The sequence below is a fragment of the Pseudomonas rhizozeae genome, from assembly GCF_031583775.1.
In the GTDB taxonomy this organism is placed as follows: Bacteria; Pseudomonadota; Gammaproteobacteria; order Pseudomonadales; family Pseudomonadaceae; genus Aquipseudomonas.
In genome coordinates, this window is record NZ_JAVLSB010000049.1 from 57672 (window position 1) to 114294 (window position 56623).

At 58.2% G+C, this 56623-nt stretch carries 54 protein-coding genes, 2 tRNA genes and 3 pseudogenes (2 of these 59 only partly in view); 31 read left to right on the forward strand and 28 right to left on the reverse strand.

Annotation, left to right across the window (positions count from 1 at the left end):
- The 3 genes from hisH to RG836_RS17390 form a co-directional block, all read right to left on the reverse strand.
- On the reverse strand, positions 1-402 hold the 5' portion of the coding sequence (gene hisH, locus RG836_RS17380; protein ID WP_310847848.1) for an imidazole glycerol phosphate synthase subunit HisH. It extends 237 nt beyond the left edge of the window; the window shows 402 of its 639 coding nt (coding positions 1-402); it begins with the start codon at positions 400-402; its stop codon lies off the left edge, out of view.
- The gene (hisB, locus tag RG836_RS17385; protein ID WP_310847850.1) at positions 402-995 is read right to left on the reverse strand and encodes an imidazoleglycerol-phosphate dehydratase HisB; all 594 of its coding nucleotides are present in this window, start codon (positions 993-995) and stop codon (positions 402-404) included. The genes hisH and hisB overlap by 1 nt, the downstream gene beginning before the upstream one ends.
- A gap of 260 nt (positions 996-1255) precedes the next feature.
- A complete protein-coding gene (locus RG836_RS17390; protein WP_310847852.1) occupies positions 1256-2917 on the reverse strand; it encodes an OFA family MFS transporter in 1662 nt (553 codons plus the stop codon).
- A 607-nt stretch (positions 2918-3524) separates the two neighbouring features.
- Here RG836_RS17390 and RG836_RS17395 point away from each other — a divergent pair.
- The 8 genes and pseudogenes from RG836_RS17395 (at position 3525) to RG836_RS17430 (ending at position 9814) form a co-directional block, all read left to right on the forward strand.
- Positions 3525-5747, forward strand: a complete 2223-nt coding sequence (locus tag RG836_RS17395; protein ID WP_310847853.1) for an AsmA family protein — start codon at positions 3525-3527, stop codon at positions 5745-5747.
- The gene (gene mutY, locus RG836_RS17400) at positions 5744-6811 is read left to right on the forward strand and encodes an A/G-specific adenine glycosylase (RefSeq protein WP_310847854.1); all 1068 of its coding nucleotides are present in this window, start codon (positions 5744-5746) and stop codon (positions 6809-6811) included. The genes RG836_RS17395 and mutY overlap by 4 nt, the downstream gene beginning before the upstream one ends.
- Positions 6808-7080 carry an oxidative damage protection protein gene (locus RG836_RS17405; protein WP_175376539.1) on the forward strand — a complete coding sequence of 91 codons (273 nt, stop codon included), beginning with the start codon at positions 6808-6810 and terminating at the stop codon, positions 7078-7080. Before mutY ends, RG836_RS17405 begins: the two co-directional genes overlap by 4 nt.
- Before the next feature lie 103 nt (positions 7081-7183).
- Positions 7184-7259, forward strand: a tRNA-Phe gene (locus RG836_RS17410).
- A gap of 231 nt (positions 7260-7490) precedes the next feature.
- A pseudogene (locus RG836_RS17415) lies at positions 7491-7835 on the forward strand (DUF1016 N-terminal domain-containing protein); the annotation flags it as partial.
- Between the two features lie 102 nt (positions 7836-7937).
- Positions 7938-8900, forward strand: a complete 963-nt coding sequence (locus tag RG836_RS17420) for an alpha/beta hydrolase family protein (protein ID WP_310847856.1) — start codon at positions 7938-7940, stop codon at positions 8898-8900.
- 38 nt (positions 8901-8938) lie between these two features.
- A complete protein-coding gene (locus RG836_RS17425; RefSeq protein ID WP_310847857.1) occupies positions 8939-9355 on the forward strand; it encodes a hypothetical protein in 417 nt (138 codons plus the stop codon).
- A 6-nt stretch (positions 9356-9361) separates the two neighbouring features.
- The gene (locus RG836_RS17430) at positions 9362-9814 is read left to right on the forward strand and encodes a hypothetical protein (protein ID WP_310847859.1); all 453 of its coding nucleotides are present in this window, start codon (positions 9362-9364) and stop codon (positions 9812-9814) included.
- 74 nt (positions 9815-9888) lie between these two features.
- On the opposite strand, the gene gabP is transcribed toward RG836_RS17430, so the two are convergent.
- On the reverse strand, positions 9889-11280 hold the full coding sequence (gene gabP / locus RG836_RS17435; protein WP_310847861.1) for a GABA permease: 1392 nt from the start codon (positions 11278-11280) through the stop codon (positions 9889-9891).
- Positions 11281-11840: 560 nt separating this feature from the next.
- Between gabP and RG836_RS17440 the strand changes: the two genes are divergently transcribed.
- The 9 genes from RG836_RS17440 (at position 11841) to RG836_RS17480 (ending at position 19414) form a co-directional block, all read left to right on the forward strand.
- Positions 11841-12614 carry an ABC transporter ATP-binding protein gene (locus tag RG836_RS17440; protein ID WP_310847863.1) on the forward strand — a complete coding sequence of 258 codons (774 nt, stop codon included), beginning with the start codon at positions 11841-11843 and terminating at the stop codon, positions 12612-12614.
- A 13-nt stretch (positions 12615-12627) separates the two neighbouring features.
- The gene (locus RG836_RS17445; RefSeq protein WP_310847864.1) at positions 12628-13374 is read left to right on the forward strand and encodes an ABC transporter substrate-binding protein; all 747 of its coding nucleotides are present in this window, start codon (positions 12628-12630) and stop codon (positions 13372-13374) included.
- 77 nt (positions 13375-13451) lie between these two features.
- Positions 13452-14147 carry an ABC transporter permease gene (locus tag RG836_RS17450; RefSeq protein ID WP_310847866.1) on the forward strand — a complete coding sequence of 232 codons (696 nt, stop codon included), beginning with the start codon at positions 13452-13454 and terminating at the stop codon, positions 14145-14147.
- A complete protein-coding gene (locus tag RG836_RS17455) occupies positions 14144-14833 on the forward strand; it encodes an ABC transporter permease (RefSeq protein WP_310847868.1) in 690 nt (229 codons plus the stop codon). The genes RG836_RS17450 and RG836_RS17455 overlap by 4 nt, the downstream gene beginning before the upstream one ends.
- Positions 14814-16040, forward strand: a complete 1227-nt coding sequence (locus RG836_RS17460) for a methyltransferase (RefSeq protein WP_310847870.1) — start codon at positions 14814-14816, stop codon at positions 16038-16040. Before RG836_RS17455 ends, RG836_RS17460 begins: the two co-directional genes overlap by 20 nt.
- A 347-nt stretch (positions 16041-16387) precedes the next feature.
- Positions 16388-17212 (forward strand): FkbM family methyltransferase, encoded by an 825-nt coding sequence (locus RG836_RS17465; RefSeq protein ID WP_310847872.1) that lies wholly within the window; start codon positions 16388-16390, stop codon positions 17210-17212.
- Between the two features lie 78 nt (positions 17213-17290).
- Positions 17291-17366: transfer RNA gene (locus tag RG836_RS17470), tRNA-Thr, on the forward strand.
- A gap of 795 nt (positions 17367-18161) precedes the next feature.
- The gene (locus RG836_RS17475) at positions 18162-19142 is read left to right on the forward strand and encodes an integrase domain-containing protein (RefSeq protein WP_310847874.1); all 981 of its coding nucleotides are present in this window, start codon (positions 18162-18164) and stop codon (positions 19140-19142) included.
- Entirely contained in the window at positions 19139-19414 is a 276-nt protein-coding gene (locus tag RG836_RS17480) for a hypothetical protein (RefSeq protein ID WP_198832184.1), read from the forward strand. The genes RG836_RS17475 and RG836_RS17480 overlap by 4 nt, the downstream gene beginning before the upstream one ends.
- A gap of 166 nt (positions 19415-19580) precedes the next feature.
- Here the strand turns inward: RG836_RS17480 and RG836_RS17485 are convergent, their stop codons facing one another.
- The 6 genes from RG836_RS17485 to RG836_RS17510 form a co-directional block, all read right to left on the reverse strand.
- Positions 19581-20543, reverse strand: a complete 963-nt coding sequence (locus tag RG836_RS17485) for a hypothetical protein (RefSeq protein WP_310847878.1) — start codon at positions 20541-20543, stop codon at positions 19581-19583.
- A gap of 213 nt (positions 20544-20756) precedes the next feature.
- Positions 20757-21467 (reverse strand): retron Ec48 family effector membrane protein, encoded by a 711-nt coding sequence (locus tag RG836_RS17490; RefSeq protein ID WP_310847880.1) that lies wholly within the window; start codon positions 21465-21467, stop codon positions 20757-20759.
- Complete coding sequence (locus RG836_RS17495; RefSeq protein ID WP_115948302.1) at positions 21457-22635, reverse strand: reverse transcriptase family protein; 1179 nt, start codon at positions 22633-22635, stop codon at positions 21457-21459. Before RG836_RS17495 ends, RG836_RS17490 begins: the two co-directional genes overlap by 11 nt.
- Before the next feature lie 828 nt (positions 22636-23463).
- Positions 23464-23757 (reverse strand): nucleotidyltransferase domain-containing protein, encoded by a 294-nt coding sequence (locus RG836_RS17500; protein ID WP_115948301.1) that lies wholly within the window; start codon positions 23755-23757, stop codon positions 23464-23466.
- The gene (locus RG836_RS17505) at positions 23757-24398 is read right to left on the reverse strand and encodes a hypothetical protein (protein ID WP_115948300.1); all 642 of its coding nucleotides are present in this window, start codon (positions 24396-24398) and stop codon (positions 23757-23759) included. The genes RG836_RS17500 and RG836_RS17505 overlap by 1 nt, the downstream gene beginning before the upstream one ends.
- Positions 24395-25087, reverse strand: coding sequence for an HNH endonuclease (locus tag RG836_RS17510; protein WP_115948299.1), 693 nt, complete (start codon positions 25085-25087; stop codon positions 24395-24397). The genes RG836_RS17505 and RG836_RS17510 overlap by 4 nt, the downstream gene beginning before the upstream one ends.
- Positions 25088-26350: 1263 nt before the next feature.
- Here RG836_RS17510 and RG836_RS17515 point away from each other — a divergent pair.
- Together RG836_RS17515 and RG836_RS17520 are read left to right on the forward strand one after the other, a co-directional pair.
- A complete protein-coding gene (locus RG836_RS17515) occupies positions 26351-26965 on the forward strand; it encodes a hypothetical protein (protein ID WP_310847883.1) in 615 nt (204 codons plus the stop codon).
- Between the two features lie 709 nt (positions 26966-27674).
- Positions 27675-27953 carry a DUF3077 domain-containing protein gene (locus RG836_RS17520; protein ID WP_310847885.1) on the forward strand — a complete coding sequence of 93 codons (279 nt, stop codon included), beginning with the start codon at positions 27675-27677 and terminating at the stop codon, positions 27951-27953.
- A 55-nt stretch (positions 27954-28008) separates the two neighbouring features.
- On the opposite strand, the gene RG836_RS17525 is transcribed toward RG836_RS17520, so the two are convergent.
- Genes RG836_RS17525 through RG836_RS17535 form a run of 3 tightly spaced genes read right to left on the reverse strand, consistent with a single transcriptional unit; the run spans position 28009 to position 29635 of the window.
- Positions 28009-28719 carry an SDR family NAD(P)-dependent oxidoreductase gene (locus tag RG836_RS17525; protein ID WP_310847887.1) on the reverse strand — a complete coding sequence of 237 codons (711 nt, stop codon included), beginning with the start codon at positions 28717-28719 and terminating at the stop codon, positions 28009-28011.
- A gap of 44 nt (positions 28720-28763) precedes the next feature.
- Positions 28764-29420, reverse strand: coding sequence for a DsbA family oxidoreductase (locus tag RG836_RS17530; protein WP_310847888.1), 657 nt, complete (start codon positions 29418-29420; stop codon positions 28764-28766).
- Positions 29417-29635, reverse strand: coding sequence for a tautomerase family protein (locus tag RG836_RS17535; protein ID WP_310847890.1), 219 nt, complete (start codon positions 29633-29635; stop codon positions 29417-29419). Before RG836_RS17535 ends, RG836_RS17530 begins: the two co-directional genes overlap by 4 nt.
- Positions 29636-29775: 140 nt before the next feature.
- Here RG836_RS17535 and RG836_RS17540 point away from each other — a divergent pair.
- Together RG836_RS17540 and RG836_RS17545 are read left to right on the forward strand one after the other, a co-directional pair.
- Positions 29776-30555, forward strand: a pseudogene (locus RG836_RS17540) (ATP-binding protein); the annotation flags it as partial.
- 231 nt (positions 30556-30786) lie between these two features.
- Complete coding sequence (locus RG836_RS17545) at positions 30787-31713, forward strand: LysR family transcriptional regulator (RefSeq protein ID WP_310847891.1); 927 nt, start codon at positions 30787-30789, stop codon at positions 31711-31713.
- Here RG836_RS17545 and RG836_RS17550 read toward each other — a convergent pair.
- The 9 genes and pseudogenes from RG836_RS17550 to RG836_RS17590 all read right to left on the reverse strand — a co-directional run bounded on the left by RG836_RS17550 (position 31630) and on the right by RG836_RS17590 (position 40356).
- The gene (locus RG836_RS17550; RefSeq protein ID WP_310847892.1) at positions 31630-31947 is read right to left on the reverse strand and encodes an AzlD domain-containing protein; all 318 of its coding nucleotides are present in this window, start codon (positions 31945-31947) and stop codon (positions 31630-31632) included. The two genes, RG836_RS17545 and RG836_RS17550, sit on opposite strands and share 84 nt — an antisense overlap.
- Complete coding sequence (locus RG836_RS17555) at positions 31926-32639, reverse strand: AzlC family ABC transporter permease (RefSeq protein WP_310847895.1); 714 nt, start codon at positions 32637-32639, stop codon at positions 31926-31928. Before RG836_RS17555 ends, RG836_RS17550 begins: the two co-directional genes overlap by 22 nt.
- Positions 32636-33049, reverse strand: a complete 414-nt coding sequence (locus RG836_RS17560) for a GNAT family N-acetyltransferase (protein WP_310847896.1) — start codon at positions 33047-33049, stop codon at positions 32636-32638. The genes RG836_RS17555 and RG836_RS17560 overlap by 4 nt, the downstream gene beginning before the upstream one ends.
- Before the next feature lie 34 nt (positions 33050-33083).
- A complete protein-coding gene (locus tag RG836_RS17565) occupies positions 33084-33833 on the reverse strand; it encodes a 2OG-Fe dioxygenase family protein (protein WP_310847897.1) in 750 nt (249 codons plus the stop codon).
- 225 nt (positions 33834-34058) lie between these two features.
- The gene (locus RG836_RS17570) at positions 34059-35345 is read right to left on the reverse strand and encodes an OprD family porin (RefSeq protein ID WP_310847899.1); all 1287 of its coding nucleotides are present in this window, start codon (positions 35343-35345) and stop codon (positions 34059-34061) included.
- Between the two features lie 322 nt (positions 35346-35667).
- Positions 35668-35868, reverse strand: a complete 201-nt coding sequence (locus RG836_RS17575) for a hypothetical protein (protein WP_310847901.1) — start codon at positions 35866-35868, stop codon at positions 35668-35670.
- A 244-nt stretch (positions 35869-36112) separates the two neighbouring features.
- The gene (gene aguA, locus RG836_RS17580) at positions 36113-37219 is read right to left on the reverse strand and encodes an agmatine deiminase (RefSeq protein ID WP_310847903.1); all 1107 of its coding nucleotides are present in this window, start codon (positions 37217-37219) and stop codon (positions 36113-36115) included.
- A 5-nt stretch (positions 37220-37224) separates the two neighbouring features.
- A pseudogene (locus tag RG836_RS17585) lies at positions 37225-37311 on the reverse strand (hypothetical protein); the annotation flags it as partial.
- A 132-nt stretch (positions 37312-37443) separates the two neighbouring features.
- Positions 37444-40356 (reverse strand): aminotransferase, encoded by a 2913-nt coding sequence (locus tag RG836_RS17590; RefSeq protein WP_310847905.1) that lies wholly within the window; start codon positions 40354-40356, stop codon positions 37444-37446.
- A 239-nt stretch (positions 40357-40595) separates the two neighbouring features.
- On the opposite strand from RG836_RS17590, the gene rfbC reads away from it, so the two are divergent.
- From rfbC to RG836_RS17610, 4 genes are all read left to right on the forward strand, one after another.
- A complete protein-coding gene (gene rfbC / locus RG836_RS17595; RefSeq protein WP_310847906.1) occupies positions 40596-41141 on the forward strand; it encodes a dTDP-4-dehydrorhamnose 3,5-epimerase in 546 nt (181 codons plus the stop codon).
- A gap of 105 nt (positions 41142-41246) precedes the next feature.
- Entirely contained in the window at positions 41247-43055 is a 1809-nt protein-coding gene (locus tag RG836_RS17600) for a sensor histidine kinase (protein WP_310847907.1), read from the forward strand.
- Complete coding sequence (locus tag RG836_RS17605) at positions 43052-44437, forward strand: sigma-54-dependent transcriptional regulator (protein WP_310847908.1); 1386 nt, start codon at positions 43052-43054, stop codon at positions 44435-44437. Before RG836_RS17600 ends, RG836_RS17605 begins: the two co-directional genes overlap by 4 nt.
- A 37-nt stretch (positions 44438-44474) precedes the next feature.
- Entirely contained in the window at positions 44475-44930 is a 456-nt protein-coding gene (locus RG836_RS17610; protein ID WP_310847909.1) for a YiiD C-terminal domain-containing protein, read from the forward strand.
- Between the two features lie 73 nt (positions 44931-45003).
- Here RG836_RS17610 and cysQ read toward each other — a convergent pair whose 3' ends face one another.
- The gene (cysQ, locus tag RG836_RS17615; RefSeq protein ID WP_310847910.1) at positions 45004-45831 is read right to left on the reverse strand and encodes a 3'(2'),5'-bisphosphate nucleotidase CysQ; all 828 of its coding nucleotides are present in this window, start codon (positions 45829-45831) and stop codon (positions 45004-45006) included.
- A gap of 8 nt (positions 45832-45839) precedes the next feature.
- Positions 45840-46406 (reverse strand): ADP compounds hydrolase NudE, encoded by a 567-nt coding sequence (nudE, locus tag RG836_RS17620; RefSeq protein WP_310847912.1) that lies wholly within the window; start codon positions 46404-46406, stop codon positions 45840-45842.
- Positions 46407-46493: 87 nt separating this feature from the next.
- On the opposite strand from nudE, the gene yrfG reads away from it, so the two are divergent.
- A complete protein-coding gene (gene yrfG / locus RG836_RS17625; protein ID WP_310847914.1) occupies positions 46494-47156 on the forward strand; it encodes a GMP/IMP nucleotidase in 663 nt (220 codons plus the stop codon).
- Between the two features lie 84 nt (positions 47157-47240).
- Here the strand turns inward: yrfG and lysM are convergent, their stop codons facing one another.
- On the reverse strand, positions 47241-47690 hold the full coding sequence (gene lysM, locus RG836_RS17630) for a peptidoglycan-binding protein LysM (RefSeq protein WP_310847916.1): 450 nt from the start codon (positions 47688-47690) through the stop codon (positions 47241-47243).
- Positions 47691-47829: 139 nt separating this feature from the next.
- Here lysM and RG836_RS17635 point away from each other — a divergent pair, with 139 nt between their 5' ends.
- From RG836_RS17635 to RG836_RS17650, 4 genes are all read left to right on the forward strand, one after another.
- A complete protein-coding gene (locus RG836_RS17635; protein WP_310847918.1) occupies positions 47830-48717 on the forward strand; it encodes a LysR family transcriptional regulator in 888 nt (295 codons plus the stop codon).
- Between the two features lie 92 nt (positions 48718-48809).
- A complete protein-coding gene (gene fdhD, locus RG836_RS17640; RefSeq protein WP_310847919.1) occupies positions 48810-49649 on the forward strand; it encodes a formate dehydrogenase accessory sulfurtransferase FdhD in 840 nt (279 codons plus the stop codon).
- Positions 49646-51994 carry an FdhF/YdeP family oxidoreductase gene (locus tag RG836_RS17645; protein WP_310847921.1) on the forward strand — a complete coding sequence of 783 codons (2349 nt, stop codon included), beginning with the start codon at positions 49646-49648 and terminating at the stop codon, positions 51992-51994. Before fdhD ends, RG836_RS17645 begins: the two co-directional genes overlap by 4 nt.
- A gap of 338 nt (positions 51995-52332) precedes the next feature.
- Positions 52333-52809: a glycine zipper domain-containing protein gene (locus tag RG836_RS17650; RefSeq protein WP_310847922.1), complete on the forward strand. Its 477-nt coding sequence runs from the start codon at positions 52333-52335 to the stop codon at positions 52807-52809.
- Between the two features lie 69 nt (positions 52810-52878).
- Here RG836_RS17650 and RG836_RS17655 read toward each other — a convergent pair whose 3' ends face one another.
- Together RG836_RS17655 and RG836_RS17660 are read right to left on the reverse strand one after the other, a co-directional pair.
- Entirely contained in the window at positions 52879-53301 is a 423-nt protein-coding gene (locus RG836_RS17655; protein ID WP_310847924.1) for an acyl-CoA thioesterase, read from the reverse strand.
- A complete protein-coding gene (locus tag RG836_RS17660; RefSeq protein WP_310847926.1) occupies positions 53298-54521 on the reverse strand; it encodes a 3-hydroxyacyl-CoA dehydrogenase in 1224 nt (407 codons plus the stop codon). Before RG836_RS17660 ends, RG836_RS17655 begins: the two co-directional genes overlap by 4 nt.
- 202 nt (positions 54522-54723) lie before the next feature.
- Here RG836_RS17660 and RG836_RS17665 point away from each other — a divergent pair, with 202 nt between their 5' ends.
- A complete protein-coding gene (locus RG836_RS17665) occupies positions 54724-56214 on the forward strand; it encodes a Fic family protein (protein ID WP_310847928.1) in 1491 nt (496 codons plus the stop codon).
- Positions 56215-56282: 68 nt separating this feature from the next.
- Here RG836_RS17665 and RG836_RS17670 read toward each other — a convergent pair whose 3' ends face one another.
- Positions 56283-56623 carry the 3' end of a RecQ family ATP-dependent DNA helicase gene (locus RG836_RS17670; protein ID WP_310847930.1) on the reverse strand. Its footprint extends 1594 nt past the window's final position, so 341 of the gene's 1935 nt are visible here — the last part of the coding sequence; its start codon lies off the right edge, out of view; its stop codon occupies positions 56283-56285.

Below are 56623 nucleotides of genomic sequence, written 5' to 3' on the forward strand. Positions count from 1 at the left end.
CGTCTGCTTCACCTCGTTCCAGCCCATGTGCGGGACTTTCAAGTGTTCGCCGTCTTCGTGCAGGTCTTTGCCGAAGAACCGCACCGCGCCCGGAAACAGGCCGATGCAGTCGACACCGTCGTTCTCTTCGCTGCTGTCGAGCAAGGCTTGCATGCCGACGCAGATGCCGAGGAACGGCCGGTCCTGGCTGACTTCACGCACCAGCGAATCGAAGCCCAGGCGACGGATCTCCGCCATGCAATCGCGAATCGCGCCCACACCAGGGAAAACCACCCGGTCGGCCTCGCGAATCACGTCCGCATCGCTGGTAATCAGCACTTTACCCGCCCCCACATGCTCGAGGGCCTTGGCCACCGAGTGCAGGTTGCCCATGCCGTAATCGATAACCGCGACCGTCTGCATTACAGAACGCCCTTGGTCGAAGGCATTTGCCCGGCCATCCGGTCATCCAGCTCCACGGCCATGCGCAGTGCGCGGCCGAAAGCCTTGAACACGGTTTCGATCTGGTGGTGGGTGTTATGCCCGCGCAGGTTGTCGATGTGCAGGGTCACGTTGGCGTGGTTGACGAAGCCCTGGAAAAATTCCTGGAACAGGTCAACGTCGAAGCCGCCTACGGTGGCGCGGGTGTAGGGAACGTGCATCTGCAGGCCTGGACGGCCGGAGAAGTCGATCACCACGCGCGACAGCGCTTCATCGAGCGGAACATAGGCATGGCCATAGCGGCGAATGCCCTTCTTGTCGCCGATGGCTTTGGTAAAGGCCTGGCCGAGGGTAATACCGACGTCTTCCACGGTGTGGTGGTCGTCGATATGCAGGTCGCCCTTGCTCGTAATATCCAGGTCGATCAGCCCGTGACGGGCGATTTGATCCAGCATGTGCTCAAGAAAAGGGACACCGATATCAAATCGGGCCTTTCCGGTGCCATCCAGGTTGATCGAGGCTTTGATCTGGGTTTCCAGAGTGTCGCGCTCGACGGACGCCATACGTTCGGCCATCACCAGCTCCGCAAAAATCATTGGGCGAAAAAGGCAGCCATTATAGGGGCGCGGGCGCCAAACAGAAACACGCGGGGTGATATGACTGACGGGCTGAATGCCGCACCGTCGACGATAGACATGTCAGTACAAGCAGGCAGAAACGACTGCGGGAGCGAGCCTGCTCACGAAAGCGGTGTGTCAACCGACGCTTATGTCGACCGATACGCCCTCTTCGCGAGCAGGCTCGCTCCCACAAAAGTGAAGCGTCTACTCAGCGGTTAGTGGAACAGCACCGCAGTTTTCTGCAGGGTGACCCACACGCCCCACGCCAGCGGGATACCGACCGCCAGCCAGGCAGCGATGGCCAACGGCTTGGAGCCCGGGGCCGCTTTCCACTCCAGGACAGTGCTGCCATCCGCACCCTTGTCGTGACCCAGCGCCTGTTCGGCCGCCAGCTCAGCGTCAGTCATGAAGTACTTGTCGGCCACCGGGCGAACCATCAGGTTGCACAGGAAGCCCAGCACCAACAGACCGGAAAGGATGTACAGGGTGATGTCGTAAGCGGCGGCACGTTCAACGCCGATGCTCAACTGATACTCACGCAGGTAGTTCACCAGTACCGGACCCAACACGCCCGCGGCAGCCCAAGCGGTCAACAGCCGACCGTGGATTGCGCCGACCATTTGCGTACCGAACAGGTCCGCCAGGTAAGCCGGAACCGTGGCGAAACCACCGCCGTACATCGACAGGATCACGCAGAATGCCGCGACGAACAGCGCAACGCTGCCCAGGTGGCCCAGGTTCGGGATCAACGCGTACAGGGCAAAGCCCAGGGCGAAGAATACAAAGTAAGTGTTTTTACGGCCCAGGTAGTCGGAGAACGACGCCCAGAAGAAGCGCCCGCCGATGTTGAACAGGCTCAACAGACCAGTGAAACCCGCAGCAATCGCCGCGATGGAAGCCAGTTGACCAGCGTCCAGTTGACCGAACGGCAGGTCATTGCCTAGCAATTTGCCGCCGAACACTTCTTGCAGCAGTGGCGAAGCCATGCCGAGGATGCCGATACCGGCGGATACGTTCAGGCACAGCACCAGCCAGACCAGGCGGAACTGCGGGGTTTTCCAGGCCACGTTCACGTGTACGTGACGATTGGTGATCATCGCGTTGGAGGCTTTCTTCGCCGGAGCGGTCCAGCCTTCAGGCTTCCAGCCGGTTGGCGGAACGCGGTACGACAAGGCGCCACCGATCATGAACACGAAGTAGATCGCGGCCATGGCCACGAAGCTCTGCCAGACGCCCACGCCCTCGGCGGAACCGAAATGGCTCATCAGCGCGGTCGCCAGCGGTGCACCGACCATCGCACCACCACCGAAGCCCATGATTGCCATGCCGGTCGCCATGCCGCGCTTGTCCGGGAACCACTTGATCAGGGTCGACACAGGCGAGATGTAGCCCAAGCCCAGACCGATACCGCCGATCACGCCCGACCCGACCCACATCAGCCAGATCTGGTGGGTATAGATGCCCAGCGCCGAAATCAGCAGACCGCCACACCAGCACAGGGCCGATACAACGCCGGCCTTGCGTGGGCCGGCGTGTTCCAGCCAGCCACCCCAGATAGCTGCCGAGCAGCCCAGGAAGATGAAGAACAGGGTGTAGATCCAGCCGAGCATGGAGATCGGCCAGTCGCATTGCGACGAGAACACTTGCGAGATGAAGCTCATGTCTGGAGCGCAAGCCACAGGCTTGGTCACGCCCAGCGCTTTGGACAATGGCAGCCAGAATACGGAGAAACCGTAGGCCATGCCGATGCACAAGTGGATGGCCAAGGCAGCCGGTGGAACCAGCCAGCGGTTGAAACCGGGCTTGGCGATGATGCGTTCCTTGGAGAGGAACGCAGGCTGGGCGGCAATGCCGCCCGCCGTAATGCTCGTACTCATTATGTATCCCCCAATTATTAGTATGGTTCGCCAGCCACCCGACACCCACAGCCTTTTCGTGCACGCACAGGCACGGCTGTTTTATTGGTGGAGCTCCATGAGGGCGCGCGACAACACGTCGCAGAAGGTCGGGCGAACCTGCGAAGATTACCATCGGAACGTGACAGAAAAACCAAATTGACATCACCTTTTCTGAATCGGCGCAATCGTTTGCAGGGTGAATAACTCATCCCACCAGGCCACAGCCCTTGTGGGACGCCGCTGGCGACCTTTTCTTGACGCCAAAATTTACTGATCGATTGCTGCCACCGACAATCATCCCATCGCACCGCGTCGCTTGGGATTTGTCCCAAATAGACGTGCGAAAAATGACTCGCTGCCGGGCCAACATGAAAAAACCGGATGAACCAAGGGCCAAAAATGCCGTCGCAACCCGGCAGGCATGCGCATTTGCAAAGCCTCGACCGGCACCTCGCAAGCGAGTCGCTGGTGACTGAAACCAAGCCGTTGCGGACGCCGCTTGTAACATGAGCTGACCGATCGTCAGTTTCGCGGCGCTATACTCCCCGGCTAAATTACGAATTCGACGACTACAAGGACTTCGCCCATGAAAGCGTTCGGCAAAATCCTGGGGCTGGTACTTCTCGGGCTGTTGCTGGTCATCGTGGCACTGGGCTTTGCCCTGACCCACCTCTTCGACCCCAATGACTACAAAGAAGAGATCCGCCAGATCGCCCGCGACAAGGCACACATCGAGCTGACGCTGAACGGCGACATCGGCTGGAGCCTGTTCCCGTGGCTCGGTCTGGAACTGCACGAAGCCAGCGTTGCCACCCTGATCAAGCCCACCGAACCCTATGCCGACCTGCAAATGCTCGGCCTGTCGGTGCGGGTATTGCCGCTGCTGCGCCGCGAAGTGCAAATGAGCGATGTGCGCGTCGAAGGCCTGAACCTGCGGCTCAACCGGGACAAAAACGGCCATGGCAATTGGGAAGACATCGGCAAACTACCGGACACTGCTGGCGCCACGCCCGCCGGTACGCCAGCGCCTGCTGCGCCGCAAGCCCCCGCCGAAGCCGAAAAACCACCGCAACCCATTCGCCTGGACATCGACAGCCTGACGGTCAATAACGCGCGGGTGGAATACACCGACGAACAGACCGGCAAGAATTTCACCGCCGAAAGCATCCAGTTGAGCACCGGCGCGATACACGATTCCACCGACATCCCGGTCAAACTCACCGCATTCCTCTCGTCCAACCAACCCGCCATGCGGGTGCGTACCGAACTCAGCGGGGAAATGCGCATCGCCCGGGCGCTGCAGCGTTACCAGTTCGAAGACATGAAGCTGTCCGGCGAAGTGACTGGCGATCCACTGCAAGGCAAGACCATGACCTTCGCTGCACAAGGCCAGGTGCTGGTGGACAAGGCAGCCAATGTCGCCGAGTGGACCGGGATCAAGATTTCCGCCAACCAGTTGCGTGCGCTGGGTGAACTGAAAGTCAACGACCTCGACAAGACGCCGCAGATCAGCGGCGGCCTGTCGATTGCACAATTCGACCTGGCAAAATTCGTCGACAGTATTGGCCAGACGCTGCCGGCGATGGGCGAAGGCAGCCTGAGCAAGGTCGAACTGGTCAGCCGCGTGGCCGCCACGCCGACCAGCCTGTCGCTGGACAACATCAACCTCAAGCTCGATGACAGCTCCTTCAGCGGTCGCATCGCGATCGAGGATTTCGCCAAGCAATCGCTGCGCGCAACCCTCAAGGCCGATACGTTCAACGTTGATCGTTACTTGAAGCCAAAATCCGCCGAGGCCACCAATGCGACCCAAGCACGTCAGGCCGAGGTCGCCAGCACCGAAGCCGACGCCATGGCCGGCGCCGGTACCACGCCGCTACCTGACAAACCCACCAAAGGCGCCTGGAGCACCGAGCGCCTGCTGCCGGTGGAACGCCTGGCCAAACTCGATGTGGACGCTGACTTGAGCTTCGGCCAACTGACCCTCGACAAACTGCCGATCCAGAACGCCACGCTCAAAGCCACCGGCCAGGGCGGATTGCTTACCCTGCAAGACCTGCGTGGCGAGTTGTACAACGGCAACTTCAACGCCAAAGGCACGCTGGACGTGCGCCAGCCGGTGCCGGCACTGAGTATCCAGACCAGCATCAGCCGCGTGCCGGCAGAGAAAATCCTCGAAAGCCAGGGCAAGAATCCGCCGGTCAAAGGTCTGGTGACGCTCAACAGCAACCTCACCGGCAACGGCAACAGCCAGAAAGCCTTGATCGAAACCCTCAATGGCAATGCCAGTTTCGTCATCAACAATGGCGTATTGCTTAACGCCAACCTTGAGCAGCAGTTGTGCAAAGGCATCGCCACGCTCAATCGTAAATCCCTCAGCGGCGAACCGCGGGGCAAGGACACGCCGTTCCAGGAGCTCAGGGGCAATCTGACGTTCCGTAACGGTGTCGCCAGTAATCCAGACCTGAAAGTGCGCATTCCCGGCATGACCGTCAACGGTGATGGCGACATCGATTTGCGCGTGATGGGCATGGACTACCGCGTCGGCATCGTCGTTGAAGGCGACACCAGCGCCATGCCGGATCCGGCCTGCCAGGTGGGTGACAAGTTTGTCGGCATCGAGTGGCCATTGCGCTGCCGCGGTCCGCTGGAACTGGGCGCCAAGGCCTGCCGCCTCGACAATGAGCGCATGGGCCAGGTCGCCACCAAACTGGCCGGCGACAAGATCAGCGAAAAAATCGACGAAAAATTAGGCGACAAAGTCAGCCCGGAACTGAAAAACGCACTGAAAGGGCTGTTCAAACGATGAGAGCGGAGCAGTTCTCCAGCGCGGTACTGGACTGGTACGACCGCCATGGCCGTCACGATTTGCCCTGGCAACAGGGCATCACGCCGTATCGGGTGTGGGTCTCGGAAATCATGTTGCAGCAGACGCAAGTCAGCACCGTGCTCAATTACTTCGACCGGTTCATGGCTTCGCTGCCCACGGTCGAAGCCCTTGCTGCCGCGCCGGAAGACGAGGTGCTGCACCTGTGGACCGGCCTCGGTTACTACACCCGCGCGCGCAACCTGCAGAAAACCGCGAAGATCGTCGTCGCCGAACACGGCGGCGAGTTTCCACGGGATGTGGAAAAACTGGTCGAGTTGCCGGGCATTGGCCTGTCCACCGCCGGTGCCATCGCCAGCCTGAGCATGGGCCTGCGGGCGCCGATCCTTGATGGCAACGTCAAACGGGTGCTGGCGCGGTTTACCGCTCAGGAGGGTTATCCGGGCGAGCCTAAAGTCGCCAAGCAGTTGTGGGCCAACGCCGAACGCTTCACCCCCCATGATCGCGTCAACGCCTACACCCAGGCGATGATGGACCTGGGCGCTACGCTCTGCACCCGCAGCAAGCCGAGTTGCCTGCTGTGCCCGCTGGAAAAAGGCTGCGAAGCACACCTGTTGGGTCTCGAGACTCGCTACCCAATCCCCAAACCGCGCAAAACGATTCCGCAGAAGCGCACGCTGATGCCGATGCTGGCCAACCGCGACGGCGCCATTTTGCTTTATCGCCGCCCGTCGACCGGCCTGTGGGGCGGTTTATGGAGTTTGCCGGAACTCGATGACCTCGACGATCTGCAACACCTGGCACTGCAACACTCATTGCAATTGGGCGAGCAACAAGCGTTGCCAAGCCTGGTGCACACCTTCAGCCACTTCCAGTTGGCGATCGAGCCCTGGCTGGTTCAGGTGCAAGAAGCCGGTCATCACGTGGCCGAGGCCGACTGGCTCTGGTATAACCTCGCCACCCCGCCGCGCCTGGGCCTTGCTGCCCCGGTCAAAACCTTGCTCGAACGCGCGGCCGCCGTCTTGAACGCAGGAGAGTTGTCATGACCCGCACCATCATGTGCCGCAAGTACAAAGAAGAATTGCCAGCCCTGGAGCGCGCACCGTTTCCCGGTGCTAAGGGCCAGGACATTTTCGATCACGTCTCGGCCAAGGCCTGGGCTGACTGGCAGAAGCATCAAACCCTGCTGATCAACGAAAAACGCCTGAACATGATGAACGCCGAAGACCGTAAATACCTTCAAGGCGAGATGGACAAGTACTTTTCCGGCGAGGAATACGCCAAGGCCGAAGGCTACGTGCCGCCGTCCGAATAACCCCGTTTCATCGGGGGTCGCTTCGTAAGCGACGGTAATAGTTAAATTTTTTTTGAAAACTTGCTTGACGACCCCCTGAAAAACCCGTTTAATGCGCCCCGTTGCCCAGATAGCTCAGTCGGTAGAGCAGGGGATTGAAAATCCCCGTGTCGGCGGTTCGATTCCGTCTCTGGGCACCAAATACCGAAAACCCTGAATCGCAGATTCAGGGTTTTTTTATGCCCGGCGTTTGGTGACACAGGCTTGGCGAATCGGACCACAGGCCATGAAGCCTGTAGATGACTCGTCAGCAGCACTCAGCCGGCAGACTATTCCAACCTTTCTCGCCGCGTTGTCAGCAACGCCCGGCATCGCACCCACTCCCCTTTTGTCATTCTTTTCTGCCCTCTGTCCCGGATGCAGAAAATCTCATGCCCCTGCTGAAAACTGACAACAACCAAGACCCCCATATCAACTCCCTGCTCGGTGAACTCGGCAGCCTGATCCGCGAGGCGAGGCAAACCGTTATGCGCGCCGTTGACACGGCCCAGGTGCAAACCTGTTGGCAGATCGGGCGGCATATCGTTGAGTTCGAGCAGGAAGGAGCGAGTCGGGCGGTCTATGGAAAACAACTGTTAGTGACGCTCGCCAAATCGCTGACAGCGCAGTTTGGCAAAGGATTTGACGCGTCCAACCTTCGTAACATGCGCTTGTTCTACATGGCTTTCCCAATTTGTGACGCACTGCGTCACGAATTGAGCTGGACCCACTTCCGGTTTGAAGAGCGCTTGCTCAACCAAGCCCAATAGCAACAAGCCAATTGTCCACGCAGCTCGCGCAGACTATGGTTGGCAACTACCCGCAAAGGTCCACAGTCGATGAATGTGCAGGACTCGGCCGCACCGCCCTGCGCTCCAACCGAGCGCGTTCAGCCCAGCCCGGCGTCCGGCGAGCCGTTCCAGGAAACAGCGGCCGACGGCTACCGCCTCGGTGGTTTTATCTGGCGCCACGGCGTGCCAGACCCGACGCGCCCAGTGGTGATCATCAATGCCGCCACGTCGGTGCGCTGCCGGCACTACTCGCGTTTTGCCGCTTACCTGTTCGCCAATGGCTTCGATGTCATTACCTACGACTACCGGGGCATCGGCGAGTCTCGTCCGGCCTCGTTGAAGGGGCTCAGGGCCTCGTGGAGCGATTGGGGCGCGCTGGATTTCGAGGCGATGCTCAAACGCGCACAACGGGAGTTTGCGGGGCAACCGATTGATGTGGTCGGGCACAGCTTCGGAGGCTGCGCGGTAGGCCTGGCGGCGTCGGGCAGGTCAATCCGACGCGTGGTGACGGTTGGCGCGCAATTCGCCTACTGGCGTGACTATGCTGCAGCGCATCGCTGGCGAATGTTTGGCAGATGGCACGTGATCATGCCGCTGCTGACGCTGCTCTGCGGCTATTTCCCGGGCAAACGCCTCGGCTGGCTGGAAGACACTCCCGCCGGCGTCGTACGTGACTGGAGCACGCCCACGCCGCGCTATGAGCGACGCCCCAGCGGTCAGGAGCAGCATGTGCAGAACTTCGCCGCCGTCAGCGCGCAGCTGCTGGCGATCAGTATCAGCGACGACCCTTACGGGACGATTCCGGCGATCGAGCGGTTGCTTGCCTACTTTACTGGCGGCGACCGAACCCACTGGCGAATCACGCCCGAAGACATCGGCCAAAAAGAAGTCGGACATTTCGCCTTTTTTCGCAGCGCATACCAAGCCACACTATGGCCCATTGCACTGTCCTGGCTGCAAACCGGCGAACTGCCCCCCGACACACCGGGGCGACCGGTGCCGCGCCGCTAAGCGACCTGCCCTCTCAACTGGAACACGGAACATCGCCCATGGCCTCCGCCAACAAGCAGCAAAAACGCGCCACCCGCGCCAAAGCCAAGGCCAAGCAGAACCGCACTCAGCGGGCGGCCGCGCCGGTCGAGCTGGACCCGAACGATGACCGCATCGACTTCGAGTCGGTCGACCTGACCGATCTGTTCAAAAAAATGATCGATGCCGAAAAGACCAGCCAGCAAGCCATGTGCATGGCCTTCCTCGAAGACCCGTTACTGACGCTGGTGTACGAACAAGAAGGTGAGGAAGGCGCGATGGACTTCATCCTCGCCGCACTGATCGAGTACCGCCAATGGTCCACCGAGGCGGATGAAGCCGCGGCCCTGGCCTGGATCGAATCCCCAGCCTTCCAGAAAGACTACGTGGCAGCGTCCGACGTCATCGCTGCACAAAACCCACAGACACCGACCTGAGTTCCCATGGCCTCTCTTAACAAGCAGCAGAAGCGCGCCAAGCGCGCAAAGATCAAAGCCAAACAGATCAACATGTTCGGCCGCAAGCCCGCCACGCTGGACGACGACCTGGGCGACATCGGCGAGCCGATCCCGGAATACACCCTGGCGATGTTCAGCAAAATGCGCGACGCCGAGGCCACCAGCCGCTACGAGATGCTGATGATCCTGCTGAATGAACTCAGCGCAATCATCAATGACCACCCCGAACTGCTGGACATGGAAAACGCCGACAACGAAGCCATGGCCGCCACTCACCTGGCCGCCGACATGCTGATCGACTACCGCATGTGGGCAGACGGCATGGACCGCGACACCGCCCAGGCCTGGCTTACCCACCCGCAATTCATCACCGACTTCGGCGCTGCGCTGGACAGCTATCGCCAGTCGCTGGAAGCGCAGGAACAAAAGGCCGAATAAGCGCCTGAGCACAAAACAAAAAACGGCCGCCAGTCATCCCTGACTGCGGCCGTTTTTACGTCAAGCCAGGTGAATCAGCTCAACACCACCGCGCCACGCTTTTCCGCCTTGCGCCGACGCGCGACGATCAGGCCGGCGGCGACCACCAACACGCTCAGCAGGCCGGTCGCGAGAATCTCCACGCGATGGGCGTCCTGGAACAGCATGATGGTCAGCACTGCGATGATGAAAGCGATCACGGCGTAAGTCAGGCCCGGGAACAGCCACATGCTGAAGGCGATTTTCTCACCGCGTGCCACTCGCTGTTTGCGCATGCGCAGTTGCGAGAAGGCAATCACCAGGTACACCAGCAATGCGATGGCGCCGGAGCTGGCCAGCAGGAAATCAAACACCGCCGCCGGGGCGACGTAGTTGGCGAACACCGCCAGGAACGCTGCACCGGTCGACAGCATCACCGCCCAATACGGGGTTCCGCTTTTGTTGGTACGTTGCGACACAGCCGGGGCATCACCGCGCTTGCCCAGCGAGAACATCATGCGCGACGCGGTGTACAGCGCCGAGTTCAGGCAACTGGTGACGGCAACCAGCACCACGATATCGACGATCAACTTGGCGTTCGGGATGCCCATGCGCTCAAGCACGGTTTGATACGAACCGACGCTCGCCAGGACCGGGTCGTTCCACGGCACCAGCGACACCACGATGAAAATCGACACCAGGTAAAACAAACCAATCCGCCAGATCACCGAGTTGGTGGCCTTGGAGATTTGCTGGCCAGGGTTCTTCGATTCAGCCGCCGCAATGGTGACGATCTCGGTGCCCATGAACGAGAACATGGTAGTCAGGATCGCCGCCAGCACCGCGCCCATGCCGTTAGGCAGGAAGCCTTGCGTGTCGAACAGGTGCGAAACGCCGCTGACCTGGCTGTTTGGCAGCAAGCCAAAGATCGCCGCGATGCCCAGCACAATGAAACCGATAATCGCGATGACTTTGATCAGGGCGAACCAGAACTCGAATTCACCGTAATTCTTGACGCTGAACAGGTTGGTCACCGTCAGCAGCAATGTGATCACCAGGGTAAACACCCAGATCGCCACGTCAGGGATCCAGGCATGCAGGATGGTCGCAGCGGCGTTGGCCTCCAGCGGAATCACCAACACCCAGAACCACCAATACAACCAGCCGATGGTGAAACCGGCCCAGTGGCCAATTGCACGGTCGGCGTACGTCGAGAAGGAACCGGTATCCGGCGACGCCACGGCCATCTCGCCGAGCATGCGCATCACCAGCACCACCAGGGTACCGGCGGCGGCGTAGGCCAGCAGCACGGCAGGGCCCGCTGCAGCGATGGCATGGCCAGAGCCGACAAACAGGCCGGCACCAATCACCCCGGCAATCGAGAGCATGGTCACATGACGCGGTTTGAGCCCCTGTTCGAGGCCATTAGAGCTTTGGGTACTGCTCATTGAAACTACCTTTGTAAGGGAAAGCGAATGCGGTCGCCCGGTTCGGAAGCCTTCTCGTAAAAAGAATCCAACGGGGCGTTTCTTATTCTGCACGCAATAATTGCGCCAAAATGTTGCACGAACCGGTAGGACGCGGCCTACAGCGCGACCGGACGGTCATCGCAAGTCATTGAGATTAATGGCTATTAGCCAGAGCGTTACCCTGCGACTCACTTCTTAAACGAAACGGCGCACTATAAAAACACTTAAAGACACACTTTCGCACACTAAAAGTGCATTCCGGCCGTCTTCGGCCGGTTAACGCTTCACACCCCAGGCCAAAGCTGGCACCATCGCGCCTTTTTTCACGCCAGGCCTGCGATCTACACCGGCAAGCCGGCATCTAATACGCCTTGTTGTTGATGGCGCGACAGTCTGCTGCGCCAATGCGACAACTCATCATCGTTGCGCCGCCCGGCGTCCGGGGCCGGTTGGCTGGCATTCAGACGCTATGCTAGCGTGGCCGCTTCGTCAGGACGGCCATCCAACAGCAGGAGCGCACTAGTTAATGAGGAACCCACATGGCTGAGGCCACGCCCGCGCTGGAAATCCGCAACTTGCACAAACGCTACGGTTCGCTTGAGGTGCTCAAAGGCATCTCGCTGACCGCCCGCGACGGCGATGTGATCTCGATCCTGGGTTCCTCCGGGTCCGGCAAGTCGACTTTCCTGCGCTGCATCAACCTGCTGGAGAACCCGCATCAGGGCCAGATTCTGGTGGCGGGTGAAGAACTCAAACTCAAGGCCGCAAAGAACGGCGAACTGGTGGCCGCCGACGGCAAACAGATCAATCGCCTGCGCAGCGAGATTGGTTTTGTGTTTCAAAACTTTAATCTGTGGCCGCACATGAGCGTGCTCGACAATATCATCGAAGCCCCGCGCCGCGTGCTTGGCCAGAGCAAGGCCGAAGCCATCGAAGTCGCCGAAGCCTTGCTGGCTAAAGTCGGCATCGCTGACAAGCGACACGCCTATCCAGCGCAACTCTCCGGCGGCCAGCAGCAACGCGCGGCAATCGCCCGCACTCTGGCGATGCAGCCCAAAGTCATCCTGTTCGACGAGCCCACTTCTGCGCTTGACCCGGAAATGGTCCAGGAAGTACTAAATGTGATCCGCGCCCTGGCCGAAGAAGGCCGAACCATGCTGCTAGTGACCCACGAAATGGGTTTTGCCCGTCAGGTGTCCAGCGAAGTGGTGTTTTTGCATCAGGGCGTGGTCGAAGAGCAAGGATCGCCACAGCAGGTGTTTGAAAACCCGCTTTCGGCGCGCTGCAAACAATTCATGTCCAGCAACCGCTAACGGAGCTACCCGCATGCAGAATTACAAAAGAATCTTCCTGGCCGCCGCCGTTACCCTGGCGTTCAGTGCTGGTGCCGTCGCCGAAACCCTGAAGATGGGCGTCGAAGCGGCCTACCCGCCGTTCAACAACAAAGATGCCAGCGGCAATGTGGTGGGTTTCGACGTCGATATCGGCAACGCGCTGTGCGCCAAGATGAAAGTCGAGTGCACCATCGTCACGTCTGATTGGGACGGCATCATCCCGGCGCTGAACGCCAACAAATTCGACTTCCTGATCTCCTCGATGTCGATCACCGAAGAGCGCAAGCAAGCGGTGGACTTCACCAACCCGTACTACTCCAACAAGCTGCAGTTCATTGCGCCGAAGAACGTCGAATTCAAAACCGACAAGGATTCGTTGCAAGGCAAAGTCATCGGCGCCCAACGCGCTACCCTCGCCGGCACCTTCCTCGAAGACAACATGCCGGGCGTCGAAGTCAAACTCTACGACACCCAGGAAAACGCCTACCTCGACCTGACCTCCGGTCGCCTGGACGGCATCCTCGCGGACAAATATGTCAACTACGAGTGGCTGAAAAGCGACGCCGGCAAGCCTTACGAATTCAAGGGCGACCCGGTGGAAGAAAGCGACAAGATCGGTATCGCTGTACGAAAAGGCGATGCCATCCGCGAGAAGCTGAACGTCGCCCTGAAAGAAATCGTCGCAGACGGCACTTACAAGAAGATCAACGACAAGTACTTCCCGTTCAGCATCTATTAATAGCTGAGCGGCCTGACCCGGCGCCGTCGTTGACCGCGCCGGGTATTGAAAGCCTGCTGCGACCTGACTAAACACCCATGACTATCGATCTCTACGGATTCGGCCCGGCGCTTGCCGCTGGCGCGCTGATGACCGTCAAACTGGCACTCTCGGCGTTATGCCTGGGGCTGGTGCTTGGCCTGCTCGGGGCCTTGGCCAAGACGTCGCGATACAAGCCGCTGCAATGGCTGGGCGGTACGTATTCGACCCTGGTACGCGGCATTCCAGAATTGCTCTGGGTGCTGTTGATCTACTTCGGCACCGTCAACCTGATGCGAGCGTTGGGTCAGTTTTTCGGCAAACCCGACCTCGAACTGAATGCCTTCGCCGCCGGAGTGATCGCCCTCGGCTTGTGTTTCGGCGCCTACGCCACTGAGGTGTTTCGCGGCGCGATCCTGGCCATTCCCAAAGGCCACCGCGAAGCCGGCGTCGCACTGGGGCTGTCGAAAACCCGCATCTTCACCCGTTTGATCATGCCGCAGATGTGGCGCATCGCCCTGCCCGGCCTGGGCAACCTGTTCATGATCCTGATGAAAGACACCGCGCTGGTCTCGGTCATCGGCCTGGAAGAAATCATGCGCCATGCGCAAATCGGCGTGACCGTGTCCAAGCAACCGTTCACCTTCTATATGGTCGCCGCGTTCATGTACCTGGGCCTGACCATTTTGGCCATGATCGGCATGCACTTTCTGGAACGACGCGCCGCTCGCGGCTTCGCGAGGAGCACCCAATGAACTGGGAAGTCATCATCAAATGGCTGCCGAAACTGGCCCAAGGCGCGACCCTGACTCTGGAGCTGGTGGCCATTGCGGTGATTGCCGGCCTGCTGCTGGCGATCCCGCTAGGCATCGCCCGGTCGTCACGTCTGTGGTACGTGCGGGCATTTCCCTACGGCTACATCTTCTTTTTCCGCGGCACACCGTTGCTGGTTCAACTGTTTCTCGTCTATTACGGCCTCGCACAGTTCGATGCGGTGCGCACCAGCGCTCTGTGGCCGTACCTGCGCGACCCGTTCTGGTGTGCCACCGCCACCATGACCTTGCACACGGCCGCTTACATTGCCGAGATCCTGCGCGGCGCCATCCAGGCAATCCCGCCGGGGGAAATCGAAGCGGCGCGGGCCTTGGGCATGTCCAAACCCAAAGCCCTGTTTTACATCATCCTGCCCCGCGCGGCGCGTATTGGCCTGCCGGCGTACAGCAACGAAGTGATCCTGATGCTCAAGGCCAGCGCCCTGGCCAGCACCGTGACCTTGCTGGAGCTGACCGGCATGGCCCGCACCATCATCGCCCGCACTTATTTGCCGGTGGAGATCTTCTTCGCCGCCGGGATGTTCTATTTGCTGATGGCCTATGTGCTGGTGCGCGGCTTCAAGCTGCTGGAGCGCTGGTTGCGCGTCGATGCCTGCCAAGGTCGCTGACGGCACGGTGCTGACGGGCGATGCGCTGCTCGCCCGATTCACTGCGCTTGATGCTTTCCTCTGCGAGCATCAAGCGCTGTGGAAACCGCGACCGTTTACTCATCTGCATTTAGCGTGGGAAACGTCCTACCCAGAGTTGGCGCACTGGCTACGCCAGCGCTCCCTGGAAGACGCCGAAGCCAGCCACAACCACCCGGAATTACTCGACGCGCCGGCGCCGTTCCCGTCCCTGGCGACGCAGTCCATTGAACTGAGCGCCGTAGGACTATTTCCCGCTGCTGGTTTGGCCACGGCCCGCCATCGCTTGAACGTCGACGTGCCCGGCCGCAAATGGCAACAGATCGAAGCCTTTGCCGGGCGTCTTGATTTTGCGCACGCCCCAACGCACTGGCTGGATTGGTGCGCCGGCAAAGGTCATCTCGGCCGTCGTCTTTTAGCCGATACGCAACAACTCACCTGCCTGGAACACGACCCGGCGCTGGTCGCGAGCGGTCAGGCACTCAGCCAGCGCCATCACCTGCGCGCACTGCACGTCGAGCAAGACGTGCTCGCCCCTGGCGCAGCGGCGTTGTTGAACGCCGAACACACGCCGGTAGCCCTGCACGCGTGCGGCGATCTGCATGTGCGCTTGATGCACTTGGCCAGCGGCGCCGGCTGCCGGCAATTGGCGATTGCCCCGTGTTGCTACAACCGCATCGGGACCACGGACTACCAACCACTTTCCGACGCCGCCAAGGCATGCGCCTTACAACTATCGCTCGAAGACCTTGCACTGCCGATGAGCGAAACCGTCACCGCCGGCGCCCGTGTCCGCCGCCAGCGCGATACCTCCATGGCGCGACGCCTGGCCTTTGACCTGCTGCAGCGGCAACTGCGCGGCATCGATGAGTATTTGCCCACGCCTTCGCTGCCCAGCGCCTGGCTGGATAAACCGTTCGCCGATTACTGCCGCGATCTGGCGCAAATAAAAGAGTTATCCACAGTGGGCGCGCAAAACTGGTCTACGCTGGAATCGGCTGGCTGGCAGCGATTGGCGCAGGTGCGCAACCTGGAACTGCTGCGCGGGCTGTTCCGACGGCCACTGGAGATTTGGCTGAATCTGGACCGAGCACTTTTCCTACAAGGGCAGGGTTACAACGTGCGGCTCGGCCTGTTCTGTGAAACACCCCTGACACCCCGGAATCTGCTGCTTCTGGCTGAGCGCTAACCTGAGCGCCTGCCTGTGGATAACTCTGTTGATGAAAACTTTACAGGCTCAATAAAAACACTGATTACTGGCAGAAACAGCTACTGGTCGTTTTTTATTCATACGGATAAAAAACCAGTAAAACAGTCATTTGCGCACTAATGAGAACGACTCCACAAATCTTGGATCCTGATCTGCGGTTCAACAATGGCGTTGTGCATAAGCATCCAAGCAAAACGACATAACCGCCGAATTCCGGACCTATTCGGGAGGCAATTGCGCGCGGTCGTCAGGCTTGTTATACCAACGCCAAGAAGGCCGCTAATGTGTGTGCAGTCGCGACCTCATCGACGAACAGGGAAAGCACAGTGACGTTTATTTCTTACGCACAGAACTTCGAAGACATCCGTTTATGGCGCGCGTTGAAGTTCTTCGAACACGGCTTCTATATCGATGTGGGCGCTAACGACCCAGTCTCCGATTCCGTCACCAAAGCCTTTTATGACCGCGGCTGGACCGGCGTCAACGTCGAGCCGGTGCAAGACTTCTACGACAAACTGAGCCAACTCCGGCCCAACGACACCAATCTGCAATGCGTGGTGGGCGAATCCGCCGACGACCTGACCTTCTACGGCATCGCCGGCACCGGCCTCTCCACCCTCGACCCCGCGCTCGCCCAGCAGCACAAAGACGCCGGCATGGACGTGCGCACGCAAACCGTCAAATCCCGCACCCTGACCTCGATCTGCGAGCAATACGCCCAGGACCGCCCCATCCACTTCCTGAAAATCGACGTCGAAGGCCACGAAGAAACCGTGCTGCGCGGCATGGACTTCAGCCAGTACCGGCCGTGGATCATCCTCATCGAAACCCCGTGGAACCGCGACCAGACCTGGGAAACCCTGATCACCGGCGCTGGCTACCACTCCATCCTGTTCGACGGCATCAACACCTTCTACCTCGCCGAAGAACACCTGCACCTCAAAGGCGCCTTCGAACTGCCACCGTGCAACCTCGACGAATTCCAGTTTTGTGAAGGCCACAAGTTCAGCCACCCCATCGCCGACACCGAAAAAGCCCTGGCCAGCGCCCTGCAACGCGCCGAACAAGCCGAAGCCCAACTGCGCGCCATGCAAAACAGCCGCGCCTGGCGCGCCGTGCAAAAACTCAAAACCGTCCTGCGCCGCGCATGACCTGACCGCGACGCAAAAATAGTCAGAATTCAGGGGTTTACAGACGCACGCCAATCGCTATAATCGTCGCCCTAACACGCCGGTATAGCTCAGTTGGTAGAGCAACTGACTTGTAATCAGTAGGTCCCGGGTTCGACTCCTGGTGCCGGCACCATACAAAACAAAGCCTCTGCAGAAATGCAGGGGCTTTGTTGTTTCTGGAGCGTCCACAAAAACGTCCACACGTGGCGCGAACTGAATTATCCACAGGCGTAGAAAAGATCGGGCAAAGCGCTGTCGTCGACAGCAACCCAGGTAGCCAGAACCTTTAAGGCTACGCCACACCGTGGTGGTTCTCCCAAAGTGCGATGAGCGTCCGGCGGCTCGCACGGTCACAGCGATGTGATGGATGCCTACTTTTACCCGTGTGCCCACTGCGGCAACTCATCCCCTTTCATAGCTGCCCTGCAGCAACCTATCCGCTTGGCCATTCCCGTGCGCCAACCTGCGCCCGTCTCTTTCTCCCGGAAAGAGACGGGCGCTCCTACCACTGCTGCAGGCCACCTCGTACAAGTCTTTTCGGCATTCCCCCTCGTGACAATCGGCGTGACAAACACCGAAGTCCCCAGCAACAGCGTTGTAGATGATGGTGCCGCAGCCCACGGAATGGACTGCACCTGACTGACAGTCAGGCATACCCCAGTCATCGCATCGCTGCCTTCACCTGACTCAGGATCTCGCGGTATTGGTCTCGTCAGCCAGTGCAGCCTCCACCCGCCCACTTCTTTGGAAGTGCTCAGGAGGCCAGATCATGAGATGCCCAAGCTCCCGGTCGTAAGGAGACGCCAGTCCCGCGTAGAGGACATTCCCCACAGGTCGCAGGTGCCTTGATCCCTGATAACACTCAACATTCTTGGCGGGATGACGTGGGGAAGGTTTCAAAGGTTTTGGCTTCGAGAGGAGATTGATCATGGCACTGGTGGGCAGGCGAGATGGACGCAATTTTGGCTATGGTCGGCAGTTGAGCTATGCCGGGCCGCAAGCGCTGAAAGACATGTTCGGCGGCGGGCACTATGGGACCGTTAAAGCGCACAGTGATCGCTGGCAGGCGTTTGTTCGGTGGTGTCGGTCGGAGGATGGGCCCGGGTTTAACGATGCGCGGCGGATTGATCGACAGACTTTGTTGGACTACGCCGGACATCTGCGTCAGCAAGTTGAACCAGGTGAGCTAGCCATCGCTACTGCGCAAAACCGATTGTCCAGCGTCAATCGGACCCTGGCAGCGCTTCGCGGTGATCAGTATGTGAAAGTACCGAGTCCGAGCAAGGCGCTAGGAATGCGGCGCACCAGTGTTCGTCGTTCGGTGCCGCAAGGCCAAGACCGCGAACATGTGAAGAGGGTCGTAGAGGTGCTTTGCGCACACCAGCAGCCGCGTGCCGCGGCCATCGCTCAATTAGCGCGAGCCACCGGCATGCGCTTACGCGAGGCCATTTTGGCCGACCTTCCGCGCTTAAAACGTGAGGCCGAACAATACGGCAAGATCAACATCCAGGATGGCACCAAGGGGGGCCGCTCAGGTGCCTCGGCACCTCGCTGGATCAGGGCGGATGATCATATTCGCGAGGCGCTGAGATTCGCCGAACAGGTCTCACCCGACGGTAGCCGCAGCCTACTTGCACCGAACGAAACCTACCTCGATTTCCAACGGGGAATCGTCCGTCCTGCACGGGACATCCTCCATCAGTACAACCTCAAAGGCTTCCACGAATTGCGGGCAGCCTATGCGTGCGAACGCTATGAGCAAATCACCCACCATCCCGCCCCCATCAACGGTGGCCATTGCTATCAACTCGACCGACGTCTCGATCAGGAAGCCCGAGTACACATCAGCTATGAGCTGGGGCACAACCGTATCGTCGTGGTGGCCGCTTACATTGGTGGTCGCGCATGAGCACGGCATTCGATATGGACCTGTTCCTGGCGGGCGTCCTAACCGGGTCGCATACCACGCGCCAACGCCACCTGCGTCAGGCGAGGGCCATCCAAACAGCGATCGCTGAGCGCTGGCAACGCGACAATCCATGGACTTGGCAGAGAAAACACCTTGCGTGGTTTTTGAATCACCACCTAAACCAGCACACTCAATCGACGCGCTATTACTATTTGCGGACCATGCAATTACTCACTCATCGCTTAGGAAAATCCTGGCAGTTCAACCTCTAAACGAAGGTCAGAAAACGGCCAGAAGCAGCCATTCCAGAACGGCATACGCAGCAAACAACCACCACTATGAACGCTCGCACTTGCAAAAAATGTGAGACGTGGAAAACCTATGGCGAAACTCCCGCCCCCCTCCACGTCAATATGCCGCTCACATGGCCGCGCTGAATCAGGCAGGGTCACTCGCCTCAGGTAGGATCGTTGTTGTATTCGTACGGTTACTGACATAATGCCGTGCACGATTTGAATTCGTCATGTTCTTATTTTGCAACTTGATTCTAATGTTGTCCCACTCGAAAAAAATCAGCACGACCTCTTCCGGGCTGTCTTGAGCAGATGAATAACGATTAGCGTGCACCATCTTTGTGGGTGATGCGCACAGGTCGCTATATTTTTTGAGTATTTCCTCAAGCGAGGCGCGAGCAGCATCAACTGATATTTGAATTTTATCGCGAACTTTATCGTGTATTCGAGAAATACAGCCGATGTAAACCCGTATTGCGGTTGTTAGCTCAACCTTATCAGGCATCCTATTAATTACAGCTTTTTTAAAATCTGGATTTCCATCAAAAAGTTTCTTATCGGTGAAGACTAGAGTGCGATTTTCCCATAGACGCCCCCCATCGCTTACCGGATAATTCCTATTGTCTAAAGTTACCTGACTAACGCATAGACCTGCGTGCTGAAGATGATTTCTCAAGGCTTCGAGGAAAGCATATTCAAAGTATGCGTCGTATTCGCCATGTGTGAGCCCCTCAAAAAAAGACTCAACTTCAGTTTTATCTTCGGCTGGCAGGCATCTTTTTAAATGTCTCGGCATATGATCCATGTACATGCGAGTCGAAGTTAAAATATTTGTGATCCGCCTATTAAATTTTGTGATCTCATCAAACATGTCAGTATAGTCAGCTGAGAACCGCAGCTGATGAGCTAGAGCGCAGGTCAAAAGGTCTTGCTCATATTCTAAATAATTGCAAGTGATTAGTTCGTATTTTTCTTCGACAGCTAAAGCGGCATACAACGCTGCATTGCATTGCTTAATGTTCTCGAACTCCTCCTTCGATATATCGACTTCAGGATTTCGACCAAGAACATTAATCGTTAAGCAATATCTATCTTGGCTAAGCATCATGCACCCTCTTGCAATCGAAAAAATTAATGCTGTAGGTCATTCCCGTGCTTGCAAATTTGAACGCCTAAATATGGCCAGTGCCTGCCGCTCTCGACAGCGGACGGTTGGCTCTTGAGCATTATCTGCTGACAGTAATATTTAACTATTTATTTTATCCGATAGTATCTTTTACGTTCCCAGCACTGACTGCCAATCAGCGTTCGACAAATGACACTATTGTATACTGCGTATGTAATCCCTTGACTTACTTCTAAGGCTGATCTCAATATCTGTAAACTGTTGATTTATACTGTCTATAAAAGAAAATATTTTGGGCTCAAGCATCATCAAAATTTCCTCTGTTGGCTCTTCTACAGCTATCCCCAAAGAAAGGAAATACGCCAACATATTCCTGCAATGTTGTTCAATTGATCGTATATCACCGGGAATAAAGTTTGCTTGAGTTTCTGCGATCTGCCGTTCAATACTGTTGATAATAATGTTGTACGGTTCGGAGGGGATGAAATATGCCTCAGCCGATAGGGGAAATAAAAAACCATAGTATTTGTTAGCGTTGAAATTTTCTTGCCTTATACCAGAGTTTGGTCGCGCTACCAGCCCCGAAGTAAAAGCTTTGAATTCAGAGTGCTTTTGAAAATGTCGGTTGTTTTTTTCTGCCTTTACAGAATTTACATAAGTCAGTATGGCGGTTGCCGCTCCGATTGCAGTGAATGCGTAAGTTCCAAACTCAACGCCGATTTTGAAGATTTTTATAGGTTCTTGAAAAGCTTTTGCAGCGAAATCAAAACATCCAGGTGAGAAACAGAATTCTAGAGAATTATTATGAGCTATTAATAGAGTCAAAAATATAGATGTGAGTGTGATTGCGCACAAAACCGCTGCAGAAAAAACGGCTATTGAAAAAATGTACTTTTTATAATTCATGTTCAGCTTTGCTTTTTGTCGGAGTTAGCACTTTCAACTCCGTCCATATTTTTTTTGCTTCATGCTTATAAACTCTCTGCAACAGTATCAACCTGTGCCGAAGGCGATGATATCGTTTCATGTAAAGTGGGGTACTGCAAAAAACGTCGTAGTCCCTCATCAAAGTAGAAAGCATAGTGAGGCAGCGCCGAATATCTTTTTGGGACGGAAGGGGTAATATGGATTTTAGTTCTAGTCGATGTTTTTTATATCTTGGATGTCCTGTGCGCGCCAGTTTATTAACTCGACCAGATATGCTTTCATAACGTTTTCTATAGTCAAAGCTTGTCCTCGCATTGGGTTCTCGCGAAAGAATTTTGAGGTTGTTGACCGCAGCCCGGATCGCCCTGATCTCATCTCGCGGAAGCTGGGGGGTTTCCTTGTTAACTCTCAGCCCATGAATTTTGAAAGCGGTTGTTGAAATTGACTCTATACTTGTTTTCGCTTCGTTTACTTTGAACCCTGCATGCTCGATCATTGATACGATAGTGGATTTTGCTTTATTTAGATCTTTATCCTGTATCTCTGATGAGACAGTGATGTCATCAGTTAATCGAGTGTAACTTAGTTTTTGCCGCTCTAGCCCTTTAACGATCTGTCCTTCAACGTCAAAAAAACACAAGTTTGCTATAAAGCTAGATGTCGGTGCTCCTTGTGGTACAACTCCCTCTCTAGTGCAAATATCTGCTAATGCTTCAGATACTTCGTCGGAATAAAAAAACAACTCATTGAAAATTTTGTACACTAAATCATAATCTATAAAGTCAAAAAATGAAGTTATATCAATTTTTAATATCGTCTTGGCTTTACAATGTCGTTGTGCGCAGGATATATAGTCCCGTGGGTGTTCTAGATCAGAAATTGAACCGTAAAGGTACGTAGGATATCTGATTTGATTGAACAGCCTGTTTTTTATTCTGCGCTGAAATTTTCTTACGAGTGGATGAGGGTCGAAAACGATCCTATCATCTCCATTCTTTTTTTTGAGATGTATTGGCGTGTATCGATTTTTTTCTTCTAAATCTTGAATACTCTCATACTCGGCCTCACTAAGACCTAGTGCCGCAAGCAAATTATCTATTGAAAAAATTGATTCATTAGTGGTCTTCCTGGGGGCGTATTCATCCATGCTGCTTGATGATCCTTTGATGTATTAGTCCGCTGCCTTCTCGCGAAGGAAAAGAGCAGAGATGCGTACGTTTGAGCAACCCGAAACTGGCTTGCCTCTACCCTACGAGCGGAGCTAATCATTGAGATGGTATCGTCGGTGCGGATTGGTTCCTTGCCGCCGCCAGCCCACTTGGTAATACCTAAAATCAGGCACCACCGCCGTTTCCATTTAAGGACACAGCAAGGTATCTCGGGATTTTCTGCTCAAGTGCAACATATGAGCGAAACGCTCATGCCAAATTGACATTACCGCATTCATATTTTCTGTTCAATTGCCTTTTTATACCTTAAGTGAATAACAGGGCGGTTATTCCAATCTTATTAGGTTTTCGAATATTTAAGAGAGCCGCCCTCCGATTCAAGCCTGTCGTCGGTCATCCGTATATGGACTCCTCCTCATTGCAAGCCCCGTTGCTTTGGCCGATAGCGGTGTGTGCCGAATATTAGGCAGGCATTGTAGGAGCGAGCGCAGCCCGAAAACGGCGCGGTCATCGGCGGTCGTGGGCTTCGCACGCTCCTACGATGGAAGGTGTCAGGGCTCGGCAGGCCGCTTCAAGTCGGATGCAGTCCCCCACGACAATTATTTATCGATCACTATATCTACATGCGTGCGGTATGCGGGTAGATTCTTGTGTCGATGGTGTGGCCTAGCCAACATAACGTGCGCTTACAGAGCGCTTGGCATCGCAGTGCACACATTATCGCTGGCTGCCCCTTCTCCTCCTTTGCCGAGACGCTCGAGCCGGTGGTCCAGGAAGCACTCTCCGGACCAAGGCCATGAAAGAAGTTAGCGTTTTTCGGAGGCGGCCAATCGCGCGAGAGGTATGCATCCTTCGCTCGTTACAAACCCTGTCTCCTCCGCCTCCGCCGGCAGCATATATAGAACGTCGAGCGGTAACTCCTTTCCTGCAACACTCAATTCCGCCTTCAGTCGGGACAGAGGCTGGCCAGATGGGCCGACGATCAGAATGTCATAATCGCTGCCCACACCGAACAGCGAAGAGCCAAACATGAAGGACTCGAACTCCTGCAGAGACTTGCAGGATTTAAGTAGGTATTTCGCGACTTCACACGCCGTCATCAGCGGTTCCGCAACAGTTCTTTTAACTCGTCCCATTTCATTACCTGGCATCCGAGGTTTCGCGCTGCTTCGATGGCATTGTTAGTGGGATGCCCGTTGGGATTGATGTTCCAGGCAATATCGATGGGGCCAAACCTATCCCAGAAGGTGCGAATGGCATCGGCTGTCGGCTCGTACTCCATGATCATGCCTACCCGGAAGGTGCGCCCACTGGCGAGCGTCATCGTGAAGACACGATCAAACTCCCTATCGAGGTTCGTAACGGATCTCATTTGCCGTATAAGCCGATACGCGAAGAAGTAGTCCTTCTGGGCCGCAGTCTTTACGTCGCCTGTGCGAATGGCGGAGCCAAGTGTGCCGGAATTTCCCCAGCCTACTGTGTTGCTTTCTAAATATCTAATCGCCTCGCCTTCCCAGATACACTCCTTTCGATATCCGCATAGGAAATCCATGTCGGGATAATCTGCATGGTATCTCATTGCTAATTCGGCGTTGATCGCGTAGTCGGCCGAGATAACCGCAACTACGTCGGGCCGGTCAGGGATCGTGATCCTGATAGCGTCATCGCGGATATGCTGCGCCGACGCTGCACCGTGATTTGCCCAAATAAACTTAAGTGCGTAATTCACCTGCCAGCTCATTCGAAGATTCCATCCATTTCTGTGGGATAGCGGATAGCTCCGCCGGCGACACCACAAACGTGACGTTCTGAGAGACCTCGAACATGTTCTTGATATCGAGCGAATGTCTGCCGCTCAGTTTCCGTCATGTGATGCAGGTTCGCCTTGATAATGGCTTGGATGCGGAAATGATTAGGCAGTATGACACCTCGCATCCTCTGCACCCACGTCTTAGACGCTTCAGATTCCGGATCATATTCGAAGCTCGATCCATCAGAGGGCGCGAATTCCTTCCATACGGCCTTGTTTTCGGCCATAGCGGCGACCACAGCGTCTCTAACTTGGCCGCGCTCATCGTATGCACGAATTCCTTGCTTGTTTGCCAAGGCGGCTAGGTGGTTACTTTTCCAACCTAACAATGTACCCCGGCTATATCCGTCGGGATCCTTGTCGATGATCGTATGGCATGTCGGGCACAACAGGATAAGGTTTTCAAAGGAGTCAGCTTCGAACTCTCCGGATGGCCTTTCTTCATGTCGCGGTCCCGATTCTCCGTGCGGAATAACATGAGCCATCTCGGCTATATGCTTATCTCCGCCTATTTCAGCAGGGAATAGAGGCTGGAGGCACTCGGAGCGTTGACAGTGACCGGCAGCCGCCGAAAACAGCCGCAGTTTCGTTTCTGTAGGTATATGTTTGCGAACTGCCATGGTTAGGAGCCTAAAATCTGACGAGACTGGAAGTGGTATAGAAGGTACAGCCCAAATAGATCATAACGACACATATTGACGCTGAGAGCTGACGAAGAAAACATGCATCACCATCTTATAGAAGATGACCATGGATCGAGGACCGCTTCTGGCCGTCTGCTGCCTGTCGCCACGGCAGCTTTTGGCGGATTCCTGCCTATTCTCTACGGAAGGGATGATCGACAACGTTCCAATTCAGGAGGCTTTCCATTCGTATGCAGCTCTAAATTACTTACAGACCGACAATGTGCTGACATCTAAAAAATCCCGAATTCGATTCCACCGAACGCCATAACTAGCTGATTTATTTATAGTTACTAGTTGGGGTACGCCGAATTTTCCAGCGAACTCCAGACGCCCGAAAAACCTAGTCTCGCCGAAACATACCGTTCGTCTGGTGCCGCACCACTTTCAAAGCCCCGCAAATGCGGGGCTTTGTCGTTTCTGGGCTTCTGAACACTGTTGCGTCAAATTCCTCAAAACAGTGAAAACGTGCACAAAGCGTCCACACTTGGCGACTTTCGGATTGTTTGCAGGCGTAGAAAAAAATCGGACAAAGCGCTGTCGTTGACAGCAACCCCAGGTAGTCAGAACATTTAGAAGCGACGCCACATCTGTGGTGGTCCTCCCGCAGTGCGATTACCGTCCGGCGGCTCACACGTTCACAGCGATGTGATGGATGTCTGCTTTTACCAGAGGGCCACTGCGGCAACTCATCCCTTTATCTAACTGCAGCAACCTATCTACTTGGCCACTTACTGGCGCCAACCTGCGCGAACGTCACCTGCTTAAGGCGAAAGCCATCCAACCAGCGATCGGTGAACGCTGGCACAGCGACAATTCATGGACTGGGCAGAGAAAACCCCTTGGCTGTTTTTTGAATCAACGGCTAAATCAGCACACTTGATCGGACGCGCTATTACCATTTGCTGACCACGCGGTTACTCACTCATCGCCTGGGAACATCCTGGCAGTTCAACCTCTAAACGAAGTCAGAAAACGACCCATAGCTGCCGTTTGTAACCGTTAGATCTGCCCCTTAGCCCAACGTCGAGCGCAAGGCAGCGGTAGACAATTCCTTCTATGAAAAACAATACAAAGGGAGCGTGGCGCAGCGAATGGCCGACCGATGGGACTGATGACTTTCAGGCCCTGCCAACTGGGAATAAATTCGGCCCCTCACGTGTTCATCCTTGTAATGGTTTATCGATCAGGGAGACGCACATGCTTGTTTACCGAAACACACTCCGAGAAGCGCTGCCGCTACGTGAGCGCCCAGGTGCTATTGGTCTGGTGCTCAGCCTTGAGGGCGCGCGCTATTACGTGTTTGTCAGCCGTCAGTCCCGTGAGCAGGTGGCTAATAGCGCAGTGGGCAACAAGCTAAAATTGCATGCGCAAATGCTGAAGAGGACGCTGACAAAAGATGAACATCAAAAGCTATATCAGGCAACGCTGCCGGTTGCCTTGGACCTGGTCACGCAACGCGGTGTCCAGGCAGAAAGCCGGCATGCGGAAGAGTCGATGATCGAGCACTTTGATGAGTGCGTGCAGAATTTCGTTGCCTTGCGTGGCCGCCCGCCCGCGAAAGCCGAAGTTTTCCTGTCGCACTGTCCATGCCAGTCCAAAGACCCCGGTGCCAGCCCGGCACGGATGCTTGCAGGTACCCATTACGAGGCGACCTGCAAGGCCAAGCTGATCAAGTTCTGCACCACCGGTAGCCGGTCAGCGATTTCCTGGAAAGTTTATTATCAGTTTGATATCGGCACTTCGAAACTCGATATCAACGAGAACCTTGGCAACCTCACCATGTGCAAACAACCTGCCTTTATCAATACCTAGGTACCTGTTTGTTGGCACCGATTGCGGGTTAACCCTGTTGCCGACGCAAGGCTGCATCATTTCCATAGCTGGAAAAACCCAACACAGACGATGACTTCCGATGAGTCTACAAAACAAAGCCCCTGCAGAAATGCAGGGGCTTTGTCGTTTCTGGAGTGTCCACAAAGCGTCCACACTTAGCGACTTTCTGTTTATCCACAGGCGCAGGCAGCCTCCCCCAACGCCAATTTGAGCCATTAACTTTCAAATTATTTCGGCGCGACATCTGGTGCCAGTGTGTCCTTTTCTCCCAAGGCCCACAGCCAGTGGCCCGATCCGTTAATTTTCCAGTGGAACATCTGACGCACACACCGACAAATCCCGACCGCCGCCACCACCTCGCCACGATTGCGAGCACTCCCTCTCCCAGCTACCTTTCAACCGTCGCTGCCAATTCAGCGACCGGGCCTGAGAACCTGAGTAAGATAAGGGAGCACCATCGCCCCACATCACGCATGCCGGCGTTTTTTAACGCCCGCAGTTTCGTGCAATGGCGGCTATGCGTGGGAGATCTTCGGGTCTGCCGGGTTCCCATATCTCCGGTTCTCAGCCTGCGTATAGCTGCCACCCACTCGCCTGAGAACGAACGTGGCAGCTCTCATTTTGATTTGGGAGTTCTACTTATGTCTGTTCAAAATCTGCTCACCAAACACCTCCACGGAGGTGCCCAATGACCAAGCCTCTAAAAACCGCCGGCCTAACCCCCTTCTCCTACCACTCCGACCAACCCCTCTTCCGCGTCAACAGCGGTGTCCCGTTGCACGAAGCCCTGGGCCACGCTTCCGACTTGCTCTACATCGCCAAGCTCTTGACCAAAGAAGCCGCGTTCGACCGTTCTACCGACCGAGATGCCTGGGCCTCGCATTACTTGGTGGACATGAGCAAAGCCGTGATCGATGACGCGGTGAAGGTGCTGGCCTTGCATGCAAGCCCTGCTGTCACCCCATAACCGGCAGACGAAAAAAAGCCCCGACTGATCGGGGCTTTTTCATTTCCAGCGCGGCTTAGTGGCCAGCGCTTTGGCCGCCATCGACGTGGAGGATTTCGCCAGTGACGAATTTGGCGTTGTCCAGGTACACCACGGCTTGGGCGATGTCTTCGATGTCGCCCATGTGGCCGACCGGGTGCAGGCTGCCCAGGGCTTCGTGGGTTTCGACGCCGTGCATCGGGGTTTTGATGATGCCTGGGGACACGGCGTTTACCCGGATGCCGCGCTTGGCGTATTCGATGGCCAGGGATTTGGTGGCGGAGTTCAGGCCACCTTTGGTCAGCGAGGCGAGGACCGATGGCACGCCGTCGATGGCGTGGTCGACCAGGCTGGTGGTGATGTTGACGACGTGGCCGCTGCCTTGTTTTTCCATCTCGGCAATGGCGAGTTGGGTGATGTAGAAGAAGCCGTTGACGTTGACCGACAGCACGGCTGCGTAGTCTTCAGCGGTGTACGCGGTGAACGGTTTGGCGACGAAGATACCGGCGTTGTTGATCAGGGTATCGACGCGGCCGAAGCGGGCGATGGCTTCGTTGATCACGCGTTGGGCGGTGGCGGGTTCGCCGATGTCGCCGGCCACGGTGTGGATTTGCGGGTCGGTGGACGGTTTGATCGAACGCGAGGTGGCGACGATGTTGTAGCCCAGTTCACGGAAGGCTTTGACCATGCCATCGCCGAGACCTTGGGATGCACCGGTGATGACGACGACTTTCTTCGAATGGCTCATGATGAATACCTCAAAAATTAATGATGATTTGATTAAGTGATGAATCAGGCTTCGGCGGGGACCTGGGCCATTTGCCGCAACATCTGCTCGTAATAAGCGATCGACTGCGAACCTGCGACCAGGTGACGGCCGTTGACCACCAAGGCCGGGACCGACTGGATGCCGTGATCGCGGTAGAACGCCTGCACTTCCCGTACTTCTTTACCGAACGCACCGGAGGCCAACACTTGGTGGGCGGCGGCGCCGTCCAGCCCTGCCTGTTCCGCCAGGTCGATCAAGGTGTCGCGATCGCTGGGGTTCTGGCCGTCGGTGAAGTACGCCTGCAGCAGGAGCTTCTTCAGTGCCACCTGCTTGCCTTCCTGCAACGCCCACATCAGCAAACGGTGTGCATCGAAGGTGTTGTAGAAGTGCGTACGTTTCTCCAGGTCGAACATGAAACCGATGGCTTGGCCGCGAGCGATTTGGGTGGCCTTGCCGTCTGCCACTTCCGCGGCGGTACGACCGTATTTGCGCATCAGATGCTGGACCGCCGGTTCACCTTCGGCCGGCATGTCCGGGTTCAACTCGAAGGGCTTGTAGGTCAGCTCGACCGCCACTTCACCGGCCACGTTGTTGATCGCTTGTTCCAGCGCCGCGGCACCCAATGCGCACCATGGGCAGACGACGTCGGAGACAAAATCCAGGGTGACCGAGGGCTTCATGACTGCCCCTTTTCCGCCAGCTGTCGGCGGTACTCGGTGGTGGTGATGCCGGCGTAGCCCCAGTTATCGGTGTCGACTTCTTCGATCACGATGTGGGTCAGGTCAGGACGTTTGTTGAGGACGCGTTCCAGGGTTTCAGTCATTTCAGCGATCACCTGAGCTTTCTGCTCTGAGGTAACGCCATCGCGGGTAATGCGTACGCTGACAAAAGGCATGATTGAGTCTCCAGTGACCTGCCCTTCGGAATGAATGGGTAGGCGTTGGAGCTCAATGTAAGAGGTTGCCTGGAGGGGATAAAGATGGGGATGGGTACTTCATTTGTGATCCGGTGTAATCAATCCAAGCGCCTAATCGCGGGCCAACGTTGGCCCAGGCGTTCACAGAGGTCGTTGATCAAGCCAAGACAGATCTGGTGCTGATCATTGACGAAGTCCAGGACGCGATTGCTTCTGAGGACGGCAACCAGTTGCTGCTAGCGGTCAAAGCGGCCCGTGATGCAATCAATCCACGGCCGCAGACGCCTGGATACTTCCTGTTCATAGGCACAGGATCGCATCGTGCTCAAGTCAGCGAACTGACAGCAAAGCGCAATCAAACGTTTTCCGGCGCAACGTCTGCTGCCTATCCAGTGCTGAAAGGCGATTACGTCCGGTATTTGCTTGAGCGCCTCGCCGTGACGGTAAAGCGGGAAAAACTTCCGTCCGTTGCTGTGACTGTCGAAGCGTTCAATACCTTGGGCAATCGCCCGGAGGAAATGCTTAAAGCATTGCGTCAACTGTTACAGCAAGACGGAGATCCTGATGTGTTCCTGCCCGTTATCGCCAGCACCTTGCGCTCTGCGGCAGCCGGCATAGTGCTTGAAAAGGTCGAACAGTTGGGCAGCCTCGCTCAGGCGATCTTCAATAAAATCGCTTCAGCCGAAGGCGATGCGCGTGGCATTTTTTCCACCGATGCCGCTGCGGAATACTCGAAGATTGTAGGCCGAGAAGTGCGCGTCGAAGAGATACAACCGGTGGTTATCGCACTGGTTGCAGAGAACATCATCATGCGACGCGGCCATGGGATTTATGCGATTACTGATCAGTTTGTGCAGGAAATCTGGCTGGAGGAACGGGCGTTGATTGACGCGAGCTAGAGATCGGCTAACAGCCCAAGCAGGGTTATCGAGACACATGCTTTGACATATGTCAGCCGAGCCTCAGCAAAAACCCGCATCCTGCGTAAGCCTCCGGCTATCGCCCGCAGCAGCATTTTGCTACTAAACCAGCGACAACTATGCTCAGGTACAGGAATATAGCCCGCAGACGCCAGAACGGCGGCAGGGTCGTCAACAATAGCCAGCCCACTTTGTAGAGGGCATTACCCCATGGATAGCAGAACCTTACGCAACCTGATGCGCATTGTGCAGACCGGCTCTCTGTCGGCTGCGGCAGAGCATTCGTGTCTGACAGTGCAGGCCTTGGCGGCGCAGTTGAATAAAGTCGAAGAGCAGTTTGGTTTTCGTCTGTTTCGTCGCTCCAACAAAGGCCTGACGTTGACCAGTCAGGGAACTGAGCTCACACCTTTCATGGATCAGGTGTTGATTGCCACGCGGCAACTGGAAGAAAAAGTCGCTGCGCTCAAGGAACCCGGGCAGCGCACGTTAAGGGTTGCACTCAATAACACGCTGTCGCCGGACTTCAATCGGCGAATGATCGGACGCCTGATCGAGGTGTTTCCCGATTACCAGCTGGAATTCAGCTACGCCGAGTCGATGGAAAACCTCAGCAAGCTGAAGAACGAAGACTTCGACCTCGCGGTGTTGATTGGCCCTCGCAATACCGGGTTGCCAAGCATCGCGCTGCCGGGAGTCCAGGTGCATGTGGTCGGCGCGCACTGCGGTCAGGAAAACGACCCGCTGGTGCTGCTCGGCAACAAGTTCCAGGTGCGTCCGGCCGAAGACTGTCCGTATTCCCACAGCTTTTTGCGTTTTCTCGACGCCGGGCTGGGTAATTACGAGCCGAGCAAACGGATGATTTATTCGTGCAGTGAAACCTTGACCCTCTCGTTGATCACGCAAATGGATGGCCTGGGCATGGTCTCTCGCGAGGCCGCGGAAAAAAACGGGCTGACGATCTTCCCCGGCTTCGAGGATTTCCTCGAAGTACGGTTGGTGATTAACAACCCAGAACTGTCCGGCCAGGCGTTGAGCGATGTAGTGGATCTGCCGCTACATGAACGAGCCGAGCGCAATGTACGCAGCCGTGCCTACAGCCACGCTGAGAAACAGATTTTTGCTGAAATACGCACATAACAACGTCGGAATAGCGGCATAAAATTCCGGGCGATCGAGTTGCAGTTGCCGGTCCTTGATCAACAAAGGGGTCAGGCTGATTGCGGCGACGATCGCCACCGGCAGGTATTCCAGCGCCCGCGCCACGAACGGCGGCCAGTGCTCGGTGTTGACTTGCAGTGGCAGCGCGCGCGGCAAAAACGTCACCGCCATCATCAGCACCACCACCAGAATCAGGAACGTTTGGTCAGGCATACACCCACCCCGCAGCCAATGAAGGTGGCGATAAACACGTTAAACGGTGAATTGCCGATCAGGCTCAGCGCGCCCATGCAGGCCACCGCCGCGAGAGCGGCAATCAGCTTGTTGCGGGTGTTGCACAACGACACCAGCACGTAGAGCATCATTGCCGTCAGAGCGTAATCCAAGTTGTATTTGATCAGGCTCGCGGCGTATTGCGCACACACCGCGCCAAGCAAACCGCCCAGCACCCACGAGGTGTGGCAGAACAAGTTGAAACCAATCAGGTAGCGCACATTGACCGGCGCGTTGTTGCCGAGTTTGACGCTGTGGAAGGCGAAGGACTCATCGGTCAGGCCGCTGGCGTAACACCAGCGCTCCATGCGGCTAAGCCCCAGCGAGCGCAGAGCCTTGGCCATATACACGGACATCAGCATGTGCCGCGCATTGATCAGGAACGTGGTGAAAATAATCGTGGTCAGTGAGGCGCCGCTGCTGATCAGCGCCAGCGCCGCAAACTGCGAAGCCCCGGCGTAAACGAACAGACACATGGCCACCGGCAGCCACAGCGGCAACCCGGCATTGACCGCCATCAAGCCAAACACAAACGACACGGTGAAATAGCCAGCCACCACCGGACTGGCCTCGGCAAAGGTGCGCGAGGTGTGCGGTTCGGCCGCCAGCGAGTGGCTGGACACCTTGCTCATAGGTCCCTCTCAAACGTTCGCTCACCCTGCGGCTCGCAAAATCCCTGGGCTGCCCAAAAACGCTGGCCGGCCAGATTCGCATCGTCGACAAACAGAAACATCCGCAACACGCCGACGCGCTTCATGTCGTTAGACGCCGCTTCGACCAGCCGTTGGCCGACGCCCTGGCTGCGATACATCGGGCTCACTGCCAGATGATTGATGGTGCCGCGACTGCCGAGCATCCCGCCCAGCACCGCGCCGACGATATCGCCGGTTACGTCAAAGGCCAGGTACGCCGTGGTGGTGGTTTGCACCAGTACGCTGCGCAGGCATTTGGCGTCTTGCCACTCGCAGAATGACACCTCGTCGAATTGCCGGAAAAACTGCTCCAGACGTGCCGCGTCGTCGGCATTGGCGCGACGCAGCATGACCGTCGCGCGGTATTGGGCGGGCTCCAGCCGCTCAGCGAACAATGTCGAAAGCGGTCCCGGGCCGCGAGAAAGAGATGGCCAGGATTTGCCGGAACGCCATGTGGTGCGAATGGGTGTTACGGGCCGGGGTCACGTAGTGACGCATGTCACGATCAAGGAAATACGTGGTGTCGAGAATCTCCTCATACGTGGTGGCCGCCAGTGGGTCGTCACTGTGGGTGTCGTACAAACGGCTTTCCGCGCCCTCGATGTTATTGCGTCCCCAGAAGTGCACGCCGCTGAACGGATAGCCGTCGCAGTGAATCCCTTCCGGCGTGATTTCAAGTTGCTTGCCGGGTTTGATCTCAATGCGGATCTGATGAATCTGGCACTGCCAGATTTCGTCATGCAACTCCGGCGGCAGCACGCTCTTATACACTTCGAAATCCGCGTCAATCAGGCTGCGCATCACCGGCGACTGAATGACTTCTTCAGAGAAGTCCTGAAAGTGCCGAACCATGCCGCCCACGTAACGGTTGTTGGCCTTGGACTGAATGTACGGCCGGTGCTCCAGTTGCGTGAGGTCGCGGGTCACCGGGTTGTATTCGAAATCGCTGTAGCGACGGAAGCGCATGCCCGCATCGGACTGACCGTAATAGCTGTCGGGCTCCATGGTTTCCCAACTTTGGGTCAACCGGATGAAGTCCTTGAAATGCCCGAAGAGTGAAAAATCACTACCCTGGACGTTGGCATATTTATGGTGTCGTAGCGATTCGCCAACTTCCTTGGTGAGAATGATCATTTTCTGTAAATCTCCACTGCATTGAGCCTCCTAATCTAGAGAGTGCGAGATTTACGTCCATGAGAAAGAATTTCAGGCATTTCAAGTGCCGGTTGAAACGCGGTTTTAAGGCGTCAATTTTCAACTTTCGATCAGCTTTGATACAGTTTTCCGGCCTTTTTTGCCGTTTTTTCGCCATAAAAAACCCCGAGCCAGTCGGGGTCTTTTATTCAACTTACGCGATCATCAGAAGATGTTGATCGGGTATTCCACAAAAATACGCAAATCGCTGCCACCCACGTTGTACTCGCTGGACTTCTGCGACACGCGCAGGATCGAGTTACGCAGCTTCACGCTCAGGTCTTTGGCCGGGCCGCTCTGGACCACGTATTTGAACTGGTTGAAGATTTCGCGCTCGGTACCGCCCTCGCTGGTGGAGGTGGTGATGTTGTCGCCGCGCACGTAGGCAAAGTTGTAGCTCAGGCCCGGAACGCCAAACGCAGTGAAGTCCAGGCCATAGCCCAGTTGCCAGCTGCGTTCGTCTTCGGCGTTGAAGTCAGACCAGTAGGAGTTGGCCAGGTAGATGGCGTTACCGCCGTCGCCCACGCGGTTCTGGTCACGCTGATAGCCGCCGTACGGGTAACCGAGGTTGCTGTCGCCAGTGCTGCGCTGATGCGCCACGGTGAACGAGTGCGGACCGGTGGCGAAAGTGGCCGCCAGGCTCCAGATTTTGTTGTCGTCGCCCGTGGCACCCGTTTGACTGACATAAGCATTGTCCAGCTTGGTGCGGTAGCCGTTGAAGTCCAGGGTCAGCGACTGTTCCTTGTCGATCGGGAACACGTAGTTGGCGTTGACGTATTGCTTCTTCAGCACGTCTTCGACATCGGAAGCGTACACCGCAGCCTTGAACTGCTCGGTGAACTGGTAAGCCGCACCGGCTACGTTGATCGACTTCAGCCCACCGCTGTCACGGCCTTCCGCACTTTTGCGCGATTCGGCGGTGAAACGGCCAGCGGTCAGTTCCAGGCCCTTGATCTCTTTCGAGGTGATCAGGGTGCCGGTGTAGCTTTCTGGCAGCAGACGCACGGTGTCGTAGCTCAGCACCGGCAGCGCCGGCATCTGGTCGCCGTAAGTCAGCACGGTGTTGGAGAGACGGAATTTGACCGCGGCGCCGGCCTTGGCGATGTCATCGGCCGCGTTGCCGCTGTCGCCTTCCTTGAAGAAGTCGATGCCTTGCGCGCCGGTGCGGCCTTTGCCGCCGTCCAGCTTCAGTGCGTACAGGCCGAATGCATCAACGCCGACACCGACGGTGCCTTGGGTGAAACCGGACGAAAACGTACCGATGGCCGCTTGGCCCCACTCGCGGCGGTCCGGGTTGCCATCTTTGTAATCACGGTTCATGTAGGCGTTGCGCAGCAGTACCTTGAGGCTACTGTCCTCGACAAAACCCTTGGATTCGGCCTGGTCGTTTGCCATGGCCTGCGTGGTGCTCAAAATCCCCAGAGCGATCAGGCTGATTCGCTTATTCAACATAAATTGTTTTCCTTATTACGGGTTGATACGCGCTGCACCGACGGCTGAAACGGCACTGAATGCTCTTTTTTCACCCCGATAACAAAAGGCCCGCCCACGACGAAGTCGCGGCGGGCCTTTTTTATTATTTTGTGAGTCATGGCGGTTGGCCACAGGCGTTGGGTCGAATGCTATCTGCGCCCTTGTGCGTGTGTCAATTTCATGAATCGTCTTTGAATAGGCGAAAAACGTCTAAGAAAATACTTGTCAGGCCCAGCAATCACGGGGCCAAAACTAAAGAGCGCCGCCCTCCCGGCAGCGCTCTTTAACCATCCGTTGTGCCCTAACCTTCCATGAGATCCCACAACGCTTCCAGTTCAGCCTCGCTGAACAACCCAGCGGGGTAACGCTCAATCATCATCCGGCGCGGATCAGGTTCCCTGATCTGACGCGTTCCATTGGATTTCAACCATTGAGCCAGCACTTGAAGCGATTCGCCATTAATTGCCAAGGGATGCGATACCCGCTCGCTGATCATGTTCATATCCAGCGCTCTCTCCGGTTTGTGAGCGGCTAACTTATCCAAGGTTTATGACAGAACAACTTGGTTCGACATCTCCCCGATTACCTCCTTGGTGGATACAAGAGCTATGCCAAAGCATTAATACTTTCGACGATCGGATACAAAAAAGCCCGCGAGGCATCTAGCCTGCGGGCCTTGCACACGGCGGCGGATTGGATCCGCAATGCGGGCGCCAAATGATCGACTCAGCTTGTTACAACGCCACTCATTTAGTGCGCGGCGCGGGCTGCTGTTGAGTAAGGCAATGGATATTTCCGCCACCCAGTAACAGTTCGCGACCAGGCACCATCACCACTTCATGCTGCGGGAACAGCTGCTGCAGGATTTCCCGGGCCTGAGCGTCCAATGGATCGTCAAAGCTCGGCGCGATGATGCCGCCGTTGACGATCAGAAAGTTTACGTAGGAACCCGCCAGGCGCACGCTCGGGTTGCGCTCTTGAGTGCCGTCGACCGGGTCGACACCGGCGCATTCTTCCTCGGTGGCATACAGCGGCCCCGGAATCGGCATCTTGTGCACCGTAAAAGGGCGACCCTTGGCATCGGTGCTGCTTTCCAGCACCTTCAGCGCCGCATGGCAGCGCGGGTAGTTCGGATCCTGCGGATCGTCGGTCCAGGCCAGCAACACCTCGCCTGGGCGGATATAGCAGCAGAAGTTATCGACATGGCCGTCGGTCTCGTCGTTATAGAGGCCGTCCGGCAACCAGATGACCTTGTCCACCGACAGGTTTGCGCTGAGTACCGCCTCGATTTGCGCCCGGTTAAGGTGCGGGTTGCGATTGCGGTTGAGCAGGCATTCTTCGGTGGTGATCACCGTGCCCTCGCCATCCACATGAATCGATCCGCCTTCGAGCACGAAGCCCTCGGTGCGATAACGTTGGCTGCGCTCGATCTCGAGAATTTTGCCGCCGACCTGGGAGTCGCGGTTCCACGGCGAATAGAGGCCGCCGTCAAAACCGCCCCAAGCATTGAAATCCCAGTTCACCCCGCGTACTTCGCCGTGGTCGTTGATGACGAAGGTCGGGCCCGTGTCGCGCACCCAGGCGTCGTCGCTGGACATTTCCACCAAGCGAATATTCGGCACGTCCAGTCGGGCGCGAGCATTTTCATACTGCCCGGCGGAAACGGCCACGGTCACCGGCTCAAAACGGGCGATCGCCTTAGCCACCGCCACATGCGCGGCCTGCGCCGGTTTGCCGCCCAGACGCCAGTTGTCCGGGCGCTCGGGCCACACCATCCAAGTCTGAGTTTGCGGGGCCCACTCGGCGGGCATGTGGAAGCCGTCGTCGCGCGGCGTGCTGTGCAAAGTAGTCATTACGGTCAGGACTCCTGGGAACCGTCGAGGGTGTTGAGCGCACTGTACAGGTTCGGACGGCGATCTCGGAACGACCCCCACGCGCTGAGATTGAGCTCGCGTTCGTCGAGGCCGCAGGAACAAAGGCTGCCTTTATAACCAATAAAAATCCGCTATAAAAGCATCCATCAACTTTAATCTGGCTTGATTGCCTCCTAGAGTCGATATAAATCGACCATTGGTACTCAGAGGCCCTCGTCCAACGCCTGCTCCAACATATCCACGAAGAAGTCGACGCTTTGCCGTGAAGTGACCATCGGCGGCTTGATCTTGAGGATGTTGAGGAAATCCCCGGTCGGCTGCATGAAGATTCCCAACTGGCGCAAGCGATCGCATAGCAGTGTGGTTTCTTCGGTGGCTGGCTCCAGGGTTTCGTGGTTGCGGATCAGCTCAAGCCCTAAATAGAAGCCCGAGCCGTGCACCGCGCCCACCAACGGATAACGCTCGACCAACGCTTCAAGCCGCGCCTTGAAATGACCGCCGACAATCTGCGCGTTCTCCCAAAGCTTTTCTTCTTCCATCACATCCAGCACTGCCATGCCGATCCGGCAACTGACCGGGCTGCCACCAGACGAGGAGAAGAAATAGCCTTCGGCCTCCAACGCCTCGGCGATTTCCCGGCGAGTGATCACTGCGCCCAACGGCTGACCGTTACCCATGCCTTTGGCCATGGTGATGATGTCCGGCACCACCCCTTGCTGTTCAAAGCCCCAGAAGAAATGCCCCATGCGCCCGTAACCGACTTGCACTTCGTCGGCGATGCACACACCGCCCTGGGCGCGCACCATCGCGTACACCTGCTGCAAATAGCCGGGCGGCAGGGAAATCCCGCCCGCGTTGCCGTACACCGGCTCGCAGATGAAGCCCGCCAACTGGCGCTTCTGTTCGGCGATTTTCGCCAGGTTGTGTTCGACGCTGCGCACGTAGTCCGGCGTGCTGTGCGGGCCACGGAATTCGCCGCGATAGGTATTGGGTGCCGTCACCGGGTGCACCCAGTCTGGACGGCTGCTCAAGGCCTGCGGGTTGTCGGCAATCGAGGTCGACACCGCATCCGCCGCCACCGTCCAACCGTGATAGGCCTCCAGCACGCTGAGCATGTCGCGCCCACCGCTGTAAGCCCAGGCCAGACGGATCGCCAGGTCGTTGGCTTCGCTGCCGCTGTTGACCAGGAACACCCGATCCATGCCCTCCGGCGCCAGCTTCAGAAGGCGCTCGGAAAACTCGGCGATCGCCGCGTAATGGAACCGCGAGTTGGTATTGAGTAGCGACCACTGACGACTGGCCTCTGCCGCCATGCGCGGATGGCCATGCCCAAGCACCGCGACGTTGTTGAGCATGTCGAGGTAGGAGCGGCCCTGCATGTCGATCAGGTGATTGCGCCAGCCGCGCTCAATGCGCGGGGGGTCGACGTAATAGTGTTTTTGCGAACGGGCGAAACTCGCATCACGCCTGGCCAGCAGCACTTGCGGGTCGATTTCTTCCTCCGCATCGCAGGCCAGCCCCAGCAAACCGGCGGGCGACGGACACAGCGCCTGCCAGGCTGCCGCGCGTGAAGGCGCGCAGAACAGCGGCGGATCAAGGTCCACGCCCCGGCATAACTGCACGCACAATGGTCCACCGACCTCGCCCAACGCCTGGCCTTTAAGCACCGCGGCACCATCCTGCAGCGAAAGCGTCACGCCCCACAGGCGCACACTCAGTTGCTCGCCCGTCAGTTGCAGCACGTCACCCGCCAGGCGCTGGATCACACCGGCAAATGGCGCCTCCACCGGCGTGCCAAGGGGCACATGCAACTCAACGTGCAACGGGCAGGTGTCGGGTTCGCTGGCAGTGTCGGGGCGGGTTTGCGACAGGCGAAACTGGCCATAGCGGCTGGCGGCCAGACCATGCAGCGCGGCAGCCTCCGCCAGCAAGCGCTGGTCGATACCCGGTTGCTCCCAATTACCGGCCTCGAAATGCGGGCTCAGCACGCCCAAGTCGATCAAGGCAAACTCGTGCCCCACCAGGTTCGGCAGCAACGGCGCAAAGCCCTCACTCGAAGGGCTCGTCGGGCGCTGCCCGACGGCGCAGAGGATTGCCGCCTCCATCAAATCGAAGGGCACCGAGGTCGCGACCCGGAAGATCTCCCATTCATGGGTCAGGTTATCGCGGCTGTAGGTATTGCCGGGGTCGATGCTGACTTGTTGTTCGCCACTGAGCACCAGCACCGCCGCACGGGCGACGATCAACGGCCAGAGTGCCAGCAACTCGTCATGGGTCAGCGGATTGACCTGGTGATACGCCGCCACCGCCGCAAGGATGCAGAACGGATCGCCGTCCGCGTGATGCAACAGCGCCGCGCAAGTCACCGACAGATCGGTAATGCGCCAGGTGCGGATCAGGTCGCCGAAGTCGATTACCCCCTGCAATTGCCAATGACGCAAGGCATCACGCTGCCACACGACGTTGTCGTCGGTGATGTCCAGGTGAATCGCCTGCACCGGCAAATTCGCCAGCAATGGCTGCAAGCGGCGTTCGGTCTGTTCGGCAGTGCTGGCGATCAGGTGGCGTTGCTGTTCGTCCTGAATCACCGGCAGCAAATGGGCGATCAGAGCGCTGGCGTGACGGGCGTCCCACTGCAGGGTGCGCTCCAGCCCCGGATGCTCGAAAGCGCTGAGCGCGAGGTCCATTTCGCCGCACAGGCGTCCGAAACCGGCAACCACCGAAGGGTCGAGGTGGTCCAGGTGCGTCAGCGACTGACCTTCAATGTATTCCAGCAGTCGCAGGTGGATGGCTTCGCCGTTGACCTCCACTGAAAGAAGATCCTGGCCATTGCCGGCCTCGATCACTCGCGGCACCGGCAGGCCTGCGTGTTGCGCAAGATGCTTGAGCGCCGCGTGCTGGGCTTGCAGCTCCAGCGCAGAGTAATCACCGCGGCAGATCTTCAAGACAAACCGACCTCGATCACTGTCGACGCGGAAGTTGAGATCCTGCTGGCTGCCCAGGCTGTGCAGAGTGCCACTGAACCCGTAATGCGCCTCCAATAGCCCAAGGGCCTGGGCCGCGCTGACTTGCGGACTGGGAAGACTGGCACGATGAATCAACGTGGCGAGCGGCATACACGACCCCTGGAGTTTTATCAGGCGCTTATCTCGCCACTGCTGCGGGCGATGCGCAAGTCCCTTATACCGTTCACTGAACAGTCGGCGATGACAGGGCGAGTCCCGCCGCCTGAAAAGAGAACTTTCCTACAGCGTCGTCGAGGCGATCGCGCTCAAGACAACGGCAAGTGGTGCGAGTAGACATTTTGCGCAAGAATGGCCGCCATCTGCCCTGCGCCAACTTTTCGGAGAGAACCATGAATGTAGTCACCACCGACCTGCCCGGTGTTCTGATCATCGAACCCAAGGTGTTTGGTGATGAGCGCGGGTTCTTTTATGAGAGCTTCAACGCCAAGGCTTTCAAAGACGCGACCGGCCTCGACACGCAGTTTGTCCAGGACAACCATTCCCGCTCGCAAAAAGGTGTGCTGCGCGGCTTGCATTACCAGCTGGAAAACACTCAGGGCAAACTGGTTCGCGTAACAGTGGGCGAAGTGTTGGATGTGGCCGTGGACATCCGTCGCAGTTCGCCGCACTTCGGCCAATGGGTCGCGGTGCGTTTGTCGGCCGAGAACCATCGCCAGCTCTGGGTGCCGGAGGGTTTTGCCCATGGCTTTGTCGTGCTGAGCGACCACGCCGAGTTCCTCTACAAGACCACCGATTACTACACGCCGTCGGCCGAGCGCAGCATTCGCTGGGATGATCCGGACCTGGCAATCGATTGGCAGCTTGGCGAAGCCCCGCAATTGTCCGGCAAGGATCAGGCTGCAGCGTTCTTCAAGGACGCCGAAGTTTTTTCCTGAAACGCTGTATGAATCTTCGCCCCGCAGCCCTGCGCGCCGAGGTGCGCAGACTGCGCACGCAAGCCTAGGCATAATGCGCCTGTCCCCCACAGGCGCTGGATGCTCATGACCCCGACTCTCCCCCGCAGACCCCGATGGCGCAGCCTGGCATTGCTCGCGCTGTGCCTCGCCCCGCTGCTGTGGCCGTTGGAGCATCTGGCCGAGCGCTACTACCGCAGCGAACTGGCCGGGCAAAATCGCCAGACCCTCGACCTGTACGTCGCGAACCTGCTGGGCACCCTGCACCGTTATGAAGTGCTGCCGCAGATTCTCGGTGACCTGCCGGCCCTGCGCGCCATGCTCGGTGCGCCGGATGACGGCGTGACCCAGGGCAATGCCAATCGCCTGTTAAAAAATATCAGTGCGCAAACCGGCGCCGAAGTCATGTACCTGATGGACACCAGCGGCAACACCCTGGCCGCCTCCAACTGGGACAAGCACGACAGTTTTGTCGGGCGCAATTTCGCCTTTCGCCCCTATTTCAGCGAGGCCATGGCCGGGCGCTTGGGGCGGTTCTTCGGCTTGGGCACCACGTCGGCCAAGCGCGGCTACTTCTTTGCCGCCGCCGTGCGCGAAGGGGAAAAGGTCATCGGTGTACTGGTTGTCAAAGTCGACCTCGACCATACCGAAAGCCTGTGGGGCAAAACCCCGGAACAACTGCTGCTGACCGATCACAACGGCGTGGTGATCCTGACCTCGCGCCCGGACTGGCGCTTCCGCTCGACCCGGCCATTGACCGATGCCGAGCGCCTGGCGATCACCGCCATCCAGCCGTACCCGACCCGCAATCCCAAGCCGCTCGAAATCAATCCCGACGCCTGGCTGACGCAAACCCAGCAGATTGAAGAAACCGGTTGGAGTGTCAGCATCCTCGCTCCGCGCAGCCTGATCGACCGCCCGGTGCGCACGGTCATGACCATTGGCGGCGGCACCTTGCTCGTAGTGATGCTGCTGCTCGGACTGATGATGCAACGACGCCGGCATTATCTGGAGCGGATCGCCTTCGAAGCCAAAGCCCGACGTGAGCTCGAGGGCCGCGTGGCGGAACGCACCAGCGACCTGGAAGGCCTCAACTGCCGACTTAAACAGGAAGTATTGGAACGCGAGCACGCCCAGCAGGAGCTGGTGCGCGCGCAGGACGATCTGGTCCAGGCCGGCAAGCTCTCGGCGCTGGGCACCATGTCGGCGAGCATCAGCCACGAGCTCAATCAGCCGCTGGCGGCCATTCGCAGCTACGCCGAAAACGCCGAAGTGCTGCTCGATCACCAACGCACCGAAGACGCGCGCGGCAACCTCAAATTGATCAGCGAGCTGACCGGGCGCATGGCTTCGATCATCGCGCACCTGCGTGCTTTTGCTCGCCGCGATCGTCATGCCCCGGAAAGCGTCGCGCTGCAACCTGCCCTCGATGATGCCCTGGCGCTGCTCGCCAAGCGCCGCCGCAGCATGGACGTGGAACTGATCCGCGATTTGCCGGCCGCCACGCTGTGGGTCGAAGCCGGTGAAACCCGTCTGCGCCAGGTGCTCGGCAATCTGCTGGCGAACGCCCTCGACGCGCTGACCGAAAAAGGCCCGCCGCGTAAACTCTGGTTGAGTGCCCAATCCACTGCGGATGGCGTCAACCTGTGCATTCGCGATAACGGCCCGGGGTTCTGCATGGAAGCCCTCGGCCGCGCCAGCGAACCCTTTTACACCACCAAAACGCGTACCCAAGGCCTGGGCCTGGGTCTGGCCATTTGCGAAACCCTGATGCGCGCCTTCGGCGGTGAACTGTCGTTCGCCAACCACAAGGAAGGCGGCGCCCTGATTACCCTGCGGCTGCGTGCTGGTGCGCCCGGGGTCAGCCTGCAACCATCCGAGGACCGTAGTGCATGATCGATAATCGGATTGAAGTGGTGTTGATCGACGATGATCCGCACCTGCGACAAGCCTTGAGCCAGACCCTTGACCTGGCCGGCCTGAAGATTCTGCCGTTGGGCGAGGCGAAGGGCCTGGCCGGACAATTGGAACGCGACTGGCCGGGCGTGGTAGTCAGTGACATCCGCATGCCAGGCATGGACGGTCTTGAGTTGCTCAACGATCTGCACGCCCAGGACCCAGAGTTGCCGGTGCTGCTGATCACCGGTCACGGTGACGTGCCGCTGGCGGTGCAAGCAATGCGCGCCGGCGCCTATGACTTCCTCGAAAAACCTTTCGCCAGCGATGCGCTGCTCGACAGCGTGCGCCGCGCTCTCGCTTTGCGGCGCTTGGTGCTGGATAACCGGAGCCTGCGCCTGGCCCTGAGTGATCGCAACGAACTGAGCACCCGGCTGGTCGGCCAATCGCCGCAGATGTTGCGCCTGCGCGAGCAGATTGGCGCGCTGGCGGCGACCAAAGCTGACGTGCTGATTCTCGGTGAGACCGGCGCCGGCAAAGAAGTGGTGGCGCGAGCACTGCACGATTTGTCGAGCCGCCGGAGCGGGCCGTTCGTAGCCATCAACGCCGGCGCCCTCGCCGAATCCGTGGTGGAAAGCGAGCTGTTCGGCCATGAACCGGGGGCGTTCACCGGGGCGCAAAAACGCCGGATCGGCAAGTTCGAATTCGCTAATGGCGGCACGCTGTTCCTCGATGAAATCGAAAGCATGAGCCTGGACGTGCAGGTGAAATTGCTGCGGTTACTCCAGGAACGAGTCGTCGAGCGCCTGGGCGGTAACCAGTTGATCCCGCTGGACATCCGCATCATCGCCGCCACCAAGGAAGACTTGCGCCAGTCCGCCGATCAAGGGCGCTTTCGCGCCGACTTGTACTACCGCCTCAACGTCGCCCCGCTGCGCATTCCGCCATTGCGCGACCGCGGCGAAGACGCGCTGATCCTGTTCCAGCATTTCGCCGACGAAGCCAGCGCGCGCCATGGCTTGCCGCCCCATGAACTGCAACCGGGGCAACGTGCCTTGCTGCTGCGCCACACCTGGCCGGGCAACGTGCGCGAACTGCAAAACGCGGCGGAGCGCTTCGCCTTGGGCCTGGAGCTGGCCCTGGATAACAATGACCCGGACGGCGGCGTTACCACTACGATCGGTGTGATCAGCGGCGGGCTGAGCGAGCAGGTTGAACACTTCGAGAAGAGTTTGATCGCCGCAGAACTTGCCCGCGCGCACAGTTCGGTGCGCAGTCTCGCCGAAGCCTTGGGTATTCCGCGCAAGACCCTGCACGACAAGTTGCGCAAGCATGGGCTCAATTTCGCAGACGCCAACAGCCACCACGAGGAACAGGAATGAACGTCGCCCCTTGCCCTTTACGCCACGAGACCCGCGCATGAATCGCGACAGTCGTTATCTGGAATCGGTCCTGCACCACGACATCCCCCTGACCCGGGACATGGGCCTGAAAGTGCTGGACTGGAGGGATCAACAGCTACGTCTGCACTTGCCGCTGGACGTCAACGTCAACCACAAGAGCACCATGTTCGGCGGCAGTTTGTATTGCGGCGCAGTGCTGGCAGGGTGGGGCTGGTTGTGTCTGCGCCTGCGCGAGGAAGGCATCGAGGACGGCCACATCGTGATTCAGGAAGGGCAGATCAGCTATCCGTTGCCGGTGACGACCGATGCCGTGGCGATTTGCGACGCGCCGAGTGACAAGGACTGGAAGAAGTTTCTGACCATCTACAAGCGCTACGGTCGGGCACGGCTGACGCTGAGCACCTCGGTGGTCAACAACGGCAGCGAAGAGCTTGCGGTGACCTTCGTCGGCCAATACGTCCTGCACCGCTGAACACCTGTGGCGAGGGAGCTTGCTCCCGCTGGGCTGCGGAGCAGCCCCAATACAAGACCAAAACCGCAACCGGTTAGGCGCGCGCCAATTCCAGCAATTTCCCGCGCCAGGCCGCTTTCGCCGGCAGCGCCAGGAAAAACTCATTGAGCAGTGATTCCCGCGCTGGATACACAAAAGGCTCGCCGTCCAACCCCAGCACTTCACCCCCCGCCCCTTCGAGCACGCCCTGGGCCGCAGCGGTGTCCCATTGCGAAGTCGGCGCCAGGCGCGGGTAGCAGTCTGCCGCGCCTTCAGCGAGCAGGCAGAATTTCAGCGAACTGCCGATATTCGCCAGTTGCAACTCGCCCAGGCTGGCACTCAACCCCGCCAATAAATGCTCTTGCTCGGGGCTGGAATGGCGTCGGCTGGCGACCACGGTGAACGCCTCGCCAGGCCCTGGCACTTCACGGACCTTGATCGGCGCCGGGCTGCTGCCCTGATCGCCACGCCATGCCCCCAGGCCAGCACCGCCGACATAAAAGCGGCCATTGGTCGGCATCGACACCACGCCAAACACCACGCGACCCTGTTCGATCAACGCAATGTTGACGGTGAATTCTTCACTGCCGGAAATGAATTCCTTGGTGCCGTCCAGCGGGTCAACCAGCCACCAGCGCTGCCAACCGGCGCGCACGCTCTGCGGGATATTGGCGTCTTCTTCGGACAGCACCGGGATACTCGGATCCAGCGCGGTCAGGCCGTCGAGGATCAAATGATGCGCGGCCAGGTCAGCGGCGGTGACCGGCGAATCATCGGCCTTCGCGGTCACAGCCACGCCGGAACGCCAGAATGGCAGAATCGCCGCGCCGGCCTTCAGTGCCAACTCGACCACCGGGGCCATCAACGGATGGGGGAACTTCATCGGCCCGCTCATGGCTGAAAGGCCCCGCGCTGGGTCAGCAGGTCACGGGTCAGGTACAGCGCCGCCAAGGCCCGACCTTCGGTGAACTGTGTGTTTTGCGCCAGCGCCGACAATTCACGCAGGTTGACCCGGTCAACGCGCATCGGCTCCGGTTCGTCGCCTTCGAGCCGTTCTTCGTAGAGGTCGGTGGCCAGCACTACCTGGATTTTCTGGCTCATGTACCCGGGCGACAGCGACAGCTCGGTCAGGTGCTCCAACTGCCGGGCGCCAAACCCGGCCTCCTCCTTGAGTTCACGCTCGGCCGCCGCCAGCACGTCTTCGCCCGGCTCGATCAAGCCTTTGGGCAACGACAGCTCATAGGCATCGGTGCCCCCGCAATATTCCTCCACCAGCACCGCGTGCTCGGCGTCGATCATCGCCACAATCATCACCGCGCCATACCCGGCGCCCTTGCCGACCAAACGCTCGTAGGTGCGTTCGACGCCATTGGAAAACCGCAGCTGCAGCTCTTCGACGCAAAACAAGCGGCTGGTGGCGACGATTTCGCGGGCGAGTATTTCGGGTTTCTGGCGCATGGCGGCTCCTTGGCGTGAACGCGCTACTATAACGCGGCTGGTCCGATTGTCTGTGTCGGATATCTTTCAACGCTTGAGACGTTTTTTATGCCTTCACTGCCCTGGCGCGAAATCGATACCGTTCTGCTGGATATGGACGGCACGCTGCTGGACCTGCACTACGACAACCATTTCTGGATGGAGCACCTGCCGCAGCGGTACGCCGAGCTGCACGGTGTCAGCCGCGCCATGGCGGAATTGGAGTTGCTGCCGCTGTTCGAACGCAATGCTGGCCAGTTGCAGTGGTATTGCCTGGATTTCTGGAGCAGCGAACTGAAGTTGCCAGTGCGCGAGCTGAAACTGGAAACCGCGCACCTGATCGCCCTGCGACCGGATGCGGACACCTTTCTGGCGGCGATCAAACAGGCCGGCAAACGCGTGGTGATGATCACCAATGCGCACCGGGATTCGCTGTCGCTGAAGCTGGAGCGGATTGAACTGGCGCTGTACTTCGAACGCCTCATCAGCTCCCACGACTACGGCTTCCCGAAGGAAAACCCGCAATTCTGGGATGCCCTGCAAGCCGATATCGGCTTCGACCCGGCGCGCAGCTTGTTCATTGACGACACCCTGCCGATCCTGCGCAGTGCCAGGCATTTTGGCGTCGCGCACTTGCTGGCGGTGAGCGAACCGGACAGCCGCAAAGGGCCTAAAGACACTGCCGAGTTTGCGGCGGTCGGGGATTATCGGGACTTGATCGCCGGGCTTTAAAGCCCTTGTGGCGAGGGAGCCTGCTCCCGCTGGAGGCCGCAGGACTCCCTAAGCCGACGAGCGCCTCGCCACAGGCTTTTGAAGTTACTCAGGTATCCGCAACACCTGCCCCGGATAAATCTTGTCCGGATGCTGCAGCAACGGTTTGTTGGCTTCAAAAATCTTGTTGTACTTGTTCGGATCGCCATACACACGCTTGGAAATCGCACTCAGCGTGTCGCCCTTCTCCACCGTGACAAACTTCGCCGCCGTGGCAACCGCTCCGGTGACGGTGATCTGATCGTCAACGCCACTGATGCCCGCAACGTTACCCAGCGCCAGAAGGATTTTTTCTTTCTCTTCCTGACTCGCGGCCTCACCAGTGGCGACGACTTTCTCGCCTTCGACTTTCACTTGGATTTTTGAGGTATCGATACCGGTCAGCGCGTCTTGGACGTGCTTGGTCAGTGCTTCGCCATTGGCCTCGGCCTTGTCGGGGGTCAGTGCATCGAGGATTTTTTCACCGGCGTCCTTCAGAAAACTGAAAAGGCTCATTTGTGCTATCTCCATGGCAGTTAATGATGCAGACCCCAAGCCTAGACCAGCCCGGCAACGGGCGATTGCCAGCCGACCAATGACCCCAACCCCGCGCAAGGGCTAGAATCGGCAACCTTGCCCGCGCCCTGGACCGAAGATGGACATCAAGCAGCTCAAATTCCTCATCGCTCTCGACGAAACCCGCCACTTTGGCCAGGCCGCCGCGCGCTGCCACATCACCCAGCCAACCTTGTCCATGCGACTGCGCAGCCTTGAAGAAGAGCTGGACCTGCCGCTGGTCAACCGCGGCCAGCGCTTTGAAGGTTTCACTGCGCCGGGCGAACGTGTGCTGGCCTGGGCGCGCACGGTGCTGGCGGCTTACGACGGTTTGCAGGCCGAAGCCGCAGCCTGTCGCGGCAACCTGGTCGGGACTTTGCGCCTGGGCGTCGTCCCCCTGTCGGACTTCGACCCGCTGACACTGATGCAGCGCCTGCACGCCGAGCACCCGAACCTGCGTTTTGAGCTGTCGGCCCTGAGTTCGGAGCAAATCCTCGAACAACTGGCGAACAATCGCATCGACCTCGGTGTGTCTTACCTCGAACGCTTGGACGGCGAGCGTTTCGACTCCTTGGCGTTCAGCGAAACACGCATGGGCCTGCTGTACGACCAGCGCTTCTACAGCTTCGGCGAGGCGCCGCTGAGTTGGGAGTCGGTCATCGAGCTTCCGCTGGGCATGCTCACCAGCGGCATGCATTTTCGCCAATCCATTGACCACAACTTCCACAGCCGTGGCCTGACTCCGCAGCCGCTGCTGCAAACCGATGCCGTGCATCAATTGTTACAAGCGGTGCACGGCGGCTTATGTTGCGCGGTAATGCCCATGGACGGCGGCCTGGAAAACCTCAACGCCCATTTGCGTCTGCAACCCATTCAAAGCGCCCAGACGCTGGCCCGGCTCGGCTTGATCATGCGGCGCAGCGCGCCGCGCTCGGCGCTGGCAGAGGCTTGCTTTGCGCTCTATCAGAAATCGCCAACCGACACTTGATCGACGTCATCTATCGGTGCATCAGTAATAGCGATTAGACGCGACAGTTTGACGCGCCTAGGCTTAAAGCTGACTAAACCGTCGGTGATGCCATGAACGCCAAGCGCCCCGTCTGCGCGGCGCCCGTTGTCGAAACGACAGCGCCTGTTGCGAGCCAGACCTACCGTTATTGCAATCTCGAACACACTGCTTCGGACAGCACTGCGCTGGCCGAGGAAGTGGCGCTGGCGATCGCCTATAACGGCATCAGCCAAGCGGTAATGCTGGTCACGCCCACTGACCTTGAAGACTTTATCATCGGTTTCAGCCTGGGCAGCGGCATCATCGAAGACGCCAGCGACATTTACGATTTGCAACTCAGCGGCACCGGGTCGGCGCATTACGCGCAAGTGACCATTGCCAACCGCGCGTTCTGGAAACTCAAGACCCAACGTCGGCAATTGGCTGGCACCAGCGGTTGCGGTTTGTGTGGCGTGGAAGCGGTGGAACAGGCGTTGCCCGATCTGCAAGTGCTGCCCGGCGCACCGCTGCCGCCCGCCGAATGGCTCGATGGCCTGCGCCAGCGCATCAGCCAGTTCCAGCCTTTGGGCCAGCACTGCGGCGCGGTCCACGCGGCGGTGTTTATGAACAGCCAGGGCGAATTGCTCTTGGGCCGGGAAGACATCGGCCGGCACAACGCCCTCGACAAGCTGATCGGTGCGCTGATCCGCCAGGACATCCCGACCGCCGGCGGCCTGGCGATTGTCACCAGCCGTTGCAGCCTCGAACTCATACAAAAAGTGTTGCGCGCCGGCATCCAGACCCTGGTCAGCCTGTCGTCGCCTACCGGTCTGGCCCTGCAATGGGCGCGCCGGCATAACCTCAATCTCATTCACCTGCCGCAGAAAAGTGCGCCGCGGGTTTATAGCCCTGCGATGGAGAACCAAGCGTGAGCCAACATCATCAAGCCGACCAGAAACCCGTCCCTCGCTATAAGCCCTATAAAGGCCCAGCCGGTGGTTGGGGTGCGTTGATCAGCGTGGCCCAAGCCTGGTTGACCAGCGACAACGCGCTGAAAAACCTGCGCATGATGCTCAAGACCAACCAGAACGGTGGCTTCGACTGCCCGGGTTGTGCCTGGGGCGATTCGCCGGAAAGCGGCATGGTCAAGTTCTGCGAGAACGGCGCCAAGGCAGTGAACTGGGAAGCCACCAAGCGCCGGGTCGACGCCAAGTTTTTCGCCAAGCACAGCGTCACTTCGTTGCTGGAGCAGAGCGACTACTGGCTTGAATACCAGGGCCGCCTGACCGAGCCGTTGAGCTACGACGCCGAAACCGATCGCTACAAACCCATCAGTTGGGACGCCGCGTTCGCCTTGATCGGCAAGCACTTGAAAGGCCTGTCGAGCCCGGACCAGGCGGAGTTCTACACCTCTGGCCGCGCCAGCAACGAAGCGGCGTACCTGTACCAGTTGTTCGTCCGCGCGTTCGGCACCAACAATTTCCCTGATTGCTCGAACATGTGCCACGAGGCCAGCGGCGTGGCATTGGCGCAAAGCGTCGGTGTCGGCAAAGGCACCGTGACCTTCGATGATTTCGAACACGCAGATGCAATTTTCGTCTGGGGCCAGAACCCCGGCACCAACCACCCGCGGATGCTCGAGCCCTTGCGCGAAGCGGTGAAGCGCGGTGCGCAAGTGGTCTGCATCAACCCGCTCAAAGAGCGTGGCCTGGAACGTTTCCAGCATCCGCAGCATCCGCTGGAAATGATCACCAACGGCGACAAGCCGACCAACACCGCGTACTTCCGCCCGGCACTCGGCGGCGACATGGCGGTGCTGCGCGGCATGGCCAAGTTCCTGCTGCAATGGGAGCGCGACGCGCAGAAGGCCGGCGCGCCAGCGGTGTTTGATCACGACTTCCTCAATGAACACAGCGTCAACGTTCTGGAGTACCTGGGCACTATCGACGACACCCCGTGGGAGCAGATCGTCGAGCAGTCCGGCCTGACCCTGGTGGAGATCGAGCAAGCGGCGCGCATGTACGCCAAGGGCAAGAACGTGATCATGTGCTGGGCGATGGGCATTACCCAGCACCGTCACTCGGTACCGACCATCCAGGAAATCGCCAACCTGATGCTGCTGCGCGGCAACATCGGCCGGCCGGGCGCGGGCCTGTGCCCGGTGCGTGGCCACAGTAACGTGCAGGGCGACCGCACCATGGGCATTAACGAGCGTCCGCCGGTGGCGTTCCTCGATTCCCTGGAGCGTCGCTTCCAGTTCAAGGTGCCGCGCGACAACGGCCACAACGTGGTGGAAGCGATTCACGCCATGGCCGAAGGCCGGGCGAAGGTCTTTATCGCGTTGGGCGGCAACTTCGCCCAAGCGACCCCGGACAGCCATCGCACCTTTGCCGCCCTGAAAAATTGCGACCTGACCGTGCAGATCAGCACCAAGCTCAACCGCAGTCACCTGGCGCACGGCAAAGACGCGCTGATCCTGCCGTGCCTGGGCCGTACCGACATCGATATCCAGACCGAAGGCCCGCAAGCGGTCACCGTGGAAGACTCGTTCAGCATGGTGCATGCCTCCAACGGTCAATTGCAGCCGCTGTCGAACCAGATGCGCTCCGAGCCAGCCATCCTCGCCGGTATCGCCGCTGCGACGCTGGGCAGCACACCGGTGGACTGGAACTGGCTGGTGGCCGACTACAGCCGCATTCGCGACCTGATCGCCGACACCATCCCGGCCTTCAAGGACTTCAACGAGAAGATCAAGAACCCGGGCGGTTTCTACCTGGGCAACAGCGCCGGCGCACGCAAGTGGAACACGCCGTCGGGCCGGGCCAATTTCCGTCCGAACGTGTTGCCTAAAGATTTGGTGCATGAGCGCACTCGGGCTACGGGCGTACTGCCGGACCTGATCATGCAGTCGATGCGCTCCCACGATCAGTACAACACCACCATTTATGGCCTCGACGACCGCTATCGTGGGGTCAAGGGCCAGCGTGACGTGCTGTTCGCCAACGAAGCCGACATCATTCGCCTGGGCTTCAAGCCGGGTCAGAAGGCTGACATCGTGTCGATCTGGGACGATGGCCGCGAGCGTCGGGTCAAGGGCTTCACCTTGCTGGCATTCGATATCCCGGCCGGGCAGGCAGCGGCGTATTACCCAGAGGTCAACCCATTGGTGCCGCTGGAAAGTACTGGGGACGGCAGCCACACGCCAACCTCGAAATTCGTCGCGATCCGTCTGGAAGCGGCGAGTGAGAGCGGGTTGATCATGGCCAAGTCGGCCTAATGTTTTAACCGGTCAAGTGTCTTCGCGAGCAGGCTCGCTCCCACATTGGAGTTGTGCGTAATGCAAAACCACGGTGGGAGTGAGCCTGCTCGCGAAAGCGTCAGCACACTCACCCAATTTTCCGTTGCTGACACTTTTCCTCCGCCCACAAAAAAGGCCGTTTTCCTATGAAAACGGCCTATGCGAAGTAGTAAAAGACCTGCTAAAAAACCTTAAGTTCCAACCGCAAAACAATAACTTAGGGAATTGTGTACAAGTCGTGTTACTCGTCGGATTTCGATTGTAAGCCCAACGCTACAAGCGTCAGGATCGCGCCGTCATCCCTTTGAGGCTCCTCTATGAAGTTCTCCTCGATTCTCTTGTTGTCCCTTGGCCTGGTCAGTGGCTTCGCTTCTGCCGGAGGCACCACCGAAGCAGGCGTGGGCGGCGCATTGGGCGGGGTTCTTGGCTCGGTCGTCGGTCAATCGCTGGGCGGTAACACCGGTTCCACCATTGGCGCGGCCCTGGGCGGCGCAGGTGGTAGTGCGGTCGGCGCAGACAAACGCAGCCGTGGCGAAGCGGCCATTGGCGGTGCGTTGGGCGCAGCCGGCGGTAACGTGGTCGGTCGCAGCCTTGGGGGCAGCACCGGCAGCCTGATCGGCTCCGCAGCCGGTGGTGGCGCAGGCGGCGCACTGGGCAACTACATGGGCAACAAGAGCGATGACGACGATCGCCACAGCCGCGACAACCGCCGCTACTACCGCGACGATCATCGCCGTGATCGCGGTCACCACTACGGTCATCGCAAGCATCACAAGTATTACCGTCACCGCTGAGGCCTGATCCCTCCAGCAGTCACGCTTGAACAAAAAATCGCAGCGCCCCCGAGCTGCGATTTTTTTTGCCTACTCGACGACCAGTCGCTCCATCGCGCTGCGCAATCCAGGCGGGATCGGCACTGGCTGATTGCTCGCCCGATCAACGAAGACGTGCACAAACCGCCCCGCCGCGCAGGCATCGTCTTCGCCTATCTTGAACACCGCCAACTCGTACTGCACCGAACTGTTGCCCAGTTTGCCGACGCGCAAACCGATCTCGATCCGCTCGGGAAACGCGATGGACGCGAAGTAATCGCAAGATGAACTCACGACGAAACCCACTACCTCGCCGTCATGAATATCCAGCCCACCGACCTGGATCAGATAGGTGTTCACCGCCGTGTCGAAGAAGCTGTAATAGGTCACGTTGTTGACATGACCGTAGGCGTCGTTGTCATGCCAACGCGTGGTGATCGGTTGGAAGTGGCGGTAGTCGCTGCGCTGGTTCATGCGGCGAACCCTTTGCCCTGCGCCGCCAGTTCGTTGATCAAACGGGCCGGTGCCCAGTGATCGCCCTGACGGGTCTCAAGGTCCAGCAGTCGCCGATGGATCTCGGCCAGCCCTTGCTGATCCGCCCACGCCATCGGTCCGCCCTTATCCGCCGGGAAGCCGTAGCCGTTGAGGTAGACCCGGTCGATATCGTGGGACGAACCGGCGATCCCTTCCTCGAGGATTTTCGCGCCTTCATTCACCAACGCCAGCAGGCAGCGCTCAAGAATTTCCTCGGGGCCGATCTCCCGACGATGGAAACCCAGTCCCTCGCTGACGCTCAGCACCAGCGCATCGACTTCGGGATCATGTTCGGCCTGACGGCTGCCAGGCTCGTAATGGTAATAGCCGTTGCCGCTCTTCTGGCCAAAGCGTCCGAGTTCACACAGACGATTATCCACCTGCACCTCAGGCGCATCCTGGCCCTCGCCTGCCAGTTCTCGCGCCCGCCATTGCAGGTCGATGCCGACCACATCAAACATACGGAACGGCCCCATGGCGAAACCGAAGGCTTGCAGCGCGGCGTCCACCTGCTGCGGATAAGCGCCTTCCAGCAGCATCTTGCGTGCCTCCAGCACGTAGGTATTGAGCATGCGGTTGCCGATGAAGCCCCGGCAGTTGCCGGCCACCACGCTGACCTTGCCCATGCGCGTGCCCAGGGCCAGCGCCGCATCGAGCACCGCCGGGGCGGTCTGCGCACCGCGCACCACTTCCAGCAACTTCATGATGTGCGCCGGGCTGAAGAAATGCAGACCCAGCACCTGCTGCGGCCGCTGGGTGACGGCGGCAATGGCATCGATGTCCAGCTCCGAGGTGTTGCTGGCCAAAATCGCCCCCGGCTTCAACACGCCATCCAGCTCACGGAAGATCCGCTGCTTTAGCTCAAGGTTCTCGTACACCGCTTCGATCACCAGATCGACGTCACGAATCGCCGCGTAATCCGCCGCCACCCTCACCCGCGCGATCCGCGCATCCGCCTCGGCCTGATCGATGCGCCCCTGCCGCACGTTATGCGCGTAGGTCTCGGCCACCGCAACCAAGGCTTGTTCAAGCATCTGCGGATTATTGTCGACCCACTGCACCGGCACGCCCGCATTGGCCAGGCACATCACAATGCCCCGGCCCATGGTGCCGGCACCGATCACCGCCGCGCGTTGGATATCGAAGGATGTCTGGCTCATCGTTAGCTCTCTTGTTGGCGATCCGAAGACAGCGATCACCTTAGTCAGGCCCGCCTGGTTTTTGAAATTTATTCGTGTGATGGGGGACATTCAGGGGATGGATGCGACTGGGCCGCTCGTAAAAATTTTCTAGTAGAAATTAGCGGTTTTAAAAAAAATCCTGCCGTGGTAAAAAAAATTTGGCCTGAAGGGAGTCGTTGAGATGGGAAACAAAGTGGGATATGCCTATTTGCTGGATGCAATGGGTTTGAAGGCTATCGCGGTGAAGCGGCCAGCAATGGTTAAACCCGTCACTCGGGTGGAGAAAACAGGCGGTGCTCTGTCTGTACCACCCAATCTGGCGCCTGCTGAACATGACTTTCTCGCACACATCATGTTTGCGCTGAAGCATGAAGGCGTCAATCTCTCGATTCTTGCCCAAGCCCTGCCAGCCATTGATGGACAGACCCTTGTCACCGCCATTCAGGAATCGCCAAGCAGCGCCTACTTGCGCAAGATTTGTTTTCTATGGGAGTTCTTTTCAGGGCGGCTGCTGGACTACGCAGACAACCCACGCGGCAGCGCGACGTTTTTGTTTGATCCAGAAAGTTACGTCACCGGCCCCGCTATCAGAAACACACGCTGGCGAGTGGACTTCAACGGACTCGGAACACTGCAGTACTGCGCCACAGTCGAACGTACTGAAGAAATCCAGTCTCTGCTGGATTACAACGTACTCAACCGCTCGAAAACGTTCATCGACTCTTTGCCCAAGGAGATGATGGATCGGGCTATCAACTGGGCGTACCTGAGTGAAACTGAAAACTCATTCGCGATCGAAAAAGAAGCGCCCAGCGAGCAGAAATCTCAGCGATTCATACAATTGCTGAGACAAGCGCATGAACGAAAGCCTCTCACTGAAGAATATCTGGTCGCGCTGCAAAACAGCGCGATCTCAAATCCCTACGATCTGGCGGTAGCTTTCAGGCACGAACAAAACCACTTGAGTAACGCGCTGCGAGGGTCTGCCGGGGTCACCTACGTACCGCCCGACCCGGCTCTGTGCCGGGAGCTCATGGAGCAGTTGATGGCGTTCGCAAACACGGCGCCAGAACAACTCGATCCACTCGTGGCAGCCGCTGTCGCTTCGTTCGGCTTTGTGTTTCTGCACCCTTTCATGGATGGCAACGGGCGCCTGTCGCGGTTCCTGATCCACCTTGCGTTGTGCCGTAGTGGCGCCCTTGAAAATGGCCTGTTGTTACCTGTTTCAGTGGCAATGAAACGTGAAGAAGCACGGTACCTGCAAGCCTTGCAAAGCTTTTCGAAACCCGCACGAGACTTCTGGGACGTGCGATGGATCAATGCAGAAACCATGACATTCAAGTTCACTGGCAATTCAAGTATCTACCGATATTGGGACGCCACCGAATGCGTAGCCTTTACCTTGGAAATGGCAAAGCGGGCCCTGGAAGTCGAACTGAAAGTTGAAACCGACTTTCTGCAGCGGTTCGATACGCTCGTCAAAATCGTCAACGAACACTATGACGTTCGAGGCCCCTTGTTAGCGCGACTGGTCATGCAGTGCTTGGATCAAAACGGAGTTGTGTCCAAAGGCCGTCGAAAGCAATACCAAAACATGATCCAAGAGGAAGTTTTCGATTTTCTTGAACAGCACGCTCAGGCGTTGCTTGCAGAGGCTTATGGGGAGCCTTAACCATAGGATGGTCCCAAAGGGGTCTCGCACCGGTCCAGAGAAGTACGCGTGCATTTTTTCGGGCTAATTCATGCGTACATATGCGACTGCGCCCACCCCCGCACCTCGGCATACGGATAATCCTCCAACGCGCCAAACCCGTGCGTCGCTCGGGCCTTGAGCTTGGTGAAGATCGGCACTGAGATTCCGCAGAGGAATCGTGTGAGGCGTTCTGCCGAAGGCGACGTACCCGTGTGGTGCTGGTGCTTGTGGATAAAGTCGCCACATAAAGCTTCGAAATTTTTATCCACAAGCGCTGGCAGCGCTGGCGGTGGCGGCAGGCGCGCGATCTGGCCGTGGCAGACCGAGCAATGGCCGCAGCGTTGGGGCGCATTGTCATCGCCAAAATATTCGGCCAGGCGATAGCCCA

What these genes read in the sequence shown, in the direction of transcription:
- RG836_RS17535 (WP_310847890.1), bottom strand. Translation starts at nt 29,635, where the DNA reads ATGCCTTTTGTCAGCGTACGCATTACCCGCGATGGCGTTACCTCAGAG.
- RG836_RS17575 (WP_310847901.1), bottom strand. Translation starts at nt 35,868, where the DNA reads ATGAACATGATCAGCGAGCGGGTATCGCATCCCTTGGCAATTAATGGC.
- RG836_RS17390 (WP_310847852.1), bottom strand. Translation starts at nt 2,917, where the DNA reads ATGAGTACGAGCATTACGGCGGGCGGCATTGCCGCCCAGCCTGCGTTC.
- RG836_RS17515 (WP_310847883.1), top strand. Translation starts at nt 26,351, where the DNA reads ATGCTTGTTTACCGAAACACACTCCGAGAAGCGCTGCCGCTACGTGAG.
- hisB (WP_310847850.1), bottom strand. Translation starts at nt 995, where the DNA reads ATGGCCGAACGTATGGCGTCCGTCGAGCGCGACACTCTGGAAACCCAG.
- yrfG (WP_310847914.1), top strand. Translation starts at nt 46,494, where the DNA reads ATGCCTTCACTGCCCTGGCGCGAAATCGATACCGTTCTGCTGGATATG.
- RG836_RS17395 (WP_310847853.1), top strand. Translation starts at nt 3,525, where the DNA reads ATGAAAGCGTTCGGCAAAATCCTGGGGCTGGTACTTCTCGGGCTGTTG.
- RG836_RS17650 (WP_310847922.1), top strand. Translation starts at nt 52,333, where the DNA reads ATGAAGTTCTCCTCGATTCTCTTGTTGTCCCTTGGCCTGGTCAGTGGC.
- fdhD (WP_310847919.1), top strand. Translation starts at nt 48,810, where the DNA reads ATGAACGCCAAGCGCCCCGTCTGCGCGGCGCCCGTTGTCGAAACGACA.
- RG836_RS17445 (WP_310847864.1), top strand. Translation starts at nt 12,628, where the DNA reads ATGCAGAATTACAAAAGAATCTTCCTGGCCGCCGCCGTTACCCTGGCG.
- RG836_RS17510 (WP_115948299.1), bottom strand. Translation starts at nt 25,087, where the DNA reads ATGGCAGTTCGCAAACATATACCTACAGAAACGAAACTGCGGCTGTTT.
- RG836_RS17405 (WP_175376539.1), top strand. Translation starts at nt 6,808, where the DNA reads ATGACCCGCACCATCATGTGCCGCAAGTACAAAGAAGAATTGCCAGCC.
- RG836_RS17560 (WP_310847896.1), bottom strand. Translation starts at nt 33,049, where the DNA reads ATGCTGCGTCGCGCCAATGCCGACGACGCGGCACGTCTGGAGCAGTTT.
- RG836_RS17480 (WP_198832184.1), top strand. Translation starts at nt 19,139, where the DNA reads ATGAGCACGGCATTCGATATGGACCTGTTCCTGGCGGGCGTCCTAACC.
- mutY (WP_310847854.1), top strand. Translation starts at nt 5,744, where the DNA reads ATGAGAGCGGAGCAGTTCTCCAGCGCGGTACTGGACTGGTACGACCGC.
- RG836_RS17520 (WP_310847885.1), top strand. Translation starts at nt 27,675, where the DNA reads ATGACCAAGCCTCTAAAAACCGCCGGCCTAACCCCCTTCTCCTACCAC.
- RG836_RS17635 (WP_310847918.1), top strand. Translation starts at nt 47,830, where the DNA reads ATGGACATCAAGCAGCTCAAATTCCTCATCGCTCTCGACGAAACCCGC.
- RG836_RS17420 (WP_310847856.1), top strand. Translation starts at nt 7,938, where the DNA reads ATGAATGTGCAGGACTCGGCCGCACCGCCCTGCGCTCCAACCGAGCGC.
- RG836_RS17500 (WP_115948301.1), bottom strand. Translation starts at nt 23,757, where the DNA reads ATGACGGCGTGTGAAGTCGCGAAATACCTACTTAAATCCTGCAAGTCT.
- RG836_RS17600 (WP_310847907.1), top strand. Translation starts at nt 41,247, where the DNA reads ATGACCCCGACTCTCCCCCGCAGACCCCGATGGCGCAGCCTGGCATTG.
- RG836_RS17525 (WP_310847887.1), bottom strand. Translation starts at nt 28,719, where the DNA reads ATGAGCCATTCGAAGAAAGTCGTCGTCATCACCGGTGCATCCCAAGGT.
- gabP (WP_310847861.1), bottom strand. Translation starts at nt 11,280, where the DNA reads ATGAGCAGTACCCAAAGCTCTAATGGCCTCGAACAGGGGCTCAAACCG.
- RG836_RS17605 (WP_310847908.1), top strand. Translation starts at nt 43,052, where the DNA reads ATGATCGATAATCGGATTGAAGTGGTGTTGATCGACGATGATCCGCAC.
- RG836_RS17490 (WP_310847880.1), bottom strand. Translation starts at nt 21,467, where the DNA reads ATGAATTATAAAAAGTACATTTTTTCAATAGCCGTTTTTTCTGCAGCG.
- RG836_RS17450 (WP_310847866.1), top strand. Translation starts at nt 13,452, where the DNA reads ATGACTATCGATCTCTACGGATTCGGCCCGGCGCTTGCCGCTGGCGCG.
- aguA (WP_310847903.1), bottom strand. Translation starts at nt 37,219, where the DNA reads ATGACTACTTTGCACAGCACGCCGCGCGACGACGGCTTCCACATGCCC.
- rfbC (WP_310847906.1), top strand. Translation starts at nt 40,596, where the DNA reads ATGAATGTAGTCACCACCGACCTGCCCGGTGTTCTGATCATCGAACCC.
- RG836_RS17495 (WP_115948302.1), bottom strand. Translation starts at nt 22,635, where the DNA reads ATGGATGAATACGCCCCCAGGAAGACCACTAATGAATCAATTTTTTCA.
- RG836_RS17655 (WP_310847924.1), bottom strand. Translation starts at nt 53,301, where the DNA reads ATGAACCAGCGCAGCGACTACCGCCACTTCCAACCGATCACCACGCGT.
- RG836_RS17425 (WP_310847857.1), top strand. Translation starts at nt 8,939, where the DNA reads ATGGCCTCCGCCAACAAGCAGCAAAAACGCGCCACCCGCGCCAAAGCC.
- RG836_RS17440 (WP_310847863.1), top strand. Translation starts at nt 11,841, where the DNA reads ATGGCTGAGGCCACGCCCGCGCTGGAAATCCGCAACTTGCACAAACGC.
- lysM (WP_310847916.1), bottom strand. Translation starts at nt 47,690, where the DNA reads ATGAGCCTTTTCAGTTTTCTGAAGGACGCCGGTGAAAAAATCCTCGAT.
- RG836_RS17550 (WP_310847892.1), bottom strand. Translation starts at nt 31,947, where the DNA reads ATGCCTGACCAAACGTTCCTGATTCTGGTGGTGGTGCTGATGATGGCG.
- RG836_RS17665 (WP_310847928.1), top strand. Translation starts at nt 54,724, where the DNA reads ATGGGAAACAAAGTGGGATATGCCTATTTGCTGGATGCAATGGGTTTG.
- RG836_RS17485 (WP_310847878.1), bottom strand. Translation starts at nt 20,543, where the DNA reads ATGATGCTTAGCCAAGATAGATATTGCTTAACGATTAATGTTCTTGGT.
- cysQ (WP_310847910.1), bottom strand. Translation starts at nt 45,831, where the DNA reads ATGAAGTTCCCCCATCCGTTGATGGCCCCGGTGGTCGAGTTGGCACTG.
- nudE (WP_310847912.1), bottom strand. Translation starts at nt 46,406, where the DNA reads ATGCGCCAGAAACCCGAAATACTCGCCCGCGAAATCGTCGCCACCAGC.
- RG836_RS17430 (WP_310847859.1), top strand. Translation starts at nt 9,362, where the DNA reads ATGGCCTCTCTTAACAAGCAGCAGAAGCGCGCCAAGCGCGCAAAGATC.
- RG836_RS17455 (WP_310847868.1), top strand. Translation starts at nt 14,144, where the DNA reads ATGAACTGGGAAGTCATCATCAAATGGCTGCCGAAACTGGCCCAAGGC.
- RG836_RS17570 (WP_310847899.1), bottom strand. Translation starts at nt 35,345, where the DNA reads ATGTTGAATAAGCGAATCAGCCTGATCGCTCTGGGGATTTTGAGCACC.
- RG836_RS17505 (WP_115948300.1), bottom strand. Translation starts at nt 24,398, where the DNA reads ATGAGCTGGCAGGTGAATTACGCACTTAAGTTTATTTGGGCAAATCAC.
- RG836_RS17460 (WP_310847870.1), top strand. Translation starts at nt 14,814, where the DNA reads ATGCCTGCCAAGGTCGCTGACGGCACGGTGCTGACGGGCGATGCGCTG.
- RG836_RS17610 (WP_310847909.1), top strand. Translation starts at nt 44,475, where the DNA reads ATGAATCGCGACAGTCGTTATCTGGAATCGGTCCTGCACCACGACATC.
- RG836_RS17530 (WP_310847888.1), bottom strand. Translation starts at nt 29,420, where the DNA reads ATGAAGCCCTCGGTCACCCTGGATTTTGTCTCCGACGTCGTCTGCCCA.
- RG836_RS17590 (WP_310847905.1), bottom strand. Translation starts at nt 40,356, where the DNA reads ATGCCGCTCGCCACGTTGATTCATCGTGCCAGTCTTCCCAGTCCGCAA.
- RG836_RS17660 (WP_310847926.1), bottom strand. Translation starts at nt 54,521, where the DNA reads ATGAGCCAGACATCCTTCGATATCCAACGCGCGGCGGTGATCGGTGCC.
- RG836_RS17545 (WP_310847891.1), top strand. Translation starts at nt 30,787, where the DNA reads ATGGATAGCAGAACCTTACGCAACCTGATGCGCATTGTGCAGACCGGC.
- RG836_RS17555 (WP_310847895.1), bottom strand. Translation starts at nt 32,639, where the DNA reads ATGAGCAAGGTGTCCAGCCACTCGCTGGCGGCCGAACCGCACACCTCG.
- RG836_RS17475 (WP_310847874.1), top strand. Translation starts at nt 18,162, where the DNA reads ATGGCACTGGTGGGCAGGCGAGATGGACGCAATTTTGGCTATGGTCGG.
- RG836_RS17565 (WP_310847897.1), bottom strand. Translation starts at nt 33,833, where the DNA reads ATGATCATTCTCACCAAGGAAGTTGGCGAATCGCTACGACACCATAAA.